The organism is Sporichthyaceae bacterium (genome assembly GCA_036269075.1).
In the GTDB taxonomy this organism is placed as follows: Bacteria; Actinomycetota; Actinomycetes; order Sporichthyales; family Sporichthyaceae; genus DASQPJ01.
The window spans coordinates 1-57671 of sequence record DATASX010000015.1; the positions used below are offsets into that span (position 1 = coordinate 1).

Genomic DNA, 57671 nt, shown 5'->3' on the forward strand with positions numbered 1-57671 from the left:
CAGGCCGCCTCCGCCCCGCGTCGATCGCCTTGCCGTAGAGGGTCAGCAGCGAGGTCGCCATGGGCCCTTCGAGACGCACCCGCTCCGAAGCCACGGATGGCCCCCATCCAGATCGCGCACCACCGGACGAGCCGATTGGACCCCAATCGCCTACGGGGGTCAACGTACGGACTGCGGAAGTCGACAGACCGAGGTTCCGGTACACAGCGGGTACACGCGAGGTCGAACAGCGGCCACGGACATCCGCAACCGCCGGAAACAGAAACCGCAGCTAGTGGCGCTGTCGGCTGCATAGTCGCAGGCCCGCGGCCCTTATGGCTCGCCCTTTCAAGGCGCTGGCAGGAAGCGCCAACCGATGAGCGAACCGCGAGCCGACCCCCTCTTCGCGCTCCGGTGCAGGGCGGGCTCCCGCGGCACCGCCGTCGTACAAGAATGAGGACGTGGTTACGCGGGAGCTGAACACGTCGCTGGGCGTTGTCGAGGTTGCGCTCAGTCCGGGCGTAGGCGACGTGGTCTTGATCTTTCCTGGGGGTCACACGACTGCGGCCACGCCACTCGGGTCCGAGATGTACAACGAGGTGGGCTATCGCACGCTTAGCTTCTCCCGCCCGGGCTATGGCCGCACGGATGTCGGCCCGCTGACGGCGGCAGAGTTTGTGCCCGCGGTCGCGCAGTGTTGCGAGCTGTTGGGCATTGACTCTGCGGTGGCAGCGGTCGGCGTGAGCTTCGGGGGCCTCCAGGCCGTTCACGTCGCGACCGGCTTGCGACATCTCTGCCCCCGCCTGGTCCTGCACAGCTGCGCGCCTTCCTCGTTGCCCTACCCCGACTCCGTCTGGGAACGATTAGGAGCCCCGGTCCTCTTCGGGCCGCGATCCGCGCGGATCACCTGGCCGGTCGTGCGGGCCCTCACGTCCACTGATCGGGGGCTGCGCGCGATGATGGCCCAGCTCTCGACGGCGCCTGTCGAACGGTGGTGGGCGGACTGGACCGCCGAGGACCGGGCTGCGGCTCGGAGCACGTTCTCCCAGATGTCCTCGGGCTATGGGTTCATGATCGACGTCCGGCAGGCGTCCGCGGACCGCTCGCGGTACCGGGAGACGGTCTTGCGTTCGATTCCGTGCCCGACTTTGGTGACGGCGTCGCGCCTTGACGGCGGAGTCAGCTTCGCGCACGCAGATGACTTCGCGGACAAGATTCCGGCCTGCCAGGTTGTGGAGACAGCAGCCTGGAATCACTTCGCCTGGCTCGGACCATCGAGAGGGCACGTGCTGGAAGCGGTCCAGCGTTTCCTCGTGAGTTGACGCCGACTTCGTGCCGCCGACAACTGCGGCAACCGGCGAAGTCGTCGCCATGATGCGCGCTCGACGGCAGCGCCAGCGTGTCCCCCAGACGTCCCCGAAGAGACTCGCAATGTCCGTGACCGGACTGGCCTAAAGCCTCGTGGAACGAGCTCAACGCGGAACCTGGGCCAGATGCTGACGCGCACCGTCGCGTCGCACCGGTCGGTCAAGTACCGCCGCGCGAACTGCAACTTCCAACGGCTTCGGTGACAGCAGCGCGGTACCGCGACGGACCGGCATGAACAGCGCGAGGAACATCCGCACACTCAACGGCGCCACGCGTTCGGGAACCCGGACCCTCAGAGCCACCGGCCGCGCCCGTCGCTCGCTCGGCTGCCAGGTGGACGACAACCAGAAGCTCTCGCACCGACCGGGCCATCCGGCGCCGCACGGACGGTCGACCCGGCCACGCCGGTGATCTGACCACTGATCGGCGTGGGCTAAACGTGGGCTAAAACCCGGTGGACCAGGGCGTACCACAGCGGACCACGGTGGACGATGGAAGTTGGATTCGGGGAGAAACCCCAGCTCAGAAAGGCTTTTCGGTGGAGCGGGTAGCGGGAATCGAACCCGCACTGTCAGCTTGGGAAGCTGATGTTCTGCCATTGAACTACACCCGCGATGCGCCGGAGCGCGATCAAAAGTGTACGCCTGGCCGACGGCTCGCTGGGGGCCGGGCGACCGCAGCGGTTGCTAGCCTCGAATACGTGAGTGTGGCCACCGATCTGCGTCTGAACTTCGACAACTCGTTCGTGCGCGACCTGCCCGGGATGTTCCTGCCGTGGCAGGCCGCGCCGGCGCCCGCGCCCGAGTTGGTGCTGCTCAACGAGTCGTTGGCCGCCGAGCTCGGGCTCGACCTCGAGGCGCTGCGGTCGCCGGCCGGGGTCTCGGTCCTGGCCGGGAACACCGCGCCGGACGGGGCGGCGAACGTGGCGCAGGCCTACGCCGGCCACCAGTTCGGCAACTACGTCCCGCGGCTGGGCGACGGCCGGGCGCTGCTGCTCGGCGAGCTCGTCGACACCGCCGGTCGGCGCTGCGACCTGCACTTCAAGGGCAGCGGGCGGACCCCGTACGCCCGCGGGGCCGACGGCCGCGCGGCGCTCGGGCCGATGCTGCGCGAGTACCTGATCGGTGAGGGCATGCACGCGCTGGGGATCCCGACCAGCCGGGCGCTGGCCGTGGTCACCACCGGCCAGGCGGTCACCCGCGACACCGGTTCGCTGCCCGGGGCCGTGCTGACCCGGGTGGCGGCCAGCCACCTGCGCGTGGGCAGCTTCCAGTACGCCCGGGCCGGGGCGGACCCCGTCATGCTGCGGGCCTTGGCTGATTACGCGATCTGGCGGCACTACCCGGAGGCCGCCCAGGCGCCGAACCCGTACCGCGCCCTGCTGTCCGCGGTGGTCGGCGCGCAGGCCGCGCTGGTCGCGCGCTGGATGGCCGTCGGGTTCGTGCACGGCGTCATGAACACCGACAACGTGACGATCTCCGGCGAGACCATCGACTACGGACCCTGCGCGTTCCTCGACGCGTTCAACCCGAACGCGGTGTTCAGCTCGATCGACGAGATGGGCCGCTACGCCTACCGCAACCAGCCGCCGATCACCTTGTGGAACCTGACCCGGTTCGCCGAGTCGCTGCTGCCCCTGCTCGACGAGAACAACGAGGCCGCCGTGGAGATCGCCCGCGGCGCCCTCGACGCGTTCGCCGACGAGTTCGAGGCCCAGTGGCTGACGCTGATGTACACGAAACTCGGGCTGCCGGTGCCCAGCGGCGAACCCGTACTGCTCAATGAGTTCCTCGCCCTGGCCGCCGGCACCCGGGCCGACTGGACCAACAGCTTCCGCGCCCTGGCGGCCTTGCTGCGGGAGGACACCGCGCCGCTCGCGGCGACGTTCGACGACCCGGCGCCAGTTCTGGAATGGGCCGCCCGGTGGCGCTCCGAACTGCCCGACCCGGTGGCTGCCGCTGCCGCCATGGGCCGGGTGAACCCGGTCTACATCCCGCGCAACCACCTGGTGGAGGCCGCCCTGGCCGCGGCCGACGCAGGCGACCTCGACCCGGCCCGCGCCCTGCTGGAGGCGATCACCCGCCCGTTCGACGAGCGGCCCGGGATGGAGGCGTTCGCGTCGGGCGCGCCCGACGACTTCGGTCCGTACCGCACGTTCTGCGGGACCTGAGTGGCCTCGACCCGAAGCCCGGAAGTGCGGCGCGTCCTCCTGTCCGGCCTGGTCGGCACGACGATCGAGTGGTTCGACTTCTTCCTCTACGGGACGATGTCGGCGCTGGTGTTCAACCGGTTGTTCTTCCCGCACCTCGACCCGTCCGCCGGGACGCTGGCCTCGTTCGGGACCTTCGCCGCCGGGTTCGTCACCCGCCCGATAGGCGGGTTGGTCATGGGCCACTTCGGCGACCGCATCGGGCGCAAGGCGACTCTGGTCGCGTCGCTGACGATGATGGGGCTTGCCACGGTCGCGATCGGCCTGCTGCCGACCTACGACAGCATCGGCCTGGGCGCCCCGGTGCTGCTGACCGGGCTGCGGGTGATCCAGGGTTTCGCGCTGGGCGGCGAGTGGTCCGGCGCCGCGACACTGGTCTTCGAGCACGCCCCGACCCGTTCCCGCGCCCGGTTCGGGCAGTGGGTCCAGGCCGGAGCGTTGGGCGGCATCCTGCTGTCCACCGCGACCGTGCTGATCCTCTCCCAGGAACTGACGAATGCTCAGTTCCTCGACTGGGGTTGGCGGATCCCGTTCCTGGTCTCCGGTCTGCTGCTGGCCGTCGGGTTGTTCGTGCGGTTGCGGGTGGTCGAGTCGCCGGTGTTCACCGAGTTGGCCGCCGCCGAGCAGCAGGCCAAGGTGCCGGTGATCCCGGCCGTGCGCACGCACTGGTGGATGATCCTGCGGGTCACCGGCATGCACCTGATCGTCACGACACTGACGTTCGTCTCGCTGGCCTTCGTGTTGGCCTACGGGATCGCCCGTGCCGGTTACTCCCGCACCGAGATGCTCGAGGTCATGCTGACTGCGGTGCTGGTCGCCTGCGCGGTGAACCCGTTGTTCGGTCGGGCCGGCGACCTGATCGGCCGACGCACGGTCTACGTGCTCGGGGCCTCGGCCGCGATCGTGCTGGCGTTCCCGGCGTTCCGGGCGCTGGACAGCGGCACGTTCGTCGGTGGGGTCGCGGCGTTCGACGGCCTGATCCTGCCGAGCATGGCCATGTACACGACGCAGGGCGCCTGGTTCCCCGAGCTGTTCCCGGCGAAGTTCCGGGTCACCGGCGCGGGCCTCGGCGTCCAGTTGGCCACGGTCGCGCTCGGCGGGCCGGCGCCCACAATCGCCCAGGCGCTGCTGCGCTCCTCCCACGGCAAGTCCTGGTCGGTGGCCGCATACATCTGCGGGGTCGCCGCGGTCTCGCTGACGTTCGCACTGCTCACCCCGGAGAGCCGGCCGAGATTTCCCGCTCCCGACGAAGCGGACCGCGCACCTGCGCCGGCCGTCGCTATCTGAGATCGTGTCGTTCCCAGCCCGCGAACCCGAGGAGTAGCCCGATGTGTCATGCCGTGCAGTGCCGGACCTGCGGCAAGATCGGCTGGACCGGCTGTGGCGAGCACATCGAGGAAGCGCTGGCCGGGGTCCCGGACGAGCAGCGCTGCCCGGGCCACAACCCGGTACCCGGCCGCGGGCTGCGCGGCCTGTTCAACCGCCGCTGACCCCGATTTCCCCATCATGTGGGCGCGTCCGCGCCCTTCCTGCTTCGGGAAGGGCGCGGACGCACCCATTGGATGAGGTGTGTCGAGGGCTCAGCCCTCAGTGCCGGCGCCCGGGTCGGAGTCGAGCGGCTCACCGGGTCCGGCCGGGTCCTCACCCGCGGACGGCCCCTCGGCGGCCAGACCGACCTTGACCGGCTTCATGGCGCGGACGAGCAGTTGGGCAACGTCGATGACCTCGAGGGTCTCCGGGGCCGCGCCGGAGGACTGCTTGGCGGCCACCGAGTCGGAGAGCATCGTCTTGCAGAACGGGCAGCCGGTGATGATGGCGTCCGGGGAGAGGGTCAGGGCCTCCTCGGTGCGGTTGTCGTTGATCCGCTGACCGATGGTCTCCTCCATCCACATGCGGGCACCGCCGGCGCCGCAGCAGAAGGAGCGTTCCTTCGAGCGTTCCATTTCCTTGAACTCGAGCCCGCCTCCCCCGCCATTCGACACTGCCGCGATCAGCTCGCGCGGCGGGGAGTAGACCTTGTTGTGCCGACCCAGGAAGCACGGGTCGTGGTAAGTCGCCGAACCGGCCACCGGCTGGGTCGGGACCAACTTCCCGGCGGCGACCAGTTCGTTCAGCAACTGGGTGTGGTGCAGGACCTCGAACGAGCCGCCGAGTTGTCCGTACTCCCGCCCGATCGTGTTGAAGCAGTGCGGGCAGGTCGCCACGATCTTGGTGACCTTGGCCTCATTCAGGGTCTCGATGTTCTGCTGGGCCAGCATCTGGAACACGAATTCGTTGCCCATGCGCCGGGCCGGGTCGCCGGTGCAGGTCTCGGCCTGCCCGAGGATCGCGTACTTCACCCCGGCGATGTGCAGCAGTTCCGCGACGGCCTTGGTGGTCTTCTGCGCCTTGTCGTCCAACGAACCGGCACAGCCGACCCAGAACAGGTAGTCCAGCTCGGCGGCGTCCTGCACGTCCTCACCGACCACGGGGACCTTGAACCCGAGGTCCTTGGTCCACTCGGTGCGCATGCGGCCGGGCATACCCCACGGGTTGCCGGCCTTCTCCAGGTTCTTGAGCATCCCCCCGGCCTCGGAGGGGAAGCTCGATTCGATCATGGTCTGGTAGCGACGCATGTCGACGATGTGGTCGATGTGCTCGATGTCGACCGGGCACTGCTCCACGCACGCCCCGCAGTTCGTGCACGACCACAGCACGTCGGGGTCGATGACCCCGCCCTCCTCCGCCGTCCCCACCAGCGGTCGTGCGGCCTCGGCCTTGATCTCGTCGGAAAGCCCGGCCCGCTGCTCCTCGGTGGCCAGCAGCCACGGCGCCTTCGCGAAGGCGTGGTCGCGCAGTTCGAGGATCAACATCTTCGGCGACAGTGGCTTGCCGGTGTTCCAGGCCGGGCACTGCGACTGGCAGCGCCCGCACTCGGTGCACGTGGCGAAGTCCAGGAACCCCTTCCACGTGAAGTCCTCGATCTTCGAGCGCCCGAAGATGTCGACGTCGGGGTCGGCCTCCTCGAAGTCCAGCACCTTGCCCGCCGACTGCATCGGCAGCAGCGGACCCAGGCCGTCCGGCTTGCGCGCGAACGCCACGTTCAACGGCGCGATGAAGATGTGCATGTGCTTGGAGTAGACGACGATCACCAGGAAGCTCAGCATCACGCCGATGTGCATGAGCAGGCCGACGGTCTCCAGCCAGTCCAGCACGTGCCCGTTGTGGATGTGCGCGAACGCCTTGCCCACCAGCTTGGACATGTAGGCGCCGTTGTCGTAGGGCAGATTCCCGTTCGCCCAGGACACACCGCGGAAGAAGAACATCGTCCAGAGGACGTTGAAAATCATGAACAGGATCAGCCACGCGCCGCCGGTGTGCGAACCCTTGAAGCGCGATTTGCGGTCCAACCGGGCCGGTGAGTCCTTGAAGCGGATGGCCGCGAACGTGACGATGCCCAGCATCGCGAGCAACGCGATCGTGTCCTGGGCGAACCCGAGCACCTCCCAGTGCCCGACCAGCGGGATGTGGAACTTGTCCGAGAACAGCGACCCGTAGGCCTCCAGGTAGACCGTGCCCAGGATCAGGAACGCCCAGAACACGAAGAAGTGCGCCGCCCCGGGGATCGACCACTTCAGCAGCTTCTTCTGCGCGAAGACCTCGATCACCTGGCGCTTGATCGCCGAACCGATCTTCGGCCGCGACACGTTCTTCAACCGGTCCGGATCCGGCTGTCCGGTCATCGCCAACCGGTACAGCCACCACCCCCGGCGTCCCGCGATCGGCAACACGGCCAGTGTCATGCCCAGGCCGACGATGATCCGGACGGCGGTCATTCGTCACTCCCTGAATTCGGGGACCGGCGGCGCTCGTAGGCGCCCGCGCTGCCGCGACGTTATCGCTCGGCGAAGCTCCGACCGGGGTGCCGCGACCGCGCAATAATACTCAGGAGTAACAACGACCGACATCCGGCCGACTCACCCGACCGGGCTGAGCCGCACATCGGTCACGCCGCCGACGTACCGGCCGCCGCCCTTGTCGTCCGGCAGCGCGATCCGCGGGGCGTCCAACGGCTTGCCGTCCTCGGTCATGGACAGCAGGACCTGCTTGGCACCCAGATGCGGGTCGAGCTCGCTCCAGGCGATCAGCGCCCGGTAGTTGCCCGAGCCGGTCACCAGGATTCCCCAGCGCAATGCGTCGTTCTTGGCCGCGGCGTCGAACTGGGGCCCGGCGGCGTTGAGCACGTCGATCAGCAGCGGGCCGGAGAAGGTGTGGTTCTGGGTCCGCTCCGGCTTACCGCCGACGAACGTGACCTGCACCGTGTGCTGCGGGTACTTGGCGAGGTCCGCGAGCCGCAGGTGCAAGGGGTGCTTCACGTGCCCGGTGATCGCGACGCCTCCGCCCGCGGCGGAAGCCGACGAGCCGGTCGCGACTTCCGCGCCGGCGACCCCGCCGGCGAGCAGCAATGCGGACAGGGCCAGCGGAACGAATCGGAACACGAGAGCCTCCTGGGCTGACAAAGCATCAGATACGGGGCTTGCCACGTTCGGACGCGCCCGCTCGTGCGGGTCGCGCGCTCATGGTCACACGGCGTGGTCGAAATCTCCCAGTGTCGGGCGAAGTGCTCAAATGGGCGGGTGCGGGACATGATCGATATCGACGGCACGGCGCTGGACGCCGCGCAGGTGGTGGCGGTCGCCCGGGAGCACGTTCCCGTCGCCCTGACCGAGGCAGCCGTAGCCGCGATCGCCCGCGCCCGTGAGCGGGTCGAGGAACTCGCCGCCTCCGACCTGGCCGTGTACGGGATCTCCACCGGGTTCGGCGCGCTGGCGACCCGGCACATCCCGCCGGCCGATCGGGCCCGCCTCCAACTGAGCCTGATCCGGTCGCACGCGGCGGGCACCGGTCCGGAGGTCGAGCGCGAGGTCGTGCGAGCGATGATGCTGCTGCGGCTGCGCACGATGGCCACCGGCCGGACCGGGGTGCGGCCACAGACGGCGCAGGCGCTGGCCGGCCTGCTGAACGCGGGCCTGACCCCCCTCGTCCCGGAATACGGCAGCCTGGGCTGCTCCGGCGACCTCGCCCCGCTGGCGCACGTCGCGCTGGTGCTGCTCGGCGAGGGCTGGGTCCGCGACCGGGCCGGCGAACTCCGGCCGGCAGCGCAGGCGCTGGCCGGCGCGGATCTGGAGCCGATCACGCTGGTCGAGAAGGAGGGCCTGGCGCTGGTCAACGGCACCGACGGGATGCTCGGCATGTTGGTGCTGGCCTGCCACGACCTGGCGGACCTGCTCAAGCACGCCGACCTGGCCGCCGCGATGAGCATCGAGGCGCTGCTGGGCACCGACCGGGTGTTCGCGGCCGACCTCGCCGCGCTGCGGCCCCACCCCGGGCAGGCCGATTCCACCGCGAATCTGCGCACGCTGCTGGCCGGCTCGCCGATCGTGGCCTCGCACGCCGGGCCGGAGGACCCGCGGGTGCAGGACGCCTACTCGCTGCGCTGCGCCCCGGCCGTGGCCGGGGCTGCCCGGGACACCGTGACCCACGCCCGTACCGTCGCCGGACGAGAACTCGCCGCGGCGATCGACAACCCGGTCGTGCTGGCCGACGGCCGGATCGAGTCCAACGGCAACTTCCACGGCGCCCCGGTCGCCTACGCGTTGGACTTCCTGGCGATCGCGGCGGCGGACGTGGCCTCGATCAGCGAACGCCGCACCGACCGGATGCTCGACCGGGGCCGCTCCGGCCTGCCCGCGTTCCTGGCCGACGACCCCGGGGTCGACTCCGGCTACATGATCGCCCAGTACACGCAGGCCGGGATCGTCTCGGAACTGAAGCGGTTGGCCGCCCCGGCGAGCGTGGACTCGATCCCGTCCTCGGCCATGCAGGAGGACCATGTCTCCATGGGCTGGGCCGCCGCACGCAAGTTGCGCCGATCCGTCGACGGGTTGACCCGGGTGGTGGCGATCGAACTGCTCACCGCCGCCCGGGCGCTGGACCTACGGGCGCCGCTGCGTCCAGCCCCCGGCACCGGCGCGGCACTGGCCGCGCTGCGGCGTCACGTCCCCGGGCCGGGGCCGGACCGGTACCTGTCCGCCGACATCGAGGCGACGGTGGCCGCCGTCCGCTCGGGTGAACTGCTCGACGCCGTCCAGACCGTCGTGGGAGCACTGAAGTGACCCAACCTCAGGTGACGCCGCCTCAGATCCGAGCGGCCCGCGGGACCGAGCTCACGGCCCGGACCTGGCAGACCGAAGCGGCCCTGCGGATGCTCAACAACAACCTCGACCCGGACGTGGCCGAGAACCCCGACGAGTTGATCGTCTACGGCGGCAGCGGCAAGGCCGCCCGCGACTGGCCGAGCTACCACGCGCTGATCCGCACGCTGACCGACCTCGCCCCGGACGAGACCATGCTGGTCCAGTCCGGGCGCCCGGTCGGGGTGCTGCGTACCCACGAGTGGGCCCCGCGGGTGCTGATCGCGAACTCCAACCTGGTGCCGGACTGGGCCAACTGGTCGGAGTTCCGGCGCCTGGAGGCAGCAGGCCTGACGATGTTCGGGCAGATGACCGCCGGCTCCTGGATCTACATCGGCTCGCAGGGAATCCTGCAGGGCACTTACGAGACGTTCGCCGCGGTGGCGACCAAGCGATTCGACGGCACGCTGTGCGGGACGATCACCCTGACTGCCGGCCTGGGCGGCATGGGCGGGGCCCAGCCGCTGGCGGTGACGATGAACGGCGGCGTGGCGATCGTCGTAGAGTGCGACCCGACCCGGATCCGCCGCCGGCTCGACCAGGGCTACCTGGACGCCTACGCCGGTTCGCTGGACGACGCCTTGTGGCAGGCGGAGGACGCCCGGGCGCAAAAGCGGCCGCTGTCGATCGGGGTGCTCGGCAACGCCGCCGAGGTGCTGCCGGACCTGCTCGGCCGCGGGCCGGGCATCGACGTCGTCACCGACCAGACCTCGGCCCACGACCCGCTGATGTACCTGCCGAGCGGGATGTCGCTGGAGCAGTGGGCCCGGGCCCGCGCCGAGGACCCGGACAACGTGATCCGCCGGGCCCGGGACTCGATGGCCGCCCACGTCGAGGCCATGGTCGGGTTCGCCGACCGCGGCGCGGAGGTCTTCGACTACGGCAACTCGATCCGGGTTGAGGCGCAGAACGCCGGGTATCGGCGGGCCTTCGACTTCCCCGGCTTCGTGCCCGCCTACATCCGTCCGCTGTTCTGCGAGGGCAAGGGCCCGTTCCGCTGGGTCGCGCTGTCCGGCGACCCGGCCGACATCGCCGCCACCGACGACGCGATCACGACGCTGTTCGCCGACAACCACGGCGTGACCCGGTGGATCGCCGCGGCCCGGGAGAAGGTGCAGTTCCAGGGCCTGCCCGCGCGGATCTGCTGGCTCGGCGCCGGTGAACGCGACCGCGCCGGGCTGGAGTTCAACCAGATGGTCGCGACCGGGCGGGTGCGGGCTCCGATCGTGATCGGCCGCGACCACCTGGACTGCGGCTCGGTGGCCTCCCCCTACCGGGAGACCGAGGCGATGCTCGACGGCTCCGACGCGATCGCCGACTGGCCGCTGCTGAACGCGATGGTGAACGTGGCGTCGGGAGCCAGCTGGGTCTCGATCCACCACGGCGGCGGGGTCGGGATGGGGCGCTCGATCCACGCCGGTCAGGTCTGCGTGGCCGACGGCACCAGGTTGGCCGCGCAGAAGCTGGAACGAGTGCTGTCCAACGACCCGGCGACCGGGGTGCTGCGGCACGTGGACGCCGGTTACGACCGGGCCCGCGAGGTCGCCGACGAGCGCGGACTGCCCGTCCCGATGCAGGACAAGTCCGGACAATCTGTAAGTGACTGATCACCGTCAGGTCACAATTACGCTCAGGACGCACCCCGTTTCCCGCGTGGCCGCGACGCCGGCGAGGATCAACCGGGTTAGGTTGGACCGGTCATTAATCTCGGGGCGCCCGCGCGTCCCCCGGCCTGCGTCCGGTGGTCTGTCCGGTGATCGAGTTCGAAGGCGTGACGAAGGTCTTCCCCGGCGGGACCGTGGCCGTGGACGACGTGAATCTGGTCGCCCCGACGGGGCGGACGACGGTTCTGATCGGGCCGCCCGGGTGCGGGAAGACGACCCTGCTCCGGATGGTCAACCGGATGCTGGACCCGTCGGCCGGCCGGGTCTCGATCGACGGCAACGTGAACACGGCGGTCCGGCGGTCGGTGCTGCGGCGGGGCATCGGATACGTCGTCCCGGGCGGGTTGTTCCCGCACCGCACCGTGATCCGCAACATCGAGACCGTGCCGCTGCTGCTCGGCATCGGCCGCGGCGACGCCCGGCGGATCGCCGTGGGTCTGCTCGAGCGGGTCGGCCTGACCCCCGCGTTCGCCGACAAGTACCCGGCGCAGTTGTCGGCCGGGCAGCAGGCCCGGGTCGCGATGGCGCGCGCCCTGGCCTCGGACCCGCCGATCCTGCTGATGGACTCCCCGTTCTCCGCGCTGGATCCGGCAGTGCGTCAGGACCTGCAGGACGACCTGCTGGAACTGCAGCGCGTCGCGCCCAAGACGATCCTGTTCGCCACCCACGACATCGACGAGGCCATCAAGCTCGGCGACCAGATCGCGGTGATGGCCGGCGGGCGCATGGTCCAGCTGGCGACCCCGCAGACGATGCTGGCCCAGCCCGGCAGCGAGTACGTGGCCGACCTGCTCGGTCGCGACCGGGGTATCCGCAAGCTGACGTTCCTGCCCGCCGCCGAGCTGCCGCTGACCCCGGCGGCCACCATCCAGGCGGGCAGCACCGGGGCCCGCGCGCGCTCGGTCTCGGACACCTTCGGCGAGCGCTGGCTGATCGTGCTGGACTCCGAGCGGCGCCCCCGGGGCTGGGTCGACTCCCGGGTACTGACGCCGGATCAGATCATCTCCGGACCGGTCGTCCATCCGCTGGGCGGCAGCTTCTACGCCGACGAGAGCATCCTGGCCGCCCTCGACGCGGCGATCCTGGCCCCGTCGGGTTTGGCGGTCTGCCTGGACGACGCCGGGATGGCCCTCGGCGTGGTCAACCACGCGGAGATCGCGCGCTACTTGTCGACCTTGCCGCCGCACCTGTGGGCCGGTCCGAGCGCGTCCAGCGGACCGGCGATCCTGGGCATCGCGAAGCCGGTCGCACCGGCCCCGACGCCGGCCGAGGCGCAGGGTCCCTTACCTTCGACCGCCCATCCTGCCCACGAGCCGGGTCTGCCGGACGAGTTCCACGACCTGCTGCGTGACGAACCGATGGGCACCACCTGGACCACCCGCGAGGAGCCCGGCGGTTCGTCCGAGCCGGGCGCCGAAGCGCGCCGCTCGACGACCGTGCAGACACCACCGCCGGTGGTCAAGGAAGCTGCGCGGCACACTCCGGTCGTCCCGACGCCGACGCCGGCCCCGGTGCTCCGCCCCACCCAGTCCAAGCCCGCGACCGTGCCCACGATCCGGGGTGGGGAGAGCACCCCGACCCCGGCTGCCCGGCCGACCAACGGCACCCTCGACCCGGTCACCAAGTGGCTGATCGGCGGCGAGGACCCGGCCGAGGGTGAGTACTCCAGCGTGTCCACCGAGGCCACCGCCGCCGCGTCCAGCGAGTCCACCGCGTCTACCGACTCCGCCGAGACCACCGAGGCCGACCCGGCGCCGAGCACGGCGACCACGCCCAAGACCGGCGCCGTGCGTTGGGAGTGGTCCTCGGAGACCGGCCAGTGGCTGGAGGTACCCGACACCGCGCCGGAGGCACCGCACGACGACGAGGACGGCGGCCGATGACCTGGGCCTGGGACAACCGGAGTCCGCTGGGCACAATGCTTGCCGCGCACCTGGTCATGGCACTGATCCCGCTGCTGCTCGGGGTGCTGATCGCGGTGCCGCTGGGCATGGTGGTTGCTCGGACCGAGGCCTCGCGCCGGGCCGCGCTGGGGCTGTGCGCACTGTTCGAGGCGATCCCGGCGCTGGCGTGGTTCGTCGTGCTGCCCGGGTTGCTGCAGACCACGCTCAGCGCCCGCGTGAACGTGGTCGTCGGGATCACACTGCTGACCACGTTCATGCTCACCCGGTCGGTCGTCACCGGCCTGGCCGAGGTGCCGCAGCAACTCGTCGACACCGCCGATGCCCTCGGCTTCACACCGACCGCGCGGGCCTGGCAGGTCGAACTGCCTGCTGCCGTCCCGACCCTGGTCGAAGGGCTGCGGACCGCGGCAGTCACCGCGATCGGCCTGGCCACGCTCGCCGCGCTGATCGGCGGCGGCGGCTTGGGCCTGACCTTCACCGACGGTTTCGCCACCCGGTCCGACGCCGAGGTGCTATCCGGCGCCGCGGTGGTCGCGGTGCTGGCCGCCTCCGTCGAGGTCCTGCTGCTGCGGGCGCAGCGGGCGTTGGCGCCCTGGGCCCGCCTGGCTCCGGTGCGGTGATCCGATGAACCTGCTCTGGACGTACCTGTCGACCTCCTCGCACTGGAGCGGTTCGACCGGGATGCTGCAGCGCCTGTCCGAGCATGTGGTGCTGTCGTTCTCCGCGCTGCTCGCCGCCGCGATCATCGCGATCCCGGTGGGGATCGCGGTCGGGCACAGCGGCCGGGGCGACGACGTCCCGATCCTGTTCTGGGGAGCCGGCCGGGTGCTGGCCCCGCTCGGCGTCCTCGTCTACTTCGCGATGAAGGTCGGCACCGGCAGTGGGCCGGCGTTCTTCATGCTCGCGCTGCTGGGAATCCCGCCGATGATGTCGGCCGGGTACACCGGGGTCCGGTTGGTCGACCGGGCCGTGGTCGACTCGGCCCGGGCCTGCGGGATGTTGCCCGGCCAGGTGTTGCACGAGGTCGAGATCCCGATCGCTATGCCGGCGCTGGTGCGCGGGGTGCGGCGGGCCGCGGTCCAGGTGATCATGATGGCCGCGGTTGCCGCGTACGTCGGTGCCGGCGGGCTGGGCCGGATGATCATCGATGGGCAGTCGCCGCAGATCCATGACTACGGGATGATCGCCGCCGGCGGCGTGCTGCTGGCCGCGCTGGCCGTGGCCGTCGACCTACTGATCGCCTGGTTCGGCGCGGGCCTGGTCACGCCGGGCGCGGCGGGCCAGATCGAGCAGTCGCTGCCGGCCCAGCGGGCCGAGTCGTCGGTCCCGATGGCGATGGTCGGTTCGAGCACCCACGAGCCGCCGTCCGCGGGGTACTGAGGCCGGCCCGGTGGACGACACCGGGTCGTTCGACGTCCTGTGGGAGCCGCTGCGCGAGGTAGGGCGCGACCCGACCTCCGGCGGCTACCGCCGGTTCTCCTGGACCGGGCCGGACATGCAGTCGCGCGAGTGGTTCGCGCAGGAGGCGGCGCGGCGCGGGCTGGAGCTGGAGACCGACCGCAACGGCAACCTGTGGGCCTGGCACGCCGCCGGCGCCGGCGGGCCTGCGTTGGTCACCGGGTCGCACCTGGACTCCGTCCCGGACGGCGGCGCGTTCGACGGGCCGCTGGGGGTGGCCGCCGGGTTCGCGGCCATCGACGTGCTGCGGGCGACCGACCGAATGCCCACCCGGCCGGTGGCCGTGGTCGCGTTCGTCGAGGAGGAGGGCGCGCGGTTCGGCGTCCCGTGCCTGGGGTCGCGGCTGCTGACCGGGGCGATCACCACGAAGAAGGCGTTGGTGTTGCGGGACGCGGCCGGGGTGACCTACGCGGAAGCCGTGGGCCGGGCCGGGCTCGACCCGGAGGCAATCGGCTGGGACCCCGAGCGGATCGGGCGCATCGGCACGTTCGTCGAGCTGCACGTGGAGCAGGGCCGCGGGCTGGTGCACGCGGCCCGGGCGGTCGGGGTGGGCGGCGGCCTGCACCCGCACGGGCGATGGCGGCTGAGCTTCCGGGGGCGGGCCGACCACGCCGGGACGACCGCGTTGGGCGACCGGCACGACCCGATGCTGCCGTTGGCCCGCACGGTGCTCGCGGCCCGGGCGGCGGCTGCGACGCACGGCGGGTTGGCCACCGTCGGCCGGGTGCTGGTCGAGCCCAACGGCACCAACGTGATCCCCTCGATGGCGACAATCTGGCTGGACGCGCGCTGCCCGGACCCGGCCGCGGTGCGTCGGGTGGTCGAGGACGTGGCTCGCGCGGCCGAGCAGGCCGCCGCCCCGGATGTCGAGGTCGAACTGGTCGAGGAGTCGTGGAGCCCGGCGGTGCAGTTCGGCGACGACCTGGTGGCCGCGGTGTCCAGCCGGTTGGACGACGCCCCGGTGCTGGCTTCCGGCGCCGGGCACGACGCGGGCGTGCTCTCGGCGGCCGGCGTGCCGAGCGTGATGCTTTTCGTGCGCAACCCCACCGGCGTCTCCCACGCCCCGGACGAGCACGCCGAACCCGAGGACTGCCGCGCCGGCGTCGCCGCCCTGGCCGACACCCTCGAGACCCTGGCCGCCCGATGACCCGTCCGGCGGGGTGGTGGGGATGAGCCGGTTCTGGTGCGAGCACGCGTGGCTGCCGCCGGGCCGGGTCGCCGCGGGCGTGCTGGTCGAGGTGACCGGGGACCGCTTCGGTTCGGTGACGGCGGGAGTTGAGTGCCCGGCCGATGCGGTCGGGCTGCCCGGGCTCACGCTGCCGGGCCTGGCCAACGCCCACTCGCACGCCTTCCACCGCGCGCTTCGGGCGCGCGCCCAAACACCCGGCGACTTCTTCGGCTGGCGCGAGGCGATGTACGCCGTCGCCGCCCGGCTGGACCCGGACAACTACCTGGCGCTGGCCCGCGCGGTGTACGGGGAGATGGCGCTGGCCGGGATCACCTGCATCGGGGAGTTCCACTACCTGCACCACGACCCGGCCGGCAAGCCGTACGCGGACCCGAACGTGATGGGCCACGCGGTCGCGCAGGCCGCCCGGGAGGCCGGGATCCGGGTGACGGTGCTGGACACCTGCTACCTCTCCGGCGGGTTCGGCGCCGAGCTGACGGGGGCTCAGCTCCGCTTCTCCGACGGCGACGTCGACGACTGGGCGGGTCGGGTGTCCCGGTTCGACCCGGGCGCCGGAGCCCGGCTGGGTGCGGCCGTCCACTCGGTGCGCGCGGTGGCGCCCCGCGACATCGAGATGGTGGCCGAGTGGGCCGCCCGCGGCGCGGTGCTGCACGCCCACGTCTCCGAGCAGCCGGTCGAGAACGCCGGTTGCCTGGCCGCCTACGGCCGGACCCCGAGCCAGGTGCTGCACCAGGCCGGGGCGCTGGCCAGCAATCTGACGGCCGTCCACGGCACGCACCTGACCGCCGACGACATCACGCTGTACGGGCTCAACCGGGCGACCGTCTGCCTGTGTCCGACCACCGAACGCGACCTCGCCGACGGCATCGGGCCCGGCGCCGCGCTGGCCGCCGCCGGGGTCGCGCTCAGTCTCGGCTCGGACAGTCACGCGGTGATCGACCTGTTCGAGGAGGCCCGCGGCGTCGAGCTGCACGACCGCCTGGCCGTCGGCACCCGCGGCCACCACGCGGCCGCCGCCCTGTTGGACGCCGCCACCGTGGCCGGGCATGACTGCCTCGGCTGGCCGGACGCCGGGCGCATCGAACCCGGGTGCTGGGCCGACCTGGTCACGCTCGCCCTTGACTCGCCCCGCACCGCCGGCTGCCCACCGACCGCCGAGACCGCAGTGTTCGCCGCCACCGCCGCGGATGTCCGGCACGTGGTGGCCTCCGGCCGGGTCGTCGTCGCCGACAGCCGCCACCGACTGCTGCCCGACCTGCCCCGGGCGTTGGCCGCGGCGGTGGCATCCGTCTGACGTCGTCGACCTTTATCCATGCCTGTCGACGGAAATAACTGCCGACAGGGTGCTGTAAGCGCTGACAAGGTTGGCTAAACGTCGACGACAGCAAACCGGAGGGCGTCCGTGGCATCGGTCCTGCTGACCGACATCGCGTTGTTGGCCACCAACGACCCGGGCCTCGGTCCGGGGCCGCTGGGCGCGATCCCGGCGGCCGCGCTGGTGGTCGAGGGCGGGAAGGTGGTGTGGGTCGGGCCGTCGGCGAGCGCACCGGCGTGCGACGCGGCCACCTCGGCCGCGGGCGGCGCGGTGCTGCCCGGGTTCGTCGACAGCCACACCCACCTGGTCTTCGCCGGGGACCGGGTCGCCGAGTTCGCCGCCCGGATGAGCGGCCAGGAATATGCCGCCGGCGGCATCGCGACCACGGTCGCGGCCACCCGGGCCGCCCCGGACGAGGTCCTGCTGGCCAACACCGCCCGCCTGCACGCCGAGCTCCGAGCCGGTGGGGTGACCACCGTCGAGATCAAGTCCGGCTACGGCCTGACGGTCGCCGACGAGGCCCGCAGCCTGGCGGTGGCCGCGAACTTCACACCCGAGACCACATTCCTCGGCGCCCACGTCGTCCCACCGGAGTTCACCGCCGACCGGGCGGGCTACCTGGACCTGATCACCGGCGAGATGCTCGCCGCCTGCGCGCCGCACGCCCGGTGGATCGACGTGTTCTGCGACGCAGGCGCGTTCGACGAGGTCGAGACCCGGGCGGTGCTGGCCGCCGGCCGCGCGGCCGGCCTGACCCCCCGGGTGCACGCCAACCAGCTCGGACCCGGCCCGGGCGCCCGGCTCGCGGTGGAGTTCGACGCGGCCTCGGCCGACCACTGCACCCACCTGTCCGACGCCGACGTCGCCGCACTGGCCGGGTCGGCGACCGTGGCAACCCTGCTGCCGGCGGCCGAGTTCGCCACCCGCTCCGCCTATCCGGACGCCCGCCGACTGCTGGCGGCCGGAGTCACCGTGGCGCTGGCCACCGACTGCAACCCCGGCTCGGCGTACACCACCTCGATGCCGTTCTGCATCGCGTTGGCCGTCCGGGAGATGCGGATGAGCCCGGCCGAGGCGGTCTGGGCGGCGACGGCCGGTGGGGCCCGGGCGCTGCGCCGAACGGAGGTCGGGACGTTGACGCCGGGATCGCGGGCGGACCTGGTGGTGCTGGCCGCGCCGGACCCGGTGTACCTGGCCTACCGGCCAGGGGTTCCGTTGGTGGCGGCGGTCTGGAAGGACGGCCGCCCGACCTGAGGACGCCTCAGAACCACATTTGGTTGACGGCCCACCGGAAGACCGGGATCAGCATCTCGGCGCCGCTCAGCAGCAGCATCCCGACGATGACCATGATCGCGAGCACCCGCGTGCGCAGGGCCGGACCACCGTCCGGCGCACGCATGGTCCGCAGCATGTGCGTCAGGTTAGACGCCCCCGAACGACCTGGACAGACGTGCAGGTCAAGCCTGGTAAGAACCTTTCCTGCCCGGTAAGAAGTCATGAGCCGATCAGCTGGCGTTGCGCAATTGTTGCCGACCGCGTACGGCAACGAACGATGCGAGGAAGCCGGGGGAATACAACCTCGCTGAACAAAGTTGAGCCGAACAGACTCAATCGAGTTGACGGGTCGCAAGCTCGTCCGACAGACTTGAGCGCAGTCAGCTCATACACGTTCGCTGGAGGAAACACATGGCTCGTGCGGTCGGCATCGACCTCGGCACGACGAACTCCGTCGTAGCCGTTCTGGAGGGTGGCGAACCCACCGTCATCCCCAACGCTGAGGGCGCGCGCACCACGCCTTCGGTCGTCGCCTTCGCCCGTAACGGTGAGGTCCTGGTCGGAGAGGTCGCCAAGCGGCAGGCCGTCACGAACATCGACCGCACCATCCGCTCGGTGAAGCGGGAGATGGGCACGTCCTGGACCCAGGACATCGACGGCAAGACCTTCACCCCGCAGCAGATCTCGGCGTTCGTGCTGCAGAAGCTCAAGCGCGACGCGGAGGCCTACCTGGGCGAGCCCGTCGCCGACGCGGTGATCACCGTGCCGGCGTACTTCTCCGACGCCGAGCGGCAGGCCACCAAGGAGGCCGGCGAGATCGCGGGCCTCAACGTGCTGCGGATCATCAACGAGCCGACGGCGGCCGCGCTGGCCTACCGGCTCGACAAGGACACCACCGACCACCGCATCCTGGTCTTCGACCTCGGCGGCGGCACCTTCGACGTCTCCCTGCTGGAGATCGACGAGGGCCTGGTCGAGGTCAAGGCCACCAGCGGTGACAACCGGCTGGGCGGCGACGACTGGGACCAGCGGATCATCGACCACCTCGTGCAGAAGTTCCGCGCGGCGAACGGCATCGACCTGACCAAGGACAAGATGGCGATGCAGCGGGTCCGCGAGGCGGCGGAGAAGGCGAAGATCGAGCTGTCCTCGACCCAGCAGACCGCGATCAACCTGCCCTACATCACGCAGGACGCGGAGAAGAACGCGCTGTTCATGGACGAGACCCTGTCCCGCGCGGAGTTCCAGAAGATCACCGCGGACCTGCTCGACCGCTGCCGCAAGCCGTTCGCGCAGGTGATCAAGGACGCCGGGATCTCGGTCAAGGACATCGACCACGTCGTGCTGGTCGGCGGCTCCACCCGGATGCCCGCCGTCACCGACCTGGTCAAGGAACTGACCGGCGGCAAGGAGCCGCACAAGGGCGTGAACCCGGACGAGGTCGTCGCGGTCGGCGCGGCCCTGCAGGCCGGTGTGCTGAAGGGCGAGGTCAAGGACGTCCTGCTGCTCGACGTCACCCCGCTGTCCCTGGGCATCGAGACCAAGGGCGGCGTGATGGACAAGCTCATCGAGCGCAACACGACGATCCCGACCAAACGGTCCCGGGTCTACACGACGGCCGAGGACAACCAGCCGTCCGTGCTGATCCAGGTCTACCAGGGCGAGCGCGACATGGCCCGCGACAACAAGTCGCTGGGCAACTTCGAGCTCACCGGGTTGCCGCCGGCGCCGCGCAACGTGCCGCAGATCGAGGTCACCTTCGACATCGACGCCAACGGCATCGTGCACGTCTCGGCCAAGGACCTGGGGACGGGCAAGGAGCAGTCGATGACAGTCACCGGTGGCTCCGCGCTGCCGCGCGAGGACATCGACAAGATGGTCCGCGACGCCGAGCAGTACGCCGAGGAGGACCGCAAGCGCCGCGAGGCCGTCGAGCATCGCAACCAGGGCGAGCAGTTGGTCTACCAGGCCGAGAAGTTCCTGGCCGACAACGCCGACAAGCTCGCCGAGGGTCCGGCCGCGGCCAACAAGGCCGAGGTCGAGTCCGCCATCGACGAGCTCAAGAAGACCCTCGAGGGCAACGACGACGCGGCAATCCAGGCGGCCACCCAGAAGGCGGCCACGGCCTTCCAGAGCCTCGGCGCCGGCATGTACTCCGGTGCGCCGGGCGCCGACGCCGCGGGTCCGGGTGCGCCGGGCGGGCACGCACACAGCCCTGACGACGACGTCGTCGAGGCCGAGATCGTCGACGAGGGCGATCACAAGTGAGCGAGCGCAGCGAGCGAACCAATTTCCAGAGCGGCTCCGAGATCGGCAGGGAAGCCGAGTTGGAGACCGAGTTCGACACGCCGATCGTCCGCGACAAGCGCCGGATCGACCCGGCGACGGGCCAGCTGCGACCTGACGTACCGTCAGGCGCCGCACCCGCTCCGCCTACCGGGAGTGGGCCGGCAGGCGCGGGGCAAGCCGCTGCGCCTGCCCCGGGCACCGACGCCGCGGCACTGGCCGAGCGCACGGTCGACCTGCAGCGGCTGCAGGCCGAGTACGCGAACTACCGCAAGCGCGTCGAGCGCGACCGGGAGTCGGTCCGGGAGCTGGCGGTCATGGCCGCGCTCGCGGAGCTGATCCCGGTCCTGGACGACGTCGGTCGGGCCCGCGCGCACGGCGAACTGGTCGGTGGCTTCAAGGTCGTCGCCGAATCGCTGGAGGCGGTGCTGAGCAAGCTGGGCCTGGTTTCGTTCGGCGAGAACGGGGACCCGTTCGACCCGAACGTCCACGAGGCGTTGCTGCACGAGTTCTCGGCAGAGGTCTCCGAGCCGACGTGCGTCGAGGTGTTCACCCCCGGCTACAAGGTCGGCGAGCGGGTCATGCGCCCGGCTCGGGTGAAGGTCGCCGAGCCCGAGGCCCCGATCGAGGGTGGCGCCCCGCAATGACCGACATGTGCTGCCTGTCCCACGTATCGAAGGCCGTTCATGCGTGGGACGGGCAGCAGAAGATGCGAGAGACGAAGGGGGGCGGTGGTTGTGAGCGCTCGTGAGTACCTGGACAAGGATCTGTACGCCGTCCTCGGCTTGAAGAAGGGCGCGGCCGCCGCCGAGATCAAGAAGGCGTACCGCAAGCTCGCCCGCGAACTGCACCCGGACCGCAACAAGGACAACCCCAGCGCCGAGGCGCGGTTCAAGGAGGTCTCCGAGGCGTACCACATCCTCGGCGACGAGGCGCGGCGCGCTGAGTACGACGAGGGCCGCGAACTGTTCGGCTCCGGCGGCTTTCGGAAGCCGGCAGGCGGCGGCGGGCCGGGCGGAACGAACTTCTCGTTCGACTTCGGCGGCGGCGGTGCCGACGGCGGACTCGGCGACATCCTCGGCGGGATCTTCAACCGTCGCGGCGGCACCAGCGCGCGCCGCGGTTCGGATCTCGAGACCGAGGTGACGCTGGACTTCGCCGACGCGGTCGACGGAGTCACCATCCCGTTGCGCCTGACCAGCGAGGCGGCCTGCGGGACCTGTGCCGGGTCCGGTGCCCGCCCCGGGACCGCCCCGACCGTGTGCCCCACCTGCGGCGGCCACGGCCAGGTGACCCGGAACATGGGCGGGTTCGCGATGGCCGAGCCGTGCGTGGTCTGCCGTGGTCGCGGCTCCGTGGTCGAGGACCCCTGCCCGAACTGTCACGGCACGGGTCGCTCGGCCGGGACGCACACAGTGAACACCCGTATCCCGAGTGGTGTGACGGACGGTCAGAAGATCAAGCTCAAGGGCAAGGGCACGCCGGGCGTCAGCGGCGGGCCGGCCGGCGATCTGTACATCACGGTCCACGTCCGGCCGCACCCGGCGTTCGGCCGGCGCGGGGAGAACCTCACGCTGAGTCTGCCGGTCACGTTCGCCGAGGCCGCGTTGGGCGCCGAGGTGAAGGTGCCGACGTTGGGCGGCTCACCGGTCACGCTGCGCCTGCCCGCGGGCACCGCCAACGGGCGGACGATGCGGGTCCGGGGTCGCGGCGCGGCCCGCAAGGACGGCACGCGGGGCGATCTGCTGGTCACCGTCGAGGTCGTCGTCCCGACGGAGCTGAGCGCGGACGCCCGCGCGGCCCTGGAGAAGTTCGCCACGGAGTCCGCCGAGGACCCGCGCGGCGCGCTGATGAGCACGGCGGCCGCGGCGGAGCGAGGAGGCAGCGCCAATGGATGAGTTCGAGACGATCGGGGTCTACGTGATCTCGGTGGCCGCCGAACTGTCCGGCCTGCATCCGCAGACGCTGCGGCAGTACGACCGGTTGGGCCTGGTCTCCCCCGGTCGTGCCTCCGGGCGCGGGCGCCGGTACTCGGCGCGCGACATCCTCCGACTGCGCGAGGTCGCCCGACTGTCCCAGGCCGAGGGGATCAACCTCGCCGGGATCAAACGAATCATGGATCTGGAGAACACCGTCGACGCGCTGCGCGTCCGGCTGGCCGAGGTCGAGGCCGAACTGGCCTACGTGGCCGGCGCGCTGCGCGAGAAGCAGACTGAGCCCAGCTCGCCGGCGTACCGCCGGATCAACCTGCCTGCCGTCTACGAGCCCGGCCCCGGCCGCGCTGTCGTGGTCTGGCAACCCGGGCCTCGCCCACCCCGCCTCTGACCCAGGAGATTCCGGGGACCACGTCCCCCGTGCGGGCCGCCACCCGTGCAGAAGGAGAACAACTTTGAACGCAGAGAAGCTCACCACCCGCAGCCAGGAGGCCTTCTCCGCGGCTGTGCAGCACGCGGCGGCGGCCGGACACAGTCAGGTCGAGCCGGCCCATCTCCTGCTGGCCCTGCTCAACCAGCCGGACACCGCGGTGCGGCCGCTGCTGACCGCAGCCGGCGCCAACGCCGACGGGCTGCGCCGCGAGACCGAGGGACTGCTCGCCGGCCTGCCCACGGCCAGCGGTTCGTCGGTGGCGCAGCCGACCCTGGCGCGTCAGGCGCTCGCTGCCCTGGACACCGCCGAGCGGCGGGCCGGCGAACTCGGCGACAGCTACATCTCCACCGAGCACCTGCTGATCGGTCTGGCCACCGGGCCGAGCAACGTCGCCGATCTGCTGACGCAGCATCAGATCACTCCGGACCACCTGCTCAAGGCGCTGTCCGGACTACGCGGCAGCAACCGGGTCACCAGCAAGGACCCCGAGGCCACCAGCCAGGCGCTGGAGAAGTACGGCGTCGACCTGACCGCGGCGGCCCGGGCGGGCAAGTTGGACCCGGTCATCGGCCGCGACGCCGAGATCCGCCGCGTCGTGCAGGTACTGTCCCGCCGGACCAAGAACAACCCCGTGCTGATCGGCGAACCCGGCGTCGGCAAGACCGCCGTGGTCGAGGGCCTGGCCTCGCGGATCGTGGCCGGCGACGTCCCGGAATCCCTGCGGGGCAAGCGGTTGATCTCGCTCGACCTGGCCGCGATGGTGGCCGGTGCGAAGTACCGCGGCGAGTTCGAGGAGCGGTTCAAGGCCGTCCTGAAGGAGATCAAGGACTCCGACGGGCAGGTCGTCACGTTCATCGACGAACTGCACACGCTGGTCGGGGCCGGCAATGCCGAAGGCGCCATGGACGCGGGCAACATGATCAAGCCGATGCTGGCCCGCGGCGAACTGCGGCTGGTCGGCGCGACCACGCTGGACGAGTACCGGGAGCGGATCGAGAAGGACCCGGCCCTGGAGCGGCGGTTCGCCCAGGTGCTGGTCGGCGAGCCGTCGGTGGAGGACACGATCGGCATCCTGCGCGGGTTGCAGGAGCGCTACGAGGCGCACCACAAGGTCTCGATCTCCGACGCCGCGCTGGTCGCCGCCGCGACGTTGTCCGACCGCTACATCACCGGCCGCTTCCTGCCGGACAAGGCGATCGACCTGATCGACGAGGCCGCCTCACGGCTGCGGATGGAGATCGACTCCTCCCCCGTCGAGCTGGACACGTTGCGGCGGGCCGTCGACCGGATGCGCATGGAGGAGATGGCGCTGGCCCGGGAGGGCGATCCCGCCTCGGTCGAGCGGTTGACCTTGCTGCGTAAGGAACTGGCGGACCGTCAGGAGCAACTCGACGCGCTCACCGCACGCTGGGAGCAGGAGAAGTCCGGCCTGAACAAGGTCGGTGACCTGAAGCAGCGACTCGACGACCTGCGCGGGCAGGCCGACCGCCTGCAACGCGACGGTGACCTCGAGGCCGCCTCGCGACTGCTCTACGTCGACATCCCGGCGCTCGAGCGCGACCTGGCCGCGGCCGCCGCGGCCGACGAGTCCGAGCACGAGGCGATGGTCCCCGACGAGGTCGGCCCGGACGACGTGGCCGAGGTGGTCGCCGCGTGGACCGGCATCCCGGTCGGCCGGCTGCTGGAGGGCGAGGCCCAGAAGCTGCTGCGGATGGAGGACGCGATCGGCGCCCGGCTGATCGGGCAGTCCCGCGCCGTGGCGGCCGTGGCCGACGCGGTGCGGCGCACCCGGGCCGGGATCGCCGACCCGGACCGGCCCACCGGCTCGTTCCTGTTCCTCGGCCCGACCGGTGTGGGCAAGACCGAGCTGGCCAAGGCGTTGGCCGAGTTCCTGTTCGACGACGAGCACGCCCTGGTCCGCATCGACATGAGCGAGTACTCCGAGAAGCACTCGGTGGCGCGCCTGCTCGGTGCTCCGCCCGGGTACGTCGGCTACGACGAGGGCGGTCAGTTGACCGAGGCGGTGCGGCGGCGGCCGTACACGGTGGTGCTGCTCGACGAGGTCGAGAAGGCGCACCCGGACACGTTCGACGTCCTGCTGCAGGTCCTCGACGACGGACGGCTGACCGACGGCCAGGGCCGCACGGTCGACTTCCGCAACACGATCCTGGTGCTCACCTCGAACCTCGGGTCGCAGTTCCTGCTGGACCCGACCGTCGGGGCCGACCAGCGCCGCGACGCGGTGCTGGCGGCCGTCCGCGCGGCGTTCAAGCCGGAGTTCCTCAACCGGCTCGACGACATCGTCGTGTTCGACGCGCTGAGCCCGGACGAGCTGAGCCGGATCGTCGACCTGGCGGTGGCCGCGCTGACCCGTCGACTCGCCGAGCGGCGCATCCATCTGGAGGTCACCCCGGCGGCGACCAGGTGGCTGGCCGCGACCGGCTACGACCCGGCCTACGGCGCCCGCCCGCTGCGGCGGTTGGTGCAGACCGAGATCGGTGACCGCCTGGCGAAGCTGCTGCTGTCCGGCGAGGTCCGCGACGGCGGCACCGTCCGGGTGGACGCGACGCCGGAGGCCGAGAGCCTCACGGTGGCCCTGGCCTGAACAAACACCCCCGACTTCTGCGGCCTGTCCCACCGGTCCAAGCCCGCCGATACGTGGGACAGGCAGCAGATGTTGGGTGGGGGAACGTGGGAGCCGCGCCCCCGCAGCGGGGCCAATACGTCAGACTTCGTGCATGACCCTGCAGGCGGCGTCCCGTGGTTGACCACAGCCGTCCCCTGCCGCCGCTCACCGAGGAGATCCGCGAGGCCGCGCGCAAGCGGCCCGGCGGGTGGGTCTACGCGATCGATCCCGAGCACGACAACACCGGAACCGTGCCCCGGCGCGGGATCATCGGCGCCTGGCGGGTCGACGGCCTCGGGCGCCTGACCGGCGAGTTCCGGCACAACCCGGACTACGTCCCCTCGGCCGGCGCGTTGCGGCTCCCGCCGCCCACCGACGACCTCGACGAGATGCTCCAGCGGGCCGCCTACCGGACCGTCGAGGACGCCGAACTGATCGAGGCCGTGCTGTCGACAGAGCTGTGGCTGCCGGCGTCGAGCTCACCGGGCCTGCTCAGCGTCCCGGACGAGCGCGGGGGCTGGGTGATCCACGCGTTCAGCTCGCTGGGCCACGCCGAGTCGGCCACCCGCGAGCGCCTGTCCGACCACCTGCCCGACGACATCACCGGCTGGCAGCGCCGCTTCGGGCACGAACTGGCCGCAAACTGGCCCGCCGGGCACGACCTGGAGATCAACCCGGGCGGGGCCGCCTCGGCCCGCATCACCGGCCCGCAGCTGCGCCAGGCCCTGATGAACCACCGGGCCGCCGCGGCCGACCTGTCCGAGACCGACTGACGGGGCGTCAGTTGGCCGGCCCTCCGGAAAACCGCACGAACACGTCGGGCTCGGAGTTGCGGTCGTCGGCCACCACGTTCGTGGCCTCCGACGCGAACGCGATCCGGCCGCCGTCGCCGTCCAGCGCCGGGGTGATGCCGAGCTTGTCGCAGGGCCCGCCGTTGCCGGCCACGCACACCCGCGTGGTCGCTCCGCTGTCGAGGTCGTGCAGGAACACCTCCCGGAAGTGGTCGGTGTCCCCGGCCACCAGGTTCGTGGCCACCGACACGAACGCAACCCGACGTCCGTCGCCGCTGATCGCCGCGTGGTAGCTGTCGCCCTTCGCCTCCGAACCGTCGGAGGCCACGCTGACCCGCTTCGTCGCCCCGGTCTTCAGGTCGTGGACGAAGATGTCGGAGGCGAAGTTGTCGTCGCCGCCCTCGATCCGGCCGGTCGGGTCCAGGTTGCGCGGCACCCGGGGGACGTCCTGCGCGGTCGGGTCGGCCGCCAGCAGGTTCGTGGCGGTCGACTCGAACGCCACGTACCGACCGTCGGCTGACAGCGCCGGGCCGTCGGACTTCCCGTTGCCCTCCCCGCCGTTGCCGTTGACGCTGTCCCGCAGCGTGGTGCCGAGTTTGCGGTCCCGCACGAACACGTCCTGCGCCTGGTTGTGGTCGTTCGGGACCAGGGTGTCCGAGCCGGAGGCGAACGCCACGAACCGGCCGTCGGCGCTGATCGACAGGCCGCCGCTGCCGCCGCCGGCCGCGCCGCCGGTGTAGGCCTTGCTGGCCACCTCCATCGCCCCGGACTTCCGGTCCCAGGTGTAGACCTGCGCGGCCGACCCGGTCGGCTCCGCGACCACGTTCTGCGCGGTGGACTCGAACGCGACCGTGCTGCCGTCTGCGCTGATCACCGCGAATCCGCTCTGCCCGTCGGCCGGCTTGCCGTCGCGGCCGCGGGAGACCAACGTGCTCGCGCCGGTGACCCGGTCGAACAGGAACACGTCGCCCTGGCGGTTGCGATCGTCGGGGACCAGGTTCGAGGCGAACGAGTCGTAGACGACGTAGCGGCCGTCGGCGGACACCGACGGGTTGTAGCTGTCGGCGTTGCCCTGCTGCCCGGTGCTGCTCACGCTGACCCGGATGATCCGACTGGTCGTCAGATCGCGCAGGAAGATGTCGCGGCGGTGGTTGTAGTCGCCGGGGACCAGGTTCGAGGCGTCGGAGGCGAAGGCCACCCAGCGCCCGTCCGCGGAGATCGCCGGGCTGTACGCGGCGTCGTTCGCCTCCGGCCCACCGTGCGGCGAACTGGCCCGCACGAAGCGCGGCTGGGTGGCGGCGTCCCCGGCCGGACCGGTGGCCAGCGCCAGGCCGACCGCGAGCACAGGGGCAAGAAATCGCCTGGACGGGGCAACGAGCAAGGCGTGTGCAGTCCGTTCCTGGTCAGGCGACCTCAGTCGATACAACCGCTTCACCCAACCGTACGCGTGCGGCAACGTCGGGGACATATCGTCGGAGGATGTCGCCCGAACAGGCGCTGGAGGCGGTGCTCGGCGAGGTTGTCGACGAGTACGGAATTCAGTACGCCCGCGTCCACGGGTATCGCCGCGCGTACGTGCGCGCCGGTCACGGCCCGCCGGTGCTCCTGCTGCACGGCATCGGCGACTCCTCGGGCACCTGGGCCGGTCTGATCCCATTGCTGGCCGAGCACTTCACCGTCGTCGCACCGGACCTGCTCGGACACGGCCGGTCGGACCGGCCGCGCGCCGACTACTCGGTGCCCGCCTACGCCTGCGGCATGCGCGATCTGCTGGCCCTGCTCGACATCGAGCGCGCCACGCTCGTCGGCCATTCCCTCGGCGGCGGCATCGCGATGCAGATGAGCTATCAGTTCCCCGAACTCGTCGACCGACTCGTGCTGGTCGCCCCGGGCGGGGTGGGCCCCGAGGTGCACCCGTTGCTGCGGCTGGCCACTCTGCCCGGGGCGCCGACGTTCCTCCCGGTGTTCAACAACAGGGTGACCCGCAGCGCGGGGCGAACGATGGTGCGGGCGCTGGCGATGGTCAGTCCCGCGGTGGCCACCGATGCCGACGAGATCTTCGAAACCATGGCCGCGATGGCCGACGGCGCCTCGCGTTCCGCGTTCTGCCGCACCCTGCGCTCGGCAGCCGACATGCGCGGGCAGGCCGTGACGATCCTCGATCGCTGCTACCTCGCCGAGTGGATCCCGACCCTGCTGATGTGGGGCGCGATGGACCCGGTGCTGCCGGTCGCCCACGCCTACATCGCGGCCTCGGCGATGCCCAGTGCCCGGCTGGAGATCTTCGAACGGGCCGGCCACTTCCCGCACCACGCCGACCCGATGCGCTTCCTGGACACCCTGCGGCACTTCATCGAGACCACCGAGCCCGCCCGCTACGACGTCGCCGAGTGGCGCGACCGGCTGCACAGGGGGTCCCCACAGGACACCGAGATCCTCTGACCGGGGTGCCGCTCGGACGATCGAACCCTGGCTCTACATAGATTGGGCCCCCGGCCGGGAAGAAACGGGAGCAGCACCAATGCAATTTCGGGGGAAGGTCGTCGCCCTGCACATCGGGGCGCACAAGACCGCGACCTCGGTGGTTCAGCACTGGCTGAACCAGAACCAGGAACTCCACCGGCCGGCCGGCCTGCAGTACCTGCGGCGCGACGAACTGTCCCGGATGATCGGTTGGGGTGAGCGCCTGGTTGCCGACCCCGCACCGTTGGCCGCCCGGCTGGCCCGCTTCCACGCCGACCCGCGGTTCCGGACGCTGATCGGGTCCTACGAGAACGTGCTGGGCCGACCGTTCCCGGGTGGCGGCGACGGCCGGCTGTACCCGAACGCGGAACGCAACATCCAGGCACTGGACCGCGCACTGGGCAGGTCGCGGTGCCGGATCCTGCTCTCGATCCGGCCCCAGCCCGACTTCGTCGAGTCGTACTACCTGCAGTCGGTGCACCAGGGCGGCTGGAAGACCTTCTCGGCGTGGGTCAAGAGCGTCGACCTCGACCAGTTGTCCTGGCAGCCGGCGGTCGACGCGCTGCACGCGACCTTCGGCCGCGACCGGGTCGAGGTGCTGGACTTCCGACAGATCAAGCAGGGCGACCGGGCCTGGATGGAGCACTTCCTGCACCGGGTCGACCCGACCCTGGCAGTGCCGATCGGGGAAGGTCGCGGAAACCACAACCGCAGCGTGTCCGGGCGCGGACTGGACATCGCACTGGCCGTCAATCAGCATCTGCAGACCCAGGACGAGCGCCACGCACTGCGCCGGTTCCTGCAGAAGCACTTCTCGAACGTGGACTCCCCGCGGCCGGTGCTGTTCGACCCGGCCGAGAAGGCCCGACTGTGGGAGCGGTACGGGCCGGAGTACGAGCGGTTGGTGGCCTGGCAGCCGTGAGCGATTGCGACGAGCGAGGAACGAGCGAGGAGCATCGAGCGAACAACGTGCAGATGACCACGCTGCACCTGACGATGCCCGCCACCGCCGGGCGCGCCGTGTGGGCGGCGCTGGCCGGCCCCGACACCAGGGCGGCGGGCGCGCTCGGGCCGGACGAGGTTCCCGACGGGCGGCCGGTACGGCTGGCGGGCGCCTGGCTGCGCGACACCGAACTCGGCGTCGGGGACAGCGAACGGCTGTGTCCCGGCGCTGCCGAGGCGGTCTCGGCCCGGCTGCGCGCCCTCGGCGCGAGCGAGGTCCGCGTCGTGCTCGACGTCCGCCGGCAGGACCGGCTGATGGAGCACGCCCACCTGCAGCTGATCCAGGCCGGCGGCACCGGCGAGTTCGCCGAGCAGTTCCCCGCTTCCGCGGTGCTGGACTGGGCCGCCCTGGCCGAACGCGTCGCCGCGGTGCCGGGCGTGGCCGAGGTCGTGCTGCGCCCGGTCGAGGAGTTCGGCGAACGACCCGTGGCCCTGGCCGCGGACCTGCTGCGGACCGCGGGGATCACCGGGCTCACGACGGAGGAGGCGCCGGCGCCGCTGACCTACACCGCCCGCGGGCTGGTCGTCGCGCGGGCGATGAACGCCCACCTGGTGTCCGAGGAGGAGTGCGCCCTGGCGCGCGAGTTCGTCGGTGACTTGCTGCCCGGCCCGTCCGCCGGGAACCTCTTCCTCGAGCCCGACGCTCGATCGGCAATCCTGTCGGGGCACGCCGAGGCCAACCGGAAGATGTTCCGGACCTGGCTGCCTGACCGACCCGAGGACGGGTACCTCACCGACCAGGGCACCGCTGCCCTGGCCGCCCGAAACGAACGGGAGCATGGATGAACCGCGACGAGAAGCCGGAAGTCGGATTCCCCGGCGCCGAGCCGCCGGCCGACCTGGTGATCACCGACATTCACGTCGGCGACGGCGCCGAGGCCAAGCCGGGCGCCGAGGTGACCGTGCACTACGTGGGTGTCGCGTTCTCCACCGGCGAGGAGTTCGACGCCAGCTGGAACCGCGGCGAACCGTTCCGCTTCCCGCTCGGCGGCGGCCGGGTCATCGCGGGCTGGGATCAGGGCGTGGCCGGGATGCGCGTCGGCGGCCGCCGCCAGCTGGTGATCCCCCCACACCTGGGCTACGGAAACCGCGGCGCGGGCAACGCGATCAAGCCCGGCGAGACGCTGATCTTCGTGGTGGATCTGCTCGGGACTTAGGGATGAGAGGGTGTCCGTCGTGGACACCCGTGACGAGCTTCTCGAGCTGATCAAGTCCCGCGCCGTCGTGCACGGTCGGGTGACGTTGTCCTCCGGTGCGGAGGCCGAGTACTACGTCGACCTGCGCCGCGTCACGCTGGACGGGCAGGCCGCTCCGCTGGTCGGCCAGGTGATGCTGGACGCGACCGCGCACCTGAACTACGACGCCGTCGGCGGGCTGACGCTCGGCGCCGACCCGGTCGCCACCGCGATGCTGCACGCGGCCGCGGCCTCCGGGCGCACGCTGGACGCGTTCGTGGTCCGCAAGGAGGGCAAGGCTCACGGGTTGCAGCGGCGCATCGAGGGCCCGGATGTGACGGGCCGTCAGGTTCTGGCTGTGGAGGACACCTCGACCACCGGCGGGTCGGTGCTCACCGCCGTGGAGGCGCTGCGCGAGGCCGGCGCCGAGGTCGTCGGCGTCGCGGTGATCGTGGACCGAGGCGCCGGGGCGAAGATCGAGGCCGCGGGCCTGCCCTACGTGGCGGCCTATCAGCGGTCCGACCTCGGCCTGGGCTGAGCGTGCCTCGGTTCCGCCCGGTGGTGCTGGCGGCGCTCGGCGCGTTGCTGAGCGGCTGCGGCGGATCCGGGCCGAGCACCGCGGGCGTACCGGCGACGACCGAGGCGACGGCGGCCCCGAGCGCCGTTGCGAGCCCGAGCGCATCCGCCGACCCACGGGATGCGCTGTCCGGATCCATCCTCGCCGAGGGCAGCAGCTACCGGGACGCGGCCGGGGAGACGAGCTTCCGCTCCCCCACCCAGAACATCGGCTGCACCGTGGGCGCGGCGACCGTGTCCTGCCAGATCGCGACGTTCAGCTACCGGACCACCCCGAGCCAGTGCCACGGCAACGGGAACTGGGGCTCGACGATCGACCTGGGTGCGGCGGCCGAGTTCGTCTGCGCCACCGATGCCGTCGCCTCCGGCGCCAAGCAGTTGGCGTACGGGCAACGGTTGGCGAAGGGCCACATGGCCTGCGTCAGCCGTCCCGACGGGGTGACCTGCCTGAACCGGGACAGCGGGCACGGCTTCCGCGTCGCCCAGCGCGAGTACGTGTTCTTCTGAGCCCCGTGACCGACGATGAGGTTGACGACGAGCCCGACGACACCGGTCCGGACGAGGTCGGCGTCGGCCCGCACCCGGAACCGTGGCCGGACGACGACCGCCTCGACCCGGCGCTGCTGGCCGGCGGCGATCGACGCAACGTCGTCGACCGGTACCGCTACTGGCGCCGGGACGCGGTCGTGGCGGATTTGGATCTGCAGCGGCACCCGTTCCACATCGCGATCGAGAACTGGCAGCACGACTTCAACATCGGCTCGGTGGTGCGGACCGCGAACGCGTTCCTGGCCGCGCAGGTGCACATCGTCGGACGGCGCCGCTGGAACCGGCGCGGGGCGATGGTCACCGACCGCTACCAGCACGTCCGGCACCACGCCGACGTCGGCGAGCTGACCGCCTGGGCGGCCGCGGCGGACCTGCCGCTGCTCGGCATCGACAACCTGCCCGGCGCGGTGCCGCTGGAGAGCTACGACCTGCCGGAGCGGTGCGTGCTGCTGTTCGGCCAGGAGGGGCCCGGTCTGTCGGAGCCGGCCCGCGCGGCCTGCGGCGCTGTCCTGTCGATCGCCCAGTACGGTTCGACCCGGTCGATCAACGCCGGTGCCGCCGCGGCGATCGCCATGCACTCATGGGTACGACGGCACCGATTCGGGCAGACCCCGTGGGGATGACGCGCCCACCACCTGGGGAATACTGCAAACGCGTCATTGCCGCCCGAGGAGGTATCCGCGATGCCCATCGCGACCGTCGAGGTATACGCCGAGATGCTAGATCGAGCGAAGGCCGGAGCGTTCGCCTATCCGGCGATCAACGTTTCGTCCTCGCAGACCCTGAACGCGGCCCTGGCGGGCTTTGCCGAGGCGGGCAGCGACGGCATCATCCAGGTCTCCACCGGCGGCGCGGAGTACCTGTCGGGGCCGACGAAGAAGCACATGGTCACCGGCTCCGTGGCGTTCGCCGAGTTCGCGCACGAGGTCGCCAAGCAGTACCCGGTGAACATCGGGCTGCACACCGACCACTGCCCGAAGGACAAGCTCGACGGGTTCATGCGGCCGCTGGTAGCGATCTCCACCCAGCGCGTCGCGCGCGGACAGGAGCCGCTGTTCCAGTCGCACATGTGGGACGGTTCGGCGGTCCCGCTGGACGAGAACATCGAGATCGCTGTGGAGCTGCTCGCGTTGTGCAAGGCCGCCAAGGTCGTGATGGAGGCCGAGATCGGTGTCGTCGGCGGCGAGGAGGACGGTGTCGAGGGCGGCGGCGGCGCCCAGCTGTACACGACCGCCGAGGACGCCCTGGCCACCGCCGAGGCGCTGGGCACCGGCGAGAACGGCCGCTACCTGCTGGCCGCGACCTTCGGCAACGTGCACGGCGTCTACAAGCCGGGCAACGTGAAGCTGCGCCCGGTGATCCTGAAGGAGATCCAGGAAGCGGTCGGGGCGAAGGTCGGCAAGTACCACCCGTTCGACCTGGTGTTCCACGGCGGCTCGGGCTCGCTGCTGTCGGAGATCCACGAGGCGCTGGACTTCGGCGTGGTCAAGATGAACGTCGACACCGACACGCAGTACGCCTACACCCGCGCGGTGGCCGGGCACATGTTCGTCAACTACGACGGTGTGCTGAAGGTCGACGGTGAGGTCGGCTCGAAGAAGACCTACGACCCGCGCGCGTGGGGCAAGACCGCGGAGGCGTCGATGGCGGCCCGCGTCGTCGAGGCCTGCCAGGCGTTGCGCTCGGCAGGAACGTCGCTGAGCTCGTGACGCTACGCCAGGTCGCCGGCCGGGCTGCCGCACGGTCCCTGCTCGCAGTCTGCGTCCTGGCCTCCTCCGGGTGCGGCAGCGCCGGTTCGGCGCACGCCGAGCCCTCGATCGGTGCCGCACCGCCCGGTGAGGTGGCCGCCACCCTCGCGCCGACGATCCCGCCGGACAACGAGTTCCTCGGGTCCAGCCGCATCGACAGCTCGAAGTTCACCGACGAGGCGGGCTTCGTCAGCTTCACGACCCCGACGCACAACGTGGCGTGCACTGTTGCGACTGCCACCGTGCCGTCGGTGACCTGCCAACCCAGCTCGGTCGGCTACTCGGTCAAGGAGCACGGCAGCTGCCCGTCCGGCAGCGGGACCTGGGGCGACACCGTCGCGCTCACCAAGTCTGCGACCTGGTCGTGCACCGCCGACAAGATCGCGACCACGAGCGTGCTGGGCTACGGCGCCCGCATCGACACCCAGGACTTCAGTTGCGTCAGCCGCCCGGACGGGGTCACCTGCCACGACGCGGCCACCGACCACGGCTTCCGGATCGCGCCCGGCTTCTACACGCTCTTCTGAGGAGCGTGCCCGGACGCGGCCGGGGCAGAATTGGACTGTGATCGGGTTTCCCACGGCTGAGATCGGCGTCGAGGCGATACGGCGGCTGCATGCCTTCGGCGGCGTCGACATCCAGCGTGGGCTGCGCGACTCGGAGTTCGCCATGATCACCGCGCGGTACGGGTTCGAGTTCGCGCCGGACCACCGGGCCTTCCTGGTCGGCGGTCTGCCCACCGGGGCGGGTTGGCCCGACTGGCGCAGCGTCGACCACCGCGCGCTGCGCGACCAGTTGGCCTGGCCGGTCGAGGGGATGCTGTTCGACGTCGAACACAAGGGCTACTGGCACCCCTCCTGGGGCGAGCGGCCCACCGACCTGCCGGACGCCCTGGCGGTGGCCGGCGCGGCGCTGGTGCGGGCGCCGCAGATGGTGCCGCTACGGGGCAACCGCTACCTGCCCGCCGGGGCGGACCGCGCCGGCCATCCGGTGCTGGCGATGTTCCGTACCGACGTCGGCACCGCCGGGGCGGACCTGGCCGACTGGGTCACCCAGGAGTTCGGCGACGCCCCGGCGCCGGACAAGACCGCCACGGCCACCGTCGAGTTCTGGGGCAGCCTGCTCTGAGCGCAGGAGGCGTCAGATCACTCCGCTCGGCTCACTTCCAGGTATGGATCACCGACTGGTTCGGGTCCGGCTGGAAGCCGTTCGGGGTTCCGTCGGGGTTGGAGACAGTGTTGGTCGACGTGTACTTGTACATGAACTCCCGACCCTGTCCGTAGTCGTGGTTCCAGTCGTTGCCGGTGCGCTCCGAGGGCAGGTAACTGAACCGCTGGTCCAACGAGGCGTCCGAACTCCACACCGTGCCGTTGTCCCATTCGGCAATCATCCGGTCGCGGGTCAGATTCGGCCCGACGGCCTTTCCGGCCTGCTCGAAGATGTTCACCGCGACGTAGTCGGCCTGCACGATGTGGTGGTTCAGACCGCGATTGCCGCGGGCGTACTTCTCCATCGTGGCGATGAATTCCGGACCCCACAGCTTGTACGTGGTGTTGGTCCAGTAGCGGCCGACCGGCCACTGCCCGAACAGCGAACCGAGAACCTCGGCAGCCAGATGGTTTCCGGAGATTCCCTTCGGCGGGTAGTAGCCCTGCTGCGCGGCCTCGACCATGAATTTCGCCATCGTGGCCGGGTTGATGACGTAGTGGATGATGTGGTCCGGGTTCGCGGCCCGGAACGCCAGCACGTAGGCCGACATCGAGGTCTCCGAGATGGAGACGTCGGCTCGCTTGACCATCTTGGCGCCGGAGGCGTCGACGATCCGCTGGACGTAGTTGCAGGCCAGCTGCATCTCCGGTGAGGTCAGGCAGATCAGCCCGTAGGTCTTGGGCTTGATCACGTCCACGACCCAGTGCGCACCGGCCATCGCCTCGTGAATCATCGACATGTGGGTGGGGAACATGAACGGGTCCTGCCACTCGGTCTGCGAGTACGCCCACAGCCCGAACCCGGGCAGGTGATACTGCGCCAGGTCGTCGTGGACCGAGGCGCTGCCCCAACTGGATACTCCGAGCAACGCGAAGATCTTGTCGACCCCGACCAACTTCTTGATGCAGGCCTTCGTCCGCGAGACCTCACCGGGGCCGTCGTCGCAGTCGGTCAACGTCATGCGTCGGCCCAGGACCCCGCCGCGGTCGTTGACCGCCTCCATCGACGCGCGGATGCCACGCACCAACGGGTCCACCAGCACGTTGCCGAGGGCCATGCCGTGCATCGACACCGTGCCCATCTTGATCGAGTCCTTGGTGATCCCGACGTCCGTGGCGCCGTTCTTCTGGTTGTAGACCTGCTGGTCCTGCGCCTTCGCACCGGCCGACTCGGTGGATTTCACCTGGGTCCCGCCGGTAGCGGGTTTCGCCGCCGGTGCGGCGGCCGGGGCGCTCTTGCCCGATTTCGTGGTCGCCGACGTGGTCCGGGCGGTGCCCTTCACCGCGGTGCTCGGGGCGGTCACGGGGGCGGCGGCCTTCGTGGCCGACGCCGGTGCCTTCGCGGCTGACTGTGCCTTCGCGGTGGCCGGTGCCGGTGCCACAACCGGTGCGTGCGGGGCCGGTGCGGCGGCAGGCGCAGGCGCCTGAGCCGCTGTGGTGGTCGAGGATCCGCTGGAGCCGCAAGCGGAAACCAGCAGCGCCACGGCCGCGCCGACCGGCAGGGCCAGCGCCGCCCGCCGAGTTCGGATTGATGACATTGCGCCTCTCCTTGGGGCCATGACGAGCCGAAATTTCCCGACCCCATGGCTATACAACCCGTCAGATGAACGAATCGGGACAAAACGAACGACCCCCGGGCGATGCCCGGGGGTCGTTCGGGACTTCAGAGGTTCAGTTCGTACGCGGCCGACCGCGATCGATCACTTCCAAGTGTGGATCACGAACTGGCTCGAGTCCGGCTGGAAGCCGTTCGAGGAGCCGTCCGGGTTCGAGCGGGTGTTCTGGTCGACGTACTTGTAGATGAACTCCCGGCCCTGGCCCATCTCGTGGTCCCAGTTGTTGCCGGTGCGCTCGGCGGACACGTAGCTGAACCGCTGGTCCAGTGAGGCATCGGACTTCCAGACCGTGCCGTTGTCCAACTGGGCGATTAGTCGGTCGCGGGTCAGGTTCACCCCGACCGCCTTCGCGGCCTCGGCGAAGATGTTGATGCCGACATACCCGGCCTGAACGATGTGGTGGTTCGCACCGTCGTTGGCCCGCGCGTACTTGTGCATCGTCGCGATGAACTCCGGACCCCACAGCTTGTACGTGGTGTTGGTCCAGTACCGACCGACCGGCCACTGACCGAACAGCGAGCCGAGGACCTCGCCGGCGAGGTGGTTCCCGGAGATGCCCTTGGGCGGGTAGTAGTCCTGCTGCTGGGACTCGACCATGAACTTCACGACCGTGGCCGGGTTGATCACGTAGTGGATGATGTGCTCCGGGTTCGCGGCCCGGAACGACAACACGTAGGCCGACATCGAGGTCTCCGAGATCGAGACGTCAGCGCGCTTCACGAGCTTCGAGCCCGAGGCGTCCATGACCTTCGAGACCTCGTTGCAGGCCAGCTGCATCTCCGGCGACGTCAGGCAGATCAGCCCGTAGGTCTTGGGCTTGATCGTGTCCACCGCCCAGTGCGCACCGGCCATCGCCTCGTGAATCATCGACATGTGCGTCGGGAACATGAACGGGTCCTGCCACTCCGTCTGGGAGTAGGCCCAGGCCCCGACGTAGGGCAGGTGCTGCTGCTGCAGGTCGTCGTGGATCGAGGCCGTGGCCCAGTCCACCGCGGAGACCAGCGAGAAGATGTGGTCCTCGCCGGCCAGCTTCTTGATGCAGGACTTGGCGCGGGCGACCTCGCCCGGGCCGTCGTCGCAGTCCACTATCGACAGCCGGCGGCCGAGCACACCACCGCGGTCGTTGATCGCTGACGCGGCGGCGAGGTTGCCGCGCACCATCGGCAGCACGACGAGGTTGCCCAGCGCCATGCCGTGCATGTTCACCGAGCCGAGCTTGATCTCGTTCTTGGTGACGCCCTGGTCGGTCGCGCCCTGCTTCTGGTCGTAGATCTGCTGGTTCGCCGCGGAGTTGTCCGACTTGACCGAGGACAGCGAATCGACCGCCGACGGCCCGGCCTTGGCGGCCGCGGCAGTGCCGGCCGGCTTCGACTCGGTGCTCGTGGTGGTCTTGGCCGCGCCCTTGGCCGCGACCTGCTTCGGGGCCGAAGCGCTCACCGTCGTGGACTTGGACTCGGTCGCCGCCGCGGCAGTGGTGCCGCTTTCGGGCGTGGTCCTCGCGGCAGCCGGGGCGGCCGCAGGCGCCACCGGCACCGCCGCCGGCGCGACTGGCGCGGCCGCCTGGGCCGCGGTGACCGATCCGGATCCATTGGATCCGCAGGCCGAGACAAGCAGGGCCAGGCTGGCGCACACCGGGACCGCGAGCACCACCCGCCGAGATCGAGAGCTGGTCAAGGTTCACTCCTTCGACCCTACGGGCGCTCGGGATGCGAGCCCGTCGGGAGAGTCGGCCGCGTTCGGGCGACCTATGCATCGTCAGAAACCTTAATTTTTCCCAAGATTCTGCATGACGGTGACGAAACGCACAATACGTGTCGAGTCAGACCCCCGCGGGCCCGTCCACACCCCCTGCTCGCGGGGCCCCGACGGGTGGTTGACTCTGCCGAACGCGTCGCGCCGCGACCGGGCCGGAGGTCTGGAATGGACAAGTCCGCGATCGACAACATCCTGCTCAGCGCGGTGGACGCGGGCCAGGTGCCGAACGTCGTCGCCGTCGCCGCCGACCGCGGCGGGGTGCGCTACCGCGGATCGGCAGGCACCCGGGTCGCCACCGACCCGGACAGCGGGCCGGTCGGGGCGGACACGGTGTTCCGGATCGCGTCGATGACCAAACCGCTGGTCAGTATCGCGGCGCTGCAGCAGGTCGAGCGCGGCCTGCTGAACCTGGCTGCCCCGGTCGCCGAGTACCTGCCGGAGTTCGACGAACTGCAGGTGCTGACCGGCTTCGACGGCGACACCCCGGTGTTCCGGCCGCCGGCGACCCAGGCGACCGTGGAGAACCTGATCTGCCACACCACCGGCTTGACCTACGACTTCTTCAGCGCCGACCAGCAGCGCTGGATGGAGGTCACCGGCACGCCGTCGCTGTTCGCCGGGAGCGGCTCGATCTTCAAGTCGCCGCTGATGTTCGATCCGGGCGAGCGCTGGTCCTACGGCATCAACATCGACTGGCTGGGCCGGGTGGTCGAGGCCACCAGCGGCCTGAGCCTGGACAAGTACCTCGAGGTCAACCTCACCGGGCCGTTGGGCATGGACTCCGCCACGTTCCAGCTCACCGAGGCGCAGCGCGCCGAGGCGGTGCCCGTGCACATGGCCCCGTCCGGGTCGTGGGAGCCGACCCCGCTGGAGCTGCCCGAGACCCCGGACTGGTGGGCCGGCGGGCACGGCCTGTCCTGCACGCCGAACGACTACCTGCGCTTCCTGCGGATGCTGCTCAACGACGGCACCCTCGACGGGGTCAGCGTGGTCTCGCCCGGCTCGGTCGCCAGTGCCTTCCGCGACCACATCGCTCCGCTGACCTTCCCCGAGGCGATCCCGGCACACGACCGGAACCTGGTCTCGGACTTCGTCCTGGGCCCGGGTTGGACTTGGGGCCACGGGTTCCTGCTGAACACCTTCGACCTGCCCGGGATGCGGTCGGCGTTCAGCGGAGCCTGGTCCGGGATCTTCAACACGCACTTCTGGGTGGACCCGACCGCCGGGGTGGCCGGGGCCTTGTTCACCCAATGCCTGCCGTTCGGGACGCCGGACGTCCTGGGCCTCTGCATGGGTTTCGAGGCCGCGGTCTACGCCTGACGCCGACGGCGGGAAGAAATCCGGGCCGGGGCCTAAAGCCTGGGCCCGCCGAGGCCGAGACTCTGGGTGCAAGCGTCGCAGGGACCCCCACCCCGAGGCGCCCGAACCCCGAGAAGTCACCCTCCCCCAGAGAATCGCAGTCGGCGCGGGAACTCCCCGCTCCCGCGCCGGACCCACCGCAGCACTGGACGTCACCCGCCCCCTGGGTCGACGCCCGACCGAACGCCGAAGGCCCCGGGTGTACGCACACACCCGGGGCCTCGGCCGTTGTGACGGCCGATACGACCCCACTACGTTGGATCGGCCGTTCGGGTACGGGTCGAGGGAGGCAGCGATGAAGGTCTCGATGTTCCACCTGATGCCCCACCGGGAACTGCCCGAGGATTTCACCGATCGGTACAAGTCGGTGTGGGTGACCCCGCCGTGGCACGAGTTGGCCGACGCGGAGCGGGTCGGACAGTTCTACAACTGGACGATCGACGAGCTGATCCACGGTGCCGAGATGGGCTTCGACGGGATCTGCGTCAACGAGCACCACCAGAACGCGTACGGGTTCATGCCGAACCCGAACATCATGGGCTCGATCCTCGCGCGGGCGACCAATCAGCTCGACGTCGCGATCGTGCAGATGGGTTCGACGCTGCCGAGCACGCAGCCGGCGATCCGCATCGCCGAGGAGTACGCGATGCTCGACTGCATCTCCGGTGGCCGGCTGGTGGCCGGCATGCCGGCGGGTACGTCGATGGACGCCAACCAGTGCATGGGCATCCCGCCGATCGAGCAGCGCGACCGCTACTACGAGGCTCACGACCTGATCCTGAAGGCCTGGCAGTCGAAGGAGACCTTCGCCTGGAACGGCCGCTACCTGCAGCTGCCCTCGGTCAACATCTGGCCCCGGCCGATCCAGACCCCGTACCCGCCGGTGTGGATCCCCGGCCTGGGTTCGCTGTCCACCTGGAAGTTCGCGGCCAAGCACAACCACAACTACTGCATGCTCAGCTTCTTCGGCAGCCAGATCGGCAAGCGGGTCATGGACGGCTTCTGGGAGTTCGCCGACCGCGAGGGCCTCGACCGCAATCCCTACCGGGCCGGGTTCGCCCAGCTCGTGTGCGTCGCGGACACCGACGCGGCGGCCGAGAAGCTGTTCAGCAAGCACATCCGCTACTTCTTCGACAAGTGCATGCACGTGCCGATGCCGTGGTGGGGCCTGCCCGGCCACCAGGACTACGCCAGCCTGGCCAACGGGATCCGCACCGGCGCGGCGCTGAAGACAGCAGAGGTACTGGCGAACTTCAAGAACTACTCGTACAAGGATTTCGTCGACAAGGACATCGTGATCGCGGGTAGCCCGGCGACAGTGCGGGACAAGCTGGCCGGTGCGATCGAGGACCTGCGCGTCGGCAACCTGATGATCCTTCAGCACATTGGCTCGATGCCGCACGAGCTGACCAAGGACTCCATCTCGCTGTTCTGCGCCGACGTGCTGCCCAAGCTGCGCGACATCTGGGACGGCGAGGGCTGGGTCAATCACTGGTGGCCCGAGAAACTGCGCAGCCAGCGGATCGTCTGAGCGCCGCTCCATATCAGCTGAGAGGGGTCGGGAATGCCGCACCGGGATGTCGTTGACGTCGAGGTCTGGGGCAGCCAGGTCCGCACGCAGGTGCTGGTCGGCGGCGACGGCCCGCCGCTGCTGTACCTGCACGCGATCCTGGGGTTGGCCTGGGATCCGTTCCTGGACTCGCTGGCGGAGCACCACACGGTCTACGCCCCGTACCTGCCCGGAACCGCGCCCGGCGACCCGGACAGCCACAAGGCGATCGAGGACCTCGCGGATCTGACGCTGGTCTACGACGAGATCGCCGAAGCCCTCGGCATCGGATCGGCGCCGGTGGTCGGGCACTCCTTCGGCGGCATGCTGGCCACCGAACTGGCCGCGACGTTCCCCAGCCGGGTCAGCAAGCTCGTGACGATCTGCCCGATCGGCTTGTGGACCGAGGGCCGGGTCTGGTCCAACCCGTACCTGCTGGAGCTGCCCGAGTTGGCCGCCAAGTGCTTCGCCGACCCGACCGGGCCGGTGGCCGCGGCGGCGCTGGCCATGCCCACGGACCCGGAGGCGGCGGCCGAGGCGATGATCGCCATCCACTGGGCGATGGGGGTGACCGGTAAGTACTGGTGGCCGATCCCGGACCGCGGGCTGAGCAAGCGCATCCATCGGGTCACCGCCCCGACGCTGGTGATCTGGGGCGAGCAGGACGCGCTGGTCGACCCCGCCTACGCGGCCGACTTCCAGCGCCTGATCCGCGACTGCCGGGTCGAGATGCTCTCGGCGGCGGCCCACGTGCCACAGCTCGAACGGCTCGACGCGGTCGCCCCACTGGTGGCCGAGTTCCTCGGCTGACCTGAGGCCCACCCTCCCGCGACCCGGGGCGCCGGCCAGAACTTGCCCATTCACAACGAATGCGCCCTTTATTCAGTTCCGAGCCGCCGGCAGCATGTTCGGGGCCACCCGGCCGGCGAAGGAGTTCTGCGCGCGTGTACGAGCAAGGCTGGAGCGCCCGGACCCGACGGGTGGCAGGGCGTGCCACGAGCGTGGCTGCGATCGCGCTGGCGTTGAGTTCCTGCGGCTCCGGCGGCAGCGGTGATGCGACGCTGAACGCGGCCGTCCCCGCCGCGCCCGTGGTCACCCCGGCGGCGACCGAAACCCCTTCGGCGACGCCGGCGGCGACCGAAACAGCCACCGAGACTCCGCCGCACGCCGCTGCCGAAGCCCCCGCACCGACGCACCCGACCGAGGCATCGGCGCCGAAGCCGACCCCGACGCCCAAGCCGTCGTACCCGCCGGGCGGCAACATCGTCGCGTTCGGCGACTCGGTGCCGGCGGGCGTCCACTGCTCGTGCACGAACTTCGTCGACTACTACGCGAACCTGGTCACCGAGAAGGTGCAGAAGAAGTACACGACCGACAACTTCGCAGTGAGCGGTTCGCGCAGCGGCGACGTGGTCAACCTGCTGGCCCAGGCCAAGGTGCAGAGCGCTCTGAAGACCGCGACCACCGTGCTGATCATGACCGGCGCCAACGACTACAACGACGCGTTCGACCAGGCCAGCCTGGGGGCCGACTTCTCGAAGCTGTACCCGAACGTGGCGACCGCCGTGCAGGACAACGTCACCACCGCGGTGCAGAAGATCCAGGCACTCAACGCGGCCGCGCACGTCGTGGTGCTGGACTACTGGGCCTCGATGGAGGACGGCGCGGTCGCCTCGAAGGACTACGACAAGACCGCGATGACCGCCTCGCTGGCCTGTACCGCCTCGACCAACGCGGCCCTGGCCCTGGCAGCGAAGGCCACCAACGCGACCTACGTCTCGACCTTGACAGCCTTCAAGGGGTCCAAGGGTACGAAGGACGACACCGACCTGCTGGCCTCCGACGGCGACCACCCGGACGCCGCCGGCCACGCCCTGATCGCCCGCACCATCGCCGCGGTGTTCCCGAAGGGCTGAGCCGGCCCCTTTTACATCTTCTGTCAGCCGCCCGTGAGCTCGGCGGCGACCAGCTCGGCGATCTGGGCGGTGTTGAGCGCAGCGCCCTTACGGAGGTTGTCGCCGCAGAGGAACAGGTCGAGGGAGTGTGGGTCGTCCAACGAGCGACGGACCCGGCCGACCCAGGTCGGGTCGGTGCCGACGACGTCGGCCGGGGTCGGGAACTCCCCGTGGGCCGGGTCGTCGACCAGGATCACGCCGGGGGCGTCGGACAGGATCTGCTGGGCCTTGGCCTGCGAGACCTCGTGGCCGAATGTCGCGTGCACGGCCAGTGAGTGCGTGGTGATGACCGGGACCCGCACGCAGGTCGCCGAGACCCGCAGCCCGGGCAGGCCGAGGATCTTGCGGGACTCGTTGCGGACCTTCATCTCCTCCGAGGACCAGCCGTCCTCCTTCAGCGACCCGGCCCACGGGACCACGTTCAGTGCCAGCGGCGCCGGGAACGGCCCGAAGTCGCCGACAGCACTGCGCAGATCGCCCGGGTGGGTGCCGAGGTTCGAGCCGGCGACCTTGGTCAGCTGGTCGCGCAGCGCGTCGATGCCGGCCTGACCGGCCCCGGAGGCGGCCTGGTAGGAGGCCACGACCAACGACTCGAGCCCGAACTCCGCGTGCAGGGCGCCGATCGCGACGATCATCGACAGCGTCGTGCAGTTCGGGTTCGCGATGATCCCCCGGGGCCGCTTGCGGGCCGCCGCCGGGTTCACCTCGGGGACGACCAACGGCACGTCCGGGTCCATCCGGAACGCCCCGGAGTTGTCGACCGCGATCGCGCCGCGATCGGCCGCGATCGGCGCCCACTGCGCGGAGACCTCGTCGGGCACGTCGAACATCGCGATGTCGACGCCGTCGAAGCATTCCGGCGTCAGCGCCTGAACCTCGACCTCCTCGCCGCGGACGGTCAGGCGCTTGCCGGCCGACCGCGCCGAGGCGATCAGCCGGATCTCGCCCCAGACGTCCTCGCGGGTGGAGAGCAGTTCGAGCATCACCGAACCGACGGCACCGGTCGCGCCGATCACGGCCAGGGTGGGCTTCCTGTTGCTCACCGGTGTGCCTCCGTCTGCTTCCGTGCGCTCAGTGTCGGCGGGCACTGTGACATTGATTCACTCGCAGGCTCGCTCATCTGCCGGTACCTCCGTAGACGACGGCCTGGCCGTCGTCGGTGTCGAGGTCGAACGCCTTGTGGACCGCGCGAACCGCGGTGTTGACGTCGTCCTCACGCACGACCACGGAGATGCGGATCTCCGAGGTCGAGATCATCTCGATGTTGACCCCGGCGTCGGACAGGCAGCCGAAGAACTTCGCCGAGACACCCGGGTGGGAGCGCATCCCGGCGCCGATCAAGGAGATCTTCCCGATCTGGTCGTCGAAACGGAGCGACTCGAACCCGCTGAGCTCCTGGATCTTGCGCAACGCCTCCAGCGCGGCGGCACCGTCGCTGCGCGGGGCGGTGAACGAGATGTCGGTGCGGCCGGTCGCCGCGCCCGAGACGTTCTGCACGATCATGTCGATGTTGATGCCTGCGCCGGCGACCGCGGAGAAGATGGCGGCGGCCTGGCCGGGCTTGTCGGGCACGCCAACCACGGTCACCTTGGCCTCGCTGCGGTCGTGCGCGACCCCGGAGATGATCGGCTGCTCCATTTCGTCCCCTTCGTAGGACTCCAGTACCCAGGTGCCCTCGCGTTGGCTGAACGAGGAGCGGACGTGGATCGGCAGACCGAACCGTCGGGCGTACTCCACGCACCGCAGGTGCAGCACCTTGGCGCCGCACGCGGCCATCTCCATCATCTCCTCGTAGGTGACGCTGGGCAGCTTGCGCGCCGTGGGGACGATCCGCGGATCGGCGGAGAAGACCCCGTCCACGTCGGTGTAGATCTCGCAGACGGTGGCGTTCATCGCCGCCGCCAGGGCCACGGCGGTGGTGTCCGAGCCGCCACGTCCGAGGGTGGTGATGTCCTTGGTGTCCTGGGAGACGCCCTGGAAGCCGGCCACGATCGCGATCGCGCCGTCGTCGAGCGCCTGGGTGATGCGGCCCGGGGTCACGTCGATGATCCGCGCCTTGCCGTGCGCGGAATCGGTGATCACGCCGGCCTGGCTGCCGGTGAACGACCGGGCCTCGTGGCCCAGGTTCGCGATCGCCATCGCGAGGACCGCCATCGAGATCCGCTCACCGGCGGTGAGCAGCATATCGAGCTCACGGGCCGGCGGGATCGGGCTCACCTGCTCGGCCAGCTCGATCAGCTCGTCGGTGGTGTCGCCCATCGCGGAGACCACGACGACGACGTCGTTGCCCGCCTGCTTGGTCTCGACGATGCGTTTCGCGACCCGTTTGACCGACTCGGCGTCGGCTACGGAGGACCCGCCGTACTTCTGCACGACCAGGCTGCGACGGCCTTCGGCGGGCATGCGAACTCTCCTGACGGGTGCGGGCGGTGCCGGCGCGGCGGGGCGGGGCGCCGCCGTCGGATTGTAGTCGCCCTTGCTCGGTAGGGCGTCCGGATTGCGGGCCGGGGCCCACGTAGGCTCGAGCTCGTCCGAGCGGATGGATCGACAGGAGTACGCCGTGACAGCTGGAATGCCCGACATGGCGGCGCTGCTCGCCCAGGCCGCCCAGATGCAGGAGGCGATCCTCTCCGCCCGCGACCAGCTGGCCAACACCCACGTCCACGGCACCGCCGGCGGCGGGCTGGTGACCGCCACCGTGACCGCGATCGGTGAGCTGGTCGGCCTGCAGATCGACCCGAGGGCGGTCGACCCGGCCGACACCGAGACACTGGCCGACCTGGTCGTGGCCGCTGTGCGCGACGCGAACGCCGCGGCCGCCCGCCTCGAGGCCCAGGCCATGGGCCCGTTCACGACCGGGACCGACTTCGGCGCCGGGATCATGGCCGATCTCGGGTTCGATCCGGAATCGTTGGGGCTCGGCGGCACCGGCCACCTGCCGTCCGGGCACTGAGTCCGCCGCGGTGTTCGACGGAGTCATCGCCGACCTGATCGATGAGCTGGGTCGGCTACCGGGGATCGGTCCCAAGAGTGCTCAGCGGATCGCGTTCCACCTGCTCGCGGCCGATCCGGTCGAGGTCCGGCGGCTGACCGCGGCCATCACCTCGCTGAAGGAGAAGGTTCGCTTCTGCGACCTGTGCGGCAACGTCACCGAGGACAGCCGGTGCCGGATCTGCCGCGACCCACGTCGCGACCCGGCCGTGCTGTGCGTGGTCGAGGAGGCCAAGGACGTGGTCGCGATCGAGCGGACGCGCGAGTTCCGCGGCCGCTACCACGTGCTGGGCGGGGCGATCAGCCCGATCGACGGGATCGGGCCGGACGACCTGCGGGTCCGCGAGCTGCTGACCCGATTGGCCGATGGTGAGGTCACCGAGCTGATCCTGGCGACCGACCCGAATCTGGAGGGCGAGGCCACCGCCACCTACCTGGCGCGGCTGGTCAAACCGATGGGCCTGCGGGTGACCCGGCCGGCCAGCGGGCTGCCGGTCGGCGGCGACCTCGAGTACGCCGACGAGATCACCCTGGGCAGAGCGTTCGAGGGCCGCCGATTGTTGGACGTCTGAGCGCCTGAAGATCGCAACTGCTCGACGGGTGATGCGGCGACCCCGTACCGTCACGGGAAGCCGCTAAGAGGGGGACGCATGTCGGTCGAGCCGGACGGGTTCGAGATCCAGATCGCCTACCAGATCAAGGGTTTCCTGACCGTGCTGCGCGAGGTGGCACGTTCGGACAACGCGGGTGAGGCGGTGTCGCGCCTGCTGGTCGAGGTCTCGCAGCTGCTGCTGGCCGGCGGCCGGCTCGGCGCGCTGACCGACATCGTGCCCAGTGAGCGTTTCGAGACCGACACCGGCGCCGACCCGGACCTCGACGACCTGCGCTCGGCGCTGGCCGTGCTGCTCGACCCGATCGACGAGTACGCCGAGGTCTTCGACCCGTACGAGCCGCGGCCGGAGCTGATGATCTGCCGTATCTCCGACGACTTGTCCGGCGTGGCCTCCGCGCTGCTGCACGGCCTGGCGCACTGGGAGGCCGGGCGCGAGGACGAGGCGCTGTGGTGGTGGCAGTTCTCCTACATCAGTTCGTGGGGCAGCCAGGCCGCCACGACCCTGCGCGCGCTGCAGAGCGTCCTGGCCCACGACCGCCTGGACGCCGAGGCGAAGTCGACCTCGGCGGTCTCCGCCGGGGGCTGAGCCATCGGGGGCTGAGCCCCCGCGCGGCTCACTCGTGATCGATCTCCTCGAGCACGCTCGCGCCCAGTTCGCGGATCAGCAGATCCTTGCCGGTCAGGCCCTCGTCGAGGCTCTCGTCGTCGGCCGAGGCCGACTCGTCGTGCTCGGCGGCCACGTTGGGCGCCGCCGCTTTGGGCGGCGGGGCCGGCTGGGTCGGGGCCGCCTGAACCGGGGTGGGCGCGGCAGCCGGGCGGGTCGCGGGCGCGTCCTGGCGCTGGGCAACTGAATGCTCGGGGCCGGCGGGGGGCCGACCGGCGGTGGCGCGGCCCGGGTCGTGCACGGCGTCGACCCGCCACTTCGTCCGCAGCACCTCTTCGATGGCCTCGCCGAGCAGTTCGTGGCTGCCGGACAGGAAGTTGCGCCGCCGACCCTCGTCGGCGAAGGCCAGGGTCAGCATGTCGCCGTCCAGGCCGATCACCGCGACACCTTCGGTGAGCAGCATCCAGGTGTAGCGGCGCCGGGTCTTGACGATGTTCAAGATGTCCGGCCACATGCGCCGCACGGTGTCGATGTCCGGGCCCCGGCCGGGCTGCGCCGCGGCGGGCGGCTGCGGGGAAGCGGCGGGCGAAGGTGCCAGCGCGACCGGGCGCTCAGCGACCGGCCGCGGAGCCTCCTGCGCGGCCGGGCGTGGAACCTCCTGCGCGGCCGGGCGTGGAACCTCCTGCGGTGCCGGGCGCGGGGGCGCAGGCTCCTGCTCCGTCGCGATTTCGGGCTCAACGGGCGCCTTCTGACGGGGCGTCAGCTGTTCGGTGGACGGCGCTGCCGGCGGGACCGGCGCGGCGGCGACCACCGGTGCGGCCGCGCCCGCCAGGCGCCGCTCGATGCGGTCCAGCCGGGCGTGCAGATCGCGGGCCTCGGCATGGTCGGAGACCGGGCCCGCGCCGGGCAGCAGCACGCGGGCGCAGATCAGCTCCAGCTGCAGCCGTGGGGCGGTCGCCCCACGCAGCTCGGTCAACCCGACGCTGACCAGGTCGGCCGCTCGCGACAGCTCCGCGGACCCGAAGACCGCCGCCTGCGCGCGCATCCGCTCGATGGCGTCGCTCGGCGCGTCGATCAGGCCGTCGACCGGCGCATCGGCCACCGCGTTGAGCACGACCAGGTCGCGCAGCCGGTCCAGCAGGTCGGCCACGAACCGCCGCGGGTCGTGCCCGGCCTCGATGACCCGGTCGACCAGCCGGAACACCGTTGCCCCATCGCGCTCGCCGAACGCGTCGACGACGTCGTCCAGCAGGGACGCGTCGGTGTAGCCCAGCAGTGCGGTGGCCCGGGCCAGGGTCAGCCCCTCGTCTCCTGCCCCGGCGATCAGCTGATCGAGCACCGAGAGGCTGTCGCGCACCGACCCGGCACCGGCGCGGACGACCAGCGGCAGCACCGTGGGCTCGACATCGACCTTCTCGCGTTCGCACAACGTCGCCAGGTAATCGCGCAGCACGCCCGGCGGCACGAGCCGGAACGGGTAATGGTGGGTGCGCGACCGGATCGTCGGGAGCACCTTGTCCGGCTCGGTGGTGGCGAAGATGAACTTGAGGTGCTCCGGCGGCTCCTCGACGACCTTCAGCAGGGCGTTGAACCCCGCCGTGGTCACCATGTGGGCCTCGTCGATCACGTAGATCTTGAAGCGGGACGCGGCCGGGGCGAAGGACGCGCGCTCCCGGAGGTCGCGGGCGTCGTCGACGCCGCCGTGCGAGGCCGCGTCGATCTCCACGACGTCGAGGCCGCCCCCACCGCCGCGCGCCAGATCGGTGCACGACTGGCACTGGCCGCACGGAGTCGGGGTCGGGCCCTGCTCGCAGTTCAACGCCCGCGCCAGGATCCGGGCGCTGGTGGTCTTGCCGCAGCCGCGGGGGCCGCTGAACAGGTAGGCGTGGTTGACGCGGCCGTTGCGGATGGCCTGCTGCAAGGGCTCGGTGACGTGCTCCTGCCCGATCACCTCGGCGAAGGTCTCCGGGCGATACCGGCGGTACAGGGCCAGCGTCACGCCCCGACCCTAGTCGGCGCCACCGACACCGCGCGGCCGGTGCCCGACCTGCCGCCGGGCCCCCCGACCCGCCTGGCCGTGCACAAGCAGAGACTCCCCGCGCACCTACCAGAGCCCACCTACCCTTGCTGCCTTCCGGCCCTGGGGGGGTTCGGCGAGATGGCACCACGCGGGGAGCCGAGGGAGAGTCTACAAGCGATCGAGCCGTGATCGGAGCCCCGTCGGCCGCCCGCGATACGCTTGCCGCGGAGGATTCGCCTAGTGGCCTAGGGCGCACGCTTGGAAAGCGTGTTGGGGGAAACCCCTCACGAGTTCAAATCTCGTATCCTCCGCGGCACCGATGGGCGGCTCGTGCTCGGGAAGAGCACGAGCCGCTTCGGTTCCGCCCTCGGGTCCCCGGCCACGGTCTCCAGCGGATACCCAGGCAGGACGAAGTTCTCCCGAGCAGCGCGGGGTACCGGATGCGGACCAACCCATGAGTCCCATCACCGCACGGTCCGGGACACCGAGCAGCAGCGCCGTGGCCGCGGTGTGGCGGTCGGGCGTCGTGCAGCCGACTGGTGCGCAGGTCCGCCCGGCTGAGCCATGCCGTGTGCGCGCCCGATCCCGAGATCGACCGGCCGCTCCGCAGGAGCAAGACGCGTGGGGCTTGGAGATCGGGAAGGCCTTGCCGCTAACGGCAGGCCGATGCGCTCCGTGGGTGCGATCGTCCTGCCAGTCGGCAGTGTGGGCCGACCCCGGGAGGAGGAAGTGCAGTATCTCCTGGAGCAGGGCGCCGTCGGGGTCGGGGAACTTCCGCCCGCAGGCCCGCGACCCGCGATCGCGCTGTCAGGCACGGGATGGCCGGCTTGCTCCACACCCGTCGGACCAGGCGCGGAGCCGAGCTCCGCGCCTGGTCCGATCAGTTGGCGGTGTGGCCGCCGTCGACGTTGAGGACGTGGCCGGTGATGTAAGAGGCTTCGTCCGACGCGATGAACACGATCGCCTCGGCAACCTCCGCCGAGAGGCCCAGGCGCTCCATCGGAACCTGCGCTGCCAGAGCAGCCTTGTTCTCCGGGGTGCCCGTGAAGCGGGTCAACATGGCGGTGTCCGTCGGACCAGGTGCCACCGCGTTCACCCGGATCCCCGACTTCGCTGTCTCCAGCGCCACAGACTTGGTGATGCCTTCGACCGCGTGCTTGCTGCCGACGTAGACCGAGGCCCCCGCCGCTCCTTCGTGCCCGTAGGTGGAGGAGATGTTGACGATGCTGCCGCTGCCCTGTGGCTGCATCACGCGCACCTGGTGCTTCATGCTCAGGAGGACGCCCAGCACGTTGGTGTCGAAGGTCGCGGCATAGGTCTCCGCGGTCTGATCCAGAATCGGGCCAACCTGGCCCTCGGTGCCGGCGTTGTTCACCGCGACATCGAGTCGGCCAAACCGTGCGACGGTCTGATCGACCAGAGCGCGGACGTCATCCTCCTTGCGGACGTCGGCGTTGATGAACTCCGCTTCCGTGCCGAACGACCGCAGCTCCTCGGCGAGCTCCTTGCCGGCGTCATCACGCCGACCGGAAACCACCACGTTCGCGCCCTTCTTGGCGAAGGCGATCGCGGTGGCACGGCCGATGCCGCTGAGCCCCCCGGTGATGAGTACCACGGGCTTGTCCATGTCCAGCTCCTGTCAGGTGGGTGGCCCCGAGCGGGACGCCCGGTCACCGTAAGGTAGACCGGTCGGACTAGTCGGGTATTCCCCCAAGAGGGTTGAGTTTAAAGGAGAACTAGGCCGCTCTGGCCGACATCAGCCGTGTTCGCTTTACATAAACAGACTGGTCTGTCTACTATCTCGCCACGTCGAATGATCTGGTCACGCGAAGGGTAACGATGGCAGTCCACAGACACGACACAGCACCTACCGAGTTCATCGGGGCGAACGGAATTCGATTCGCCTACCGGCGCTTCGGGGCCGAGGACGGCGTGCCCATGCTGTTCACCCAGCACTTCATGGGCAACCTCGATGACCATGACTCGGCGTTGACCGACGCCTTCGCGGCGGACCGCGAGGTCGTCCTCTTCAACAACGCGGGGGTCGCGTCGTCCACGGGCACCACCCCGGACACGATCGAGCAAACCGCGCGGGACACCGCGGCATTCATAGACGCGTTGGGTCTCCACACGGTCGACGTGCTCGGGCATTCGATGGGTGGACTCGTCGCTCAGCAACTGGCCTTCGACCGCCCGGAACTGGTGCGTCGGCTCGTCCTGGTGGGCACCGCGCCGCGGGGTGGCGTGGGCGTCGGCGAACTGCCGCCGGAAACGAGAGCCCTCTTCTTCAAGCAATACGAGCACCAGGAGGAGATGTGGCTGCCGATCCTGTTCTCCCCGTCCGAGGCCAGCCAGGCCGCCGGCCGCGCCTACCTGGCGCGGATGATGGCCCGACAGGACCGCGACGCGGCCGTCTCGATGGAGACGGTGCAGGCGCAAGCCGAGGCCATCGCCGCGTACGGCGCGCAGAAGGACGAGACCTACGCCCACCTGAAGGGGCTGCATCAGCCGACGCTGGTCGTCAACGGGAACGACGACAAGATCATCCCCACGATCAACTCCTACCTGCTGCAGCAGCACGCCCCGAACGCGCAGCTGATCCTTTACCCCGACGCCAACCACGGTGCGCATCACCAATATCCGGGCCTGTTCGTTCACCACACCAAGTTGTTCCTCGACGCGTAGGGGGCGGATTCATGGGCAACACCATCTACGGCCTGAGCATCGACGCGGCCGACGCGGCCGCCCTCGCCGGCTTTTGGGCCGAAGCACTGGGCCGCCAGGTCGCCGCCGGCGCCACCGAGGGGTACGCGGAGGTCACGATCGACGCGACCAGCGTGTCCGTGCCACGCCTGTTGTTCCACCAGGTACCCGAAGCCAAGGCCGCCAAGAACCGGCTGCACCTGGATCTGATCGCCGCCGACCGGGATGCCGAGATCGGGCGACTTACCGGACTCGGGGCCACCCGGATCCGTGATGTCGAGGTGGGCGGCACCCAATGGACCACGCTGGCCGACCCGGAAGGCAACGAATTCGACCTCGTCCGCGGCTGACATCGCGCACGGACGTTCGCCCACAAGCAGGCAGGAACGGCATTGACCCAACAGATCAAGATCCCTGACGCAACCCACTCGATCACTATCGACGCCGACGCGGTCCGCGTTGTCGTCCGCGTGGGAGACAGCGTGGTGGCAACTACCAGCGACGCGCTGATCCTGCGCGAAGCCGGGTACCCGCCGGTGCACTACGTGCCCCTCGAGGACGTCATTCCCGGCGTACTCCGCGCCAACGCTTCCAGCAGCTACTGCCCTTACAAGGGCGAGGCCTCCTACTACGACATCGTGCTGCCCGACGGCAGAGACCTGCCGGCCGCGGTCTGGACGTACCGGAGTCCCTACCCGGCGGTTGCCGCGATCGCGGGCCGGGTGGCCTTCTACACTGACCGCGTTCAGCTGGAGGCGCAGTAGGGTGACCGGTCTGTCTGAAGGGAACAAAGGGACCAGCAATGCCGAAGACGGAGGTCGCCAAACCGTCCGCCCGTGAGCGCCTCCTCGCCGCCGCCGACGAGCTGTTCTATCGGGAGGGCGTACAAACCGTCGGCATCGAACGCATCATCAATCATGCGGGGGTCGCCAAGGCCTCGCTCTACCACTCCTTCGGCAGCAAGGAAGAGCTGGTCCTTGCCTACCTCGAACGCCGTCACACCAACCTCGCCGCGCGGATAGAACGGGCGCTGACGCGTTTTCGCAGCCCCCGCGGACGATTGCTCGGCGTCTTCGACGCCCTGGGCGAGCTGTTCACCGATCCTGAATTCAATGGGTGCGCGTTCGAGATGGCCAGCGCCGAGGCCACGCCCGGCGGTTCCGTGGCGAACGTCGCCGAGGCGTACCGGACATGGGTGCGCACCTTGTTCACCACCCTGGCCACCGAGGCCGGGGTGGCCGACCCCGACGCCCTTGCCAGGGAATTGCACCTCCTGTACGACGGCGCCGGGCTGTCGGCGCGAATGGACCATGACCCCACAGCGGCCACTACGGCCAAGGCCGCGGCCACGGTGTTGTTCGACGCGGCCCCCAAGGCGAAACCGGCCTGACCACTCCCGAGCCCGCCGTCCGGCGGTACGGGTGATCAGCCCTTGCTGTTCAGCTTGTTCAGCAGGTGGTTCACGTCGTGCAGGCGGGCGTGCAGGTGCGTCATCGCCGAAGTGCTGCGCAGCAGGCCGCCCAGCGTCGGGTCGTCGGCAACGGTCGCCGGGTCGGTGAGGTCCATCAGGGAGTCCAACGACGCGTTGTGCAGGTGGGTGATCGGGTTGTGCGGGTGGATGTGCGCGTACTGGGCGGCGCCGCTCTCGAAGGCCATCACCAGGCGACCGTGGTAGTTGACGATGTCCTCGGGCATGGACGGGAGCCAGACGCAGGAGACCGGGCGCGCCGGGGCGTCGCGGTCGACCACGGTCAGCCAGCCGCGGCCGGTGCCGTTGTCCGAGGAGAAGATGAACTTGTCCCCGGTGGCCACCATGCCCTGCGCCCGCGGCGGGACCGCCCACGGACCCGCCACCGGCTTGAGGCGACCGGAGTCGGTCAGCCGGTAGCGATACATGGTCCCGTGGTCCGGGTTGCCATGGTTACCGGTGTACATCGAGTCGCCGACAGCGGTCATGAAGTCGGTGGCGTGGACGTCCTGGCGGGGGCCGTCCGCCTTCAGGTACGGCTTCGCACCGCCGTTGATCGCCTCGCGCATCGCGGCGCGCAGACTGCTGATGCGGTAGGGGGTGACGGTCGGTGAGCCCGGGTGCGGCCACGGGTTGTCGCCGGTGAACAGCCACTGCCCGAGGAAGGCCATGCCGCCCAGGTGCGAGGAGGCGACCCGGACCGTGCCGAGCACGTCGTGGTTGTCCGGGTCGATGCCGACCAGGTAGGCGTCCTCGTGATTGCGGTACTCACCGAGCAGCAGCATGTCGTGCCCGTTGCCGTCCCAGTCGGACCAGGTGGCCAACGACTGCGGCACGCGGCTGCTCAGGTACGGCATTGCCGTGCCGCTGCGGAAGACCTTGTCGTACAAGGCCGAGACCGACAGCCCCGGGTAGTTGTTGTCCGAACCGCGGAACTGCGAGCTGTCGCAGCGTGGTCCGTGCGAGTGCTCCTCGGTCGCCACCTGCTTGCCGGTGGTGAGCACGACACCGAGCAACGACCGGACCGGTGCTACGGCCGGGTTGGGCGCAGTGTCGCCGACCGGCGCCGCGGCCCGCTCCGCCGCCGAGGCGTTGCCCGCAGTCAGGACACCGGTGATGAACACACCGGAAAAGGCAACCGCTCCCACGACCGGCCGCAGACGTCGATCCATGTGCTCTTCACCTCGTGACTGTCCGGGGGGCGGCACCGACGTCGGCACCGTTTGGTCGCCTTGATCGTCGCAATGTCGTCAATCCGGCGATATGCACTTTTGTGAAACCCGGACCCGGAATGCACCGAATTCACCCGGTGTTGGTACAGGTCTCGCCGGGCGGTTGCTCGTCGGGCCTGGTCAGCGCCGTTTCGGCCGGAATCCCTGCCGCACAACGGTTGCGGGGCCGCGCGAGTCCTTTTCGGGGCATATGGCGAATCGGGCTGCGGCGTTGACCAAGTCTTGCGCCACCCACGACGGCAGCGCCCGCCAAAGATCGGCTAGGCCGGGTCGGCGGCCGGTCGGGCGAACTGGGCGGAGTGCAGCCCGGCGTAGACCCCGGCGCGCTCGAGCAGTTCGGCATGCTTGCCCTGCTCGACGATGCGGCCGTCCTGCATGACCAGGATCAGGTCGGCGTCGCGGATCGTGGACAGCCGGTGGGCGATGACAAAACTGGTCCGCCCGGCCCGCAGCGAGGCGGTGCCTTGCTGGATCAACAGCTCGGTCCGGCTGTCGACGAAGCTGGTCGCCTCGTCCAGCACGAGGATCGCCGGGTCGGCCAGGAACGCGCGGGCGATCGTGACCAGCTGCCGCTCGCCGGCCGACAGCGCGGCCTCGTCGGGGTCCAGGACGGTGTCGTAGCCGCCGGGGAGCGTGCGCACGAAATGGTCGACGTGGGTGGCCTTCGCGGCGGCGACGATCTGCTCGCGGGTCGCGGCCGGGACGCCGTAGGCGATGTTCTCGGCGATCGTCCCGGAGAACAGCCAGGTGTCCTGCAGGACCATGCCGATGTGCGCCCGCAGCGTCCCGCGCGGCATCGCGGCGATGTCCTGCCCGTCGAGCAGGATCCGGCCGCTGTCGAGCTCGTAGAAGCGCATGAGCAGGTTGACCAGAGTGGTCTTGCCCGCGCCGGTGGGCCCGACGATCGCCACCGTCCGCCCCGGCTCGACCGACAGGGACAGCCCCTCGATCAGCGGGACGTCCGGGTTGTAGCGGAACGAGGCCGCCTCGAAGGCCACCCGGCCGCGGACTGCCCCGCCGGCCGCAAGCGGCGCCGGGTCGGGGCTCTGCTCGGCGGCGTCCAGGAACTCGAAGACCCGCTCGGCCGAGGCGACCCCGGACTGGAGCAGGTTCGCCATCGACGCCACCTGGATCACCGGCTGGTTGAACTGCCGGGAGTACTGGACGAACGCCTGCACCTGACCCAGCGTCAGCACGCCGGAGGAGACGCGCAGCCCGCCGACGACCGCGACCAGCACGTAGCCGATGTTGCCGACGAAGGTCATCGCGGGCTGGATGAATCCGGAGATGAACTGGGCCCGGTAGGCCGACCGGTAGAGCGCCTCGTTGTGCACCGCGAACGCCGCGGCCGACTCCGGCGCCCGGCCGAAGGCCTTCACCAACGCGTGACCGGTGTAGGTCTCCTCGATGTGCCCGTTGAGCCGTCCGGTGCTCGCCCACTGCTTGACGAACTGCGGCTGCGCGCGCCGGCCGATGAACCGGGCGGAGGTGATCGAGATCGGCACGCTGACCAGCGCCACCAGCGCCAGCAGCGGGGAGATCCAGAACATCATCGCCAGCACGCCGATGATCGTCAGCAGCGAGGTGAACAGCTGGCTCATCGTCTGCGCCAGGGTCTGGGCGACGTTGTCGATGTCGTTGGTGGCCCGGGAGAGCACCTCGCCGCGCGGTTGGCCGTCGAAGTAGGACAACGGCAGCCGCGAGAGCTTCGCGGCGGCGTCGCGGCGCAGGCGGAAGACCATGTGCTGGACGCTGTAGGTGACCAGGCGTCCCTGGATCAGCGTCAGGCAGAAGGCGCCGAGGTAGACGGCCATCGTGATGCCCAGGATGTGCGCCACCGCGGTGAAGTCCACGCCCTGGCCGGGCCGCACTGGGACGTTGCCGATCAGGTCGGCGGTGTTGCCGTGGCCCGAGGCCCGCAGGTCGGCGATCGCCTGCGCCTTGCTGACCCCGGCCGGAAGGTGCTTGCCGATCAGCCCGGCGAAAACCAGGTCGGTGACCCGACCGAGCAGCCGCGGGCCCTCCACGGTCAACGCCACCGAGCCGACGCCGCACAACCCGGCCACGAGCAGCATCGCCCGCTCCGGGCGCAGCATCCGGATCAGCCGCAGCGCCGATGGCCCGAACGACATGGACTTCTCGCCCGGCAGCGCCGCTGCCATCACGGCCCCGGGCCCGAACCGCGCCCCGGCGCCCGGGTTGCCCGGCATCCGCCGTGGCGCCGCCGCCGGCGGGCGTTGCCCGCTCATGCGGCCTCCTCGGCGCTCAGCTGCGAGGCCACGATCTGACGGTACGTCAGACAGTCTCCCAGCAGTTGGGTGTGGGTCCCCATCCCGACGATCACGCCGTCATCGAGCACGACGATGCGGTCGGCGTCGCGGATCGAACTGACCCGCTGCGCGACGACCAAGGCCGTCGCCC

At 70.5% G+C, this 57671-nt stretch carries 52 protein-coding genes, 2 tRNA genes and 1 other RNA gene (1 of these 55 running past the window's edge); 40 read left to right on the forward strand and 15 right to left on the reverse strand.

The features are described 5' to 3' along the window. Positions 1-509 precede the first annotated feature (509 nt). A complete protein-coding gene (locus VHU88_02395) occupies positions 510-1301 on the forward strand; it encodes an alpha/beta hydrolase (GenBank protein ID HEX3610515.1) in 792 nt (263 codons plus the stop codon). A 585-nt stretch (positions 1302-1886) separates the two neighbouring features. Here the strand turns inward: VHU88_02395 and VHU88_02400 are convergent. Then, positions 1887-1960, reverse strand: a tRNA-Gly gene (locus tag VHU88_02400). An 87-nt stretch (positions 1961-2047) separates the two neighbouring features. On the opposite strand from VHU88_02400, the gene VHU88_02405 reads away from it, so the two are divergent. From VHU88_02405 to VHU88_02415, 3 genes are read left to right on the forward strand one after another with little or no spacing between them, the layout of a single operon-like run. Next, positions 2048-3517, forward strand: a complete 1470-nt coding sequence (locus VHU88_02405; protein ID HEX3610516.1) for a YdiU family protein — start codon at positions 2048-2050, stop codon at positions 3515-3517. Between the two features lie 24 nt (positions 3518-3541). After that, a complete protein-coding gene (locus VHU88_02410; protein HEX3610517.1) occupies positions 3542-4843 on the forward strand; it encodes an MFS transporter in 1302 nt (433 codons plus the stop codon). Between the two features lie 41 nt (positions 4844-4884). Continuing rightward, on the forward strand, positions 4885-5046 hold the full coding sequence (locus tag VHU88_02415; GenBank protein HEX3610518.1) for a hypothetical protein: 162 nt from the start codon (positions 4885-4887) through the stop codon (positions 5044-5046). A gap of 90 nt (positions 5047-5136) precedes the next feature. Here the strand turns inward: VHU88_02415 and VHU88_02420 are convergent, their stop codons facing one another. Both VHU88_02420 and VHU88_02425 read right to left on the reverse strand, forming a co-directional pair. Next, positions 5137-7371: a (Fe-S)-binding protein gene (locus VHU88_02420; protein HEX3610519.1), complete on the reverse strand. Its 2235-nt coding sequence runs from the start codon at positions 7369-7371 to the stop codon at positions 5137-5139. Positions 7372-7512: 141 nt separating this feature from the next. After that, complete coding sequence (locus VHU88_02425; GenBank protein ID HEX3610520.1) at positions 7513-8034, reverse strand: molybdopterin-dependent oxidoreductase; 522 nt, start codon at positions 8032-8034, stop codon at positions 7513-7515. 147 nt (positions 8035-8181) lie between these two features. On the opposite strand from VHU88_02425, the gene hutH reads away from it, so the two are divergent. The 8 genes from hutH to hutI all read left to right on the forward strand — a co-directional run bounded on the left by hutH (position 8182) and on the right by hutI (position 18573). Further along, positions 8182-9711 (forward strand): histidine ammonia-lyase, encoded by a 1530-nt coding sequence (hutH, locus tag VHU88_02430; protein ID HEX3610521.1) that lies wholly within the window; start codon positions 8182-8184, stop codon positions 9709-9711. Beyond that, on the forward strand, positions 9708-11396 hold the full coding sequence (gene hutU, locus VHU88_02435) for a urocanate hydratase (GenBank protein ID HEX3610522.1): 1689 nt from the start codon (positions 9708-9710) through the stop codon (positions 11394-11396). Before hutH ends, hutU begins: the two co-directional genes overlap by 4 nt. Positions 11397-11542: 146 nt before the next feature. Further along, positions 11543-13336 carry an ABC transporter ATP-binding protein gene (locus VHU88_02440; GenBank protein ID HEX3610523.1) on the forward strand — a complete coding sequence of 598 codons (1794 nt, stop codon included), beginning with the start codon at positions 11543-11545 and terminating at the stop codon, positions 13334-13336. Further along, positions 13333-13977, forward strand: coding sequence for an ABC transporter permease subunit (locus tag VHU88_02445; protein HEX3610524.1), 645 nt, complete (start codon positions 13333-13335; stop codon positions 13975-13977). The genes VHU88_02440 and VHU88_02445 overlap by 4 nt, the downstream gene beginning before the upstream one ends. 4 nt (positions 13978-13981) lie before the next feature. Next, complete coding sequence (locus VHU88_02450; protein HEX3610525.1) at positions 13982-14737, forward strand: ABC transporter permease subunit; 756 nt, start codon at positions 13982-13984, stop codon at positions 14735-14737. A gap of 10 nt (positions 14738-14747) precedes the next feature. Then, positions 14748-15962, forward strand: coding sequence for an allantoate amidohydrolase (locus tag VHU88_02455; protein HEX3610526.1), 1215 nt, complete (start codon positions 14748-14750; stop codon positions 15960-15962). Positions 15963-15984: 22 nt separating this feature from the next. Beyond that, positions 15985-17298, forward strand: a complete 1314-nt coding sequence (locus VHU88_02460) for a formimidoylglutamate deiminase (protein ID HEX3610527.1) — start codon at positions 15985-15987, stop codon at positions 17296-17298. A 108-nt stretch (positions 17299-17406) separates the two neighbouring features. After that, a complete protein-coding gene (gene hutI, locus VHU88_02465) occupies positions 17407-18573 on the forward strand; it encodes an imidazolonepropionase (protein HEX3610528.1) in 1167 nt (388 codons plus the stop codon). 7 nt (positions 18574-18580) lie between these two features. On the opposite strand, the gene VHU88_02470 is transcribed toward hutI, so the two are convergent. After that, positions 18581-18730, reverse strand: coding sequence for a hypothetical protein (locus VHU88_02470; GenBank protein ID HEX3610529.1), 150 nt, complete (start codon positions 18728-18730; stop codon positions 18581-18583). Between the two features lie 275 nt (positions 18731-19005). On the opposite strand from VHU88_02470, the gene dnaK reads away from it, so the two are divergent. From dnaK to VHU88_02500, 6 genes are all read left to right on the forward strand, one after another. Beyond that, entirely contained in the window at positions 19006-20862 is a 1857-nt protein-coding gene (gene dnaK, locus VHU88_02475; protein ID HEX3610530.1) for a molecular chaperone DnaK, read from the forward strand. After that, positions 20859-21527, forward strand: a complete 669-nt coding sequence (gene grpE / locus VHU88_02480; GenBank protein HEX3610531.1) for a nucleotide exchange factor GrpE — start codon at positions 20859-20861, stop codon at positions 21525-21527. Before dnaK ends, grpE begins: the two co-directional genes overlap by 4 nt. Positions 21528-21617: 90 nt before the next feature. Next, positions 21618-22778, forward strand: a complete 1161-nt coding sequence (gene dnaJ / locus VHU88_02485) for a molecular chaperone DnaJ (protein ID HEX3610532.1) — start codon at positions 21618-21620, stop codon at positions 22776-22778. Continuing rightward, positions 22771-23205: a helix-turn-helix transcriptional regulator gene (locus VHU88_02490; protein ID HEX3610533.1), complete on the forward strand. Its 435-nt coding sequence runs from the start codon at positions 22771-22773 to the stop codon at positions 23203-23205. Before dnaJ ends, VHU88_02490 begins: the two co-directional genes overlap by 8 nt. Positions 23206-23269: 64 nt before the next feature. Then, on the forward strand, positions 23270-25852 hold the full coding sequence (gene clpB / locus VHU88_02495; protein HEX3610534.1) for an ATP-dependent chaperone ClpB: 2583 nt from the start codon (positions 23270-23272) through the stop codon (positions 25850-25852). Positions 25853-26007: 155 nt separating this feature from the next. After that, positions 26008-26646 (forward strand): type VII secretion system-associated protein, encoded by a 639-nt coding sequence (locus tag VHU88_02500; GenBank protein ID HEX3610535.1) that lies wholly within the window; start codon positions 26008-26010, stop codon positions 26644-26646. 7 nt (positions 26647-26653) lie between these two features. On the opposite strand, the gene VHU88_02505 is transcribed toward VHU88_02500, so the two are convergent. Continuing rightward, entirely contained in the window at positions 26654-28009 is a 1356-nt protein-coding gene (locus VHU88_02505) for a hypothetical protein (protein HEX3610536.1), read from the reverse strand. A 134-nt stretch (positions 28010-28143) separates the two neighbouring features. Between VHU88_02505 and VHU88_02510 the strand changes: the two genes are divergently transcribed. From VHU88_02510 to VHU88_02555, 10 genes are all read left to right on the forward strand, one after another. Beyond that, complete coding sequence (locus VHU88_02510) at positions 28144-29106, forward strand: alpha/beta hydrolase (GenBank protein ID HEX3610537.1); 963 nt, start codon at positions 28144-28146, stop codon at positions 29104-29106. A gap of 79 nt (positions 29107-29185) precedes the next feature. Further along, positions 29186-30049, forward strand: coding sequence for a hypothetical protein (locus tag VHU88_02515; protein ID HEX3610538.1), 864 nt, complete (start codon positions 29186-29188; stop codon positions 30047-30049). Beyond that, positions 30046-30915, forward strand: a complete 870-nt coding sequence (locus tag VHU88_02520) for a hypothetical protein (GenBank protein HEX3610539.1) — start codon at positions 30046-30048, stop codon at positions 30913-30915. Before VHU88_02515 ends, VHU88_02520 begins: the two co-directional genes overlap by 4 nt. Next, positions 30912-31286, forward strand: a complete 375-nt coding sequence (locus VHU88_02525; GenBank protein HEX3610540.1) for an FKBP-type peptidyl-prolyl cis-trans isomerase — start codon at positions 30912-30914, stop codon at positions 31284-31286. The genes VHU88_02520 and VHU88_02525 overlap by 4 nt, the downstream gene beginning before the upstream one ends. A gap of 19 nt (positions 31287-31305) precedes the next feature. After that, positions 31306-31842: an orotate phosphoribosyltransferase gene (pyrE, locus tag VHU88_02530; GenBank protein ID HEX3610541.1), complete on the forward strand. Its 537-nt coding sequence runs from the start codon at positions 31306-31308 to the stop codon at positions 31840-31842. Positions 31843-31844: 2 nt separating this feature from the next. Further along, positions 31845-32387 carry a hypothetical protein gene (locus VHU88_02535; GenBank protein HEX3610542.1) on the forward strand — a complete coding sequence of 181 codons (543 nt, stop codon included), beginning with the start codon at positions 31845-31847 and terminating at the stop codon, positions 32385-32387. A gap of 5 nt (positions 32388-32392) precedes the next feature. Beyond that, positions 32393-33052, forward strand: coding sequence for a TrmH family RNA methyltransferase (locus VHU88_02540; protein ID HEX3610543.1), 660 nt, complete (start codon positions 32393-32395; stop codon positions 33050-33052). A gap of 60 nt (positions 33053-33112) precedes the next feature. Continuing rightward, on the forward strand, positions 33113-34138 hold the full coding sequence (fbaA, locus tag VHU88_02545) for a class II fructose-bisphosphate aldolase (protein HEX3610544.1): 1026 nt from the start codon (positions 33113-33115) through the stop codon (positions 34136-34138). Then, entirely contained in the window at positions 34135-34704 is a 570-nt protein-coding gene (locus tag VHU88_02550) for a hypothetical protein (GenBank protein ID HEX3610545.1), read from the forward strand. The genes fbaA and VHU88_02550 overlap by 4 nt, the downstream gene beginning before the upstream one ends. Positions 34705-34741: 37 nt before the next feature. Beyond that, positions 34742-35305, forward strand: coding sequence for a hypothetical protein (locus VHU88_02555; protein HEX3610546.1), 564 nt, complete (start codon positions 34742-34744; stop codon positions 35303-35305). A 31-nt stretch (positions 35306-35336) separates the two neighbouring features. Here VHU88_02555 and VHU88_02560 read toward each other — a convergent pair whose 3' ends face one another. Continuing rightward, positions 35337-36923 carry an ABC transporter substrate-binding protein gene (locus VHU88_02560; GenBank protein ID HEX3610547.1) on the reverse strand — a complete coding sequence of 529 codons (1587 nt, stop codon included), beginning with the start codon at positions 36921-36923 and terminating at the stop codon, positions 35337-35339. A 162-nt stretch (positions 36924-37085) separates the two neighbouring features. Then, positions 37086-38675 carry an ABC transporter substrate-binding protein gene (locus tag VHU88_02565; protein ID HEX3610548.1) on the reverse strand — a complete coding sequence of 530 codons (1590 nt, stop codon included), beginning with the start codon at positions 38673-38675 and terminating at the stop codon, positions 37086-37088. A 246-nt stretch (positions 38676-38921) separates the two neighbouring features. Here VHU88_02565 and VHU88_02570 point away from each other — a divergent pair, with 246 nt between their 5' ends. The 4 genes from VHU88_02570 (at position 38922) to VHU88_02585 (ending at position 43580) form a co-directional block, all read left to right on the forward strand. Continuing rightward, positions 38922-40076, forward strand: coding sequence for a serine hydrolase domain-containing protein (locus VHU88_02570; GenBank protein HEX3610549.1), 1155 nt, complete (start codon positions 38922-38924; stop codon positions 40074-40076). Positions 40077-40410: 334 nt separating this feature from the next. After that, positions 40411-41646 carry an LLM class flavin-dependent oxidoreductase gene (locus VHU88_02575; GenBank protein ID HEX3610550.1) on the forward strand — a complete coding sequence of 412 codons (1236 nt, stop codon included), beginning with the start codon at positions 40411-40413 and terminating at the stop codon, positions 41644-41646. 33 nt (positions 41647-41679) lie between these two features. Then, positions 41680-42474, forward strand: a complete 795-nt coding sequence (locus VHU88_02580; protein HEX3610551.1) for an alpha/beta hydrolase — start codon at positions 41680-41682, stop codon at positions 42472-42474. Positions 42475-42608: 134 nt separating this feature from the next. Continuing rightward, positions 42609-43580, forward strand: coding sequence for an SGNH/GDSL hydrolase family protein (locus VHU88_02585; protein HEX3610552.1), 972 nt, complete (start codon positions 42609-42611; stop codon positions 43578-43580). A 23-nt stretch (positions 43581-43603) separates the two neighbouring features. On the opposite strand, the gene VHU88_02590 is transcribed toward VHU88_02585, so the two are convergent. Beyond that, complete coding sequence (locus VHU88_02590) at positions 43604-44662, reverse strand: aspartate-semialdehyde dehydrogenase (protein ID HEX3610553.1); 1059 nt, start codon at positions 44660-44662, stop codon at positions 43604-43606. 73 nt (positions 44663-44735) lie between these two features. Beyond that, complete coding sequence (locus VHU88_02595) at positions 44736-46022, reverse strand: aspartate kinase (GenBank protein HEX3610554.1); 1287 nt, start codon at positions 46020-46022, stop codon at positions 44736-44738. Positions 46023-46179: 157 nt separating this feature from the next. On the opposite strand from VHU88_02595, the gene VHU88_02600 reads away from it, so the two are divergent. From VHU88_02600 to VHU88_02610, 3 genes are all read left to right on the forward strand, one after another. Beyond that, positions 46180-46572: a YbaB/EbfC family nucleoid-associated protein gene (locus tag VHU88_02600; protein ID HEX3610555.1), complete on the forward strand. Its 393-nt coding sequence runs from the start codon at positions 46180-46182 to the stop codon at positions 46570-46572. A 10-nt stretch (positions 46573-46582) separates the two neighbouring features. Further along, entirely contained in the window at positions 46583-47182 is a 600-nt protein-coding gene (gene recR, locus VHU88_02605; protein ID HEX3610556.1) for a recombination mediator RecR, read from the forward strand. 78 nt (positions 47183-47260) lie between these two features. After that, positions 47261-47809 carry a DUF5063 domain-containing protein gene (locus VHU88_02610; protein HEX3610557.1) on the forward strand — a complete coding sequence of 183 codons (549 nt, stop codon included), beginning with the start codon at positions 47261-47263 and terminating at the stop codon, positions 47807-47809. A 28-nt stretch (positions 47810-47837) separates the two neighbouring features. Here the strand turns inward: VHU88_02610 and VHU88_02615 are convergent, their stop codons facing one another. Together VHU88_02615 and ffs are read right to left on the reverse strand one after the other, a co-directional pair. Then, entirely contained in the window at positions 47838-49826 is a 1989-nt protein-coding gene (locus VHU88_02615) for a DNA polymerase III subunit gamma and tau (protein ID HEX3610558.1), read from the reverse strand. An 85-nt stretch (positions 49827-49911) separates the two neighbouring features. Continuing rightward, an RNA gene (gene ffs, locus VHU88_02620) (signal recognition particle sRNA small type) lies at positions 49912-50008 on the reverse strand. Positions 50009-50073: 65 nt separating this feature from the next. Between ffs and VHU88_02625 the strand changes: the two genes are divergently transcribed. Beyond that, positions 50074-50158: transfer RNA gene (locus tag VHU88_02625), tRNA-Ser, on the forward strand. Positions 50159-50727: 569 nt separating this feature from the next. Here the strand turns inward: VHU88_02625 and VHU88_02630 are convergent. After that, positions 50728-51474 carry a glucose 1-dehydrogenase gene (locus VHU88_02630; protein ID HEX3610559.1) on the reverse strand — a complete coding sequence of 249 codons (747 nt, stop codon included), beginning with the start codon at positions 51472-51474 and terminating at the stop codon, positions 50728-50730. A gap of 212 nt (positions 51475-51686) precedes the next feature. Here VHU88_02630 and VHU88_02635 point away from each other — a divergent pair, with 212 nt between their 5' ends. The 4 genes from VHU88_02635 to VHU88_02650 are packed head-to-tail and all read left to right on the forward strand — an operon-like array spanning position 51687 to position 53940. Next, complete coding sequence (locus tag VHU88_02635; GenBank protein HEX3610560.1) at positions 51687-52532, forward strand: alpha/beta hydrolase; 846 nt, start codon at positions 51687-51689, stop codon at positions 52530-52532. A gap of 11 nt (positions 52533-52543) precedes the next feature. Further along, positions 52544-52900, forward strand: a complete 357-nt coding sequence (locus VHU88_02640; GenBank protein HEX3610561.1) for a VOC family protein — start codon at positions 52544-52546, stop codon at positions 52898-52900. Between the two features lie 42 nt (positions 52901-52942). Then, positions 52943-53314 (forward strand): DUF427 domain-containing protein, encoded by a 372-nt coding sequence (locus VHU88_02645; GenBank protein HEX3610562.1) that lies wholly within the window; start codon positions 52943-52945, stop codon positions 53312-53314. A gap of 38 nt (positions 53315-53352) precedes the next feature. Next, complete coding sequence (locus VHU88_02650; GenBank protein ID HEX3610563.1) at positions 53353-53940, forward strand: TetR/AcrR family transcriptional regulator; 588 nt, start codon at positions 53353-53355, stop codon at positions 53938-53940. 35 nt (positions 53941-53975) lie between these two features. On the opposite strand, the gene VHU88_02655 is transcribed toward VHU88_02650, so the two are convergent. From VHU88_02655 to VHU88_02665, 3 genes are all read right to left on the reverse strand, one after another. After that, positions 53976-55190, reverse strand: a complete 1215-nt coding sequence (locus tag VHU88_02655) for a hypothetical protein (GenBank protein ID HEX3610564.1) — start codon at positions 55188-55190, stop codon at positions 53976-53978. 320 nt (positions 55191-55510) lie between these two features. Next, positions 55511-57499: an ABC transporter ATP-binding protein gene (locus VHU88_02660; protein ID HEX3610565.1), complete on the reverse strand. Its 1989-nt coding sequence runs from the start codon at positions 57497-57499 to the stop codon at positions 55511-55513. Beyond that, positions 57496-57671 carry the final stretch of an ABC transporter ATP-binding protein gene (locus tag VHU88_02665; protein HEX3610566.1) on the reverse strand. It continues 1630 nt past the right edge of the window, so 176 of the gene's 1806 nt are visible here — the last part of the coding sequence; its start codon lies beyond the right edge, outside the window — the gene reads right to left on this strand; it ends in the stop codon at positions 57496-57498. Before VHU88_02665 ends, VHU88_02660 begins: the two co-directional genes overlap by 4 nt.

Coding starts and splice junctions, on each gene's coding strand:
- VHU88_02415 (HEX3610518.1), top strand. CDS start 4,885: ATGTGTCATGCCGTGCAGTGCCGGACCTGCGGCAAGATCGGCTGGACC.
- VHU88_02420 (HEX3610519.1), bottom strand. CDS start 7,371: ATGACCGCCGTCCGGATCATCGTCGGCCTGGGCATGACACTGGCCGTG.
- hutH (HEX3610521.1), top strand. CDS start 8,182: ATGATCGATATCGACGGCACGGCGCTGGACGCCGCGCAGGTGGTGGCG.
- VHU88_02445 (HEX3610524.1), top strand. CDS start 13,333: ATGACCTGGGCCTGGGACAACCGGAGTCCGCTGGGCACAATGCTTGCC.
- VHU88_02450 (HEX3610525.1), top strand. CDS start 13,982: ATGAACCTGCTCTGGACGTACCTGTCGACCTCCTCGCACTGGAGCGGT.
- VHU88_02460 (HEX3610527.1), top strand. CDS start 15,985: ATGAGCCGGTTCTGGTGCGAGCACGCGTGGCTGCCGCCGGGCCGGGTC.
- VHU88_02470 (HEX3610529.1), bottom strand. CDS start 18,730: ATGCTGCGGACCATGCGTGCGCCGGACGGTGGTCCGGCCCTGCGCACG.
- dnaK (HEX3610530.1), top strand. CDS start 19,006: ATGGCTCGTGCGGTCGGCATCGACCTCGGCACGACGAACTCCGTCGTA.
- VHU88_02490 (HEX3610533.1), top strand. CDS start 22,771: ATGGATGAGTTCGAGACGATCGGGGTCTACGTGATCTCGGTGGCCGCC.
- VHU88_02510 (HEX3610537.1), top strand. CDS start 28,144: ATGTCGCCCGAACAGGCGCTGGAGGCGGTGCTCGGCGAGGTTGTCGAC.
- VHU88_02515 (HEX3610538.1), top strand. CDS start 29,186: ATGCAATTTCGGGGGAAGGTCGTCGCCCTGCACATCGGGGCGCACAAG.
- VHU88_02525 (HEX3610540.1), top strand. CDS start 30,912: ATGAACCGCGACGAGAAGCCGGAAGTCGGATTCCCCGGCGCCGAGCCG.
- fbaA (HEX3610544.1), top strand. CDS start 33,113: ATGCCCATCGCGACCGTCGAGGTATACGCCGAGATGCTAGATCGAGCG.
- VHU88_02560 (HEX3610547.1), bottom strand. CDS start 36,923: ATGTCATCAATCCGAACTCGGCGGGCGGCGCTGGCCCTGCCGGTCGGC.
- VHU88_02570 (HEX3610549.1), top strand. CDS start 38,922: ATGGACAAGTCCGCGATCGACAACATCCTGCTCAGCGCGGTGGACGCG.
- VHU88_02575 (HEX3610550.1), top strand. CDS start 40,411: ATGAAGGTCTCGATGTTCCACCTGATGCCCCACCGGGAACTGCCCGAG.
- VHU88_02580 (HEX3610551.1), top strand. CDS start 41,680: ATGCCGCACCGGGATGTCGTTGACGTCGAGGTCTGGGGCAGCCAGGTC.
- VHU88_02595 (HEX3610554.1), bottom strand. CDS start 46,022: ATGCCCGCCGAAGGCCGTCGCAGCCTGGTCGTGCAGAAGTACGGCGGG.
- VHU88_02610 (HEX3610557.1), top strand. CDS start 47,261: ATGTCGGTCGAGCCGGACGGGTTCGAGATCCAGATCGCCTACCAGATC.
- VHU88_02630 (HEX3610559.1), bottom strand. CDS start 51,474: ATGGACAAGCCCGTGGTACTCATCACCGGGGGGCTCAGCGGCATCGGC.
- VHU88_02635 (HEX3610560.1), top strand. CDS start 51,687: ATGGCAGTCCACAGACACGACACAGCACCTACCGAGTTCATCGGGGCG.
- VHU88_02640 (HEX3610561.1), top strand. CDS start 52,544: ATGGGCAACACCATCTACGGCCTGAGCATCGACGCGGCCGACGCGGCC.
- VHU88_02650 (HEX3610563.1), top strand. CDS start 53,353: ATGCCGAAGACGGAGGTCGCCAAACCGTCCGCCCGTGAGCGCCTCCTC.
- VHU88_02655 (HEX3610564.1), bottom strand. CDS start 55,190: ATGGATCGACGTCTGCGGCCGGTCGTGGGAGCGGTTGCCTTTTCCGGT.
- VHU88_02660 (HEX3610565.1), bottom strand. CDS start 57,499: ATGAGCGGGCAACGCCCGCCGGCGGCGGCGCCACGGCGGATGCCGGGC.